We start from the raw sequence: 50,591 nt of genomic DNA, 5'->3' as shown, positions 1-50,591 counted from the left end.
TCCCTAACACTATACCCATCAGGAATATTTGATGGGGCTCCGCCAAGTCCAAAATCCCCAACTGAAAGCATATCTCCATACGAGCTGTATGCGTTCCTCGTCGCGCTACTTCCTAAACCGAGGTTTGTGCGAGCGTCAGCGGCATTCGTTGCTCCGGTCCCGCCCTGCCCAATCGGGATAGCTCCATTACTCCCTTTCTGAGCCAGTTTACCGATGCCGGGGATCGTTACAGGGGTGCCGTTGATGGTAACCGTGATGCTCTGGTTTGCTGAGGTGGTGGCGAACGTCTCCCAGGCACCGATATTCTCGTCATACTCGTTGATGAGCTGAGACATGCTCTGCGCCAGGCCGTCGACCGAGAGACTATCAGTAACAAGAATGCCGTACTTCTGGCCGCTCAGCGCCGGAGACGCAGCGGGTGTAATCGTCAGTGACGTCGCGCTGTTGATGGCCGTGATCTGAAACATCTGTACCGGGTTAGAAAGAACAAACAACGTCTGGCCAACCCGAATCTGGCTGGCGGGTGCCGTCCAGTTCGTGCCGGTGCCGGTGGCTGTATTTCCGTTAATGGCGATGGTGCCAGTGTTATAAAGCATATTTTCTCCAGGCAATAAAAAACCCCGCCGGAGCGGGGTTTGTTCAAAACTGAATGGGTTAGTGGCAGGTTGTGCTGGCGAACGTGTTTGCGCTCACCCATGACCAGTTAAAGGGATATCCGGCGCGGTACTGCGTCTGATTGTTTTGCTTGCGGACTCCGTAGATCTGGACGCTGCTTTCCTGTCCGCCGACCAGGGCTGTTCCGGTGCATACGGGTTGCTGCTTCTCAATAACGCCAGCGCAACCGGAGAGCAATACCGCTACCGCCAGGCAAAGAATCATATTTTTCATAGTGGTTATATCCCAGGGCATTCATGAAGCTACACAATAACAATATGAATCAATGGGATATAATTGATTTGATAGATCAATTATTCAAAATTGATCGCTAAAAACGATCAATCATAGTTGGCGCAGTTAATGGCCATAATCACGTTCCTCAGATTCGAATACGTAACGTTCTGAAGGTTGCCGCCGGGGGTTGTCTGCGGCCTGGCGAATATCCGCGTATTGCTTCCCTCAAGTTTTGCCATGCTCTTGTATATGGCCGAGTAGGGCTGCGGTTGACCGCCAGCCGATACAACCCCGGTAATTAGTCCCAGCATGGCAGGCATGCAGGCCCACTTCCCCGCCAGAGTTGTATTGATGTTGTATCCTGAGCTGGCATCCACCCCGGCGGTACCGAGGGTGACAACATCGCTCAGCGTGCGCGTTTCGTTTGTTAAAATCAGCGTCCCTGATGCATCCCACACAGCCAGCCCGTAGTCTGGCTTTGTCTGCGGGAAAATAGAGAAAAAATAAACGTACGCTGTGCCGGTTGCATTCGGTCTGAGAAAATCAATCGTGATGGTGTTCCTGCTTATCGTCTGAGTGATTTCGACCTCAACCGTGCAATGAACGAACGCGACAACGGGCTGACCTGCGGGGAATGTGTGCGTCACTTTGGTATTGAACCCCGATGTCCCCTGAAGTGCCGCTGTCTTTCGCGCCTGAAGAGCGATTGGCGAGCTGTTCGCGGTCACCCATACTTCCCCGCTCGTGGTCGTCAGTAAAACGCCATACTCCGCCATTTATGCCCTCTCGATCTGGAAAATGAGATAAGCCGCTGCCGCAGGCTCAGTCCCTGCTGAGTAGTCGGTATCGCCTGCTGCTGACACTGTTGCTGTTCCCCCCGAAATGGTGATCTTCCTCCGACTCGTACCAAACTGATCGCCGTTCATGCTCTGAAAATAGGTCAGCCTGCAACCCGGTGGAAGCGCTACTGTGTAAGAGCCTGTTTTCTGGTTCTGGGCCAGCTGGAGATAGCCACAAACGCTGACAGGCTTAACGCCATAGTTGTTTACCTTGCCTGAGGCGTCCCATGTCTGAACTCCATATTCCGCCATCCAGTCCTCCTGAAAAAAGAGGCCCCGTAAGAGGCCTCCCGTTACCATGTTCCCGTGATTCTCCCGATCTGCACCCTCAACACATTGTTGGCATCCTTGACACTGATCGTCTGATTAGTCTGCTTCATCGCCCCCTCACCAGCTGTCGAACCGTAGTTCTCAAACGTACCGCCCTTATCCAGCCTCCACCCGACTGAGCCAGCGACATAGTTATTGGACTGGATGTAGTTGCCGATCTTGGCGTTGCTGATGGTGCCATCACCTATCAGCGCGTCTCTGATGAACACCTGCCCGTTCTGAATAACGAAAGGAAGGGTCACCGTGGCTCCGGCCTGGTGCGTTACGGCGAAGCGGTCAGCCAGGAAGATGACCTGTGACTGCATGCCGGATGGCGTGTTCTCGACGCCGATCCCCATCCCTGCGGCGTAATACTGTCCATTGCTGGCGACGCCAACCTTGATGTTATACATCGCTTTCAGATCACCATTAACGTTCGCTATGGCCTGAGCGTTGGTTGTGATGGCTGATGTGTGTCCGTTGACGGTCGCCGTGATACCGTTTATCTGCGTGGCCGTGGCCTGCTGATAATCGGAGAACGTCTGGTTCAGGCTGTTGATGGATGCCTTGTTGCCGTTCACGTCAGTCTGCAAACTCAGTAGCGAACGCGCCGTTGCCTCCTTCTCGTTGACGATCACCTCATCAATGCGGTCCAGCTGCGCGCTGTTACCGGCGACGGATGCAGACAGCGTTTTGCGCGCGGCCACCTGCGCCAGGTTGCCCTGAATAATCGCGATAGCGGAGTTCTTCACTCCCCCCGTCATGCCGTCCACAGACACGCTGATATTATCGATACGCTGACCCAGTGCGGTATCGGCCGTCGCCACTGTCTGCTCAAGCTCGCTCAGAGAAGAAGACACATCTCCGACCGTGCTCGACAGGTTTGTAACGCTGGTCTGAACCTTCCCGATATCCTGGGCGTTTTTGGCGATTTCCTGCGCCTGTTGCGCCAGTTCGTCGTTGGCCTGTTTGATGTCGTCAGCCATGCCAGCAATTTTTTCATTGCTGTCTACCGCGTTCTCGATCAGGTCTTTGAACGTATCGGAGCCTTTCATGTCCTCCAGGATTGCATCGGTGATATCGGATACATCAATGCTGGCCTGTCCGCGCACAAAGTCTGTATACCCTGATTCGTTTCCGCTGCGGTCCACCAGCTGCGCGCGGTACCAGAAAATTTGCCCAGCCTTAAGGCCCATCTGCTGATACTTGCGCTGCGGATAAGGCACATCGGTCAGCAGCATCGCATCTTCTTCGGTACCGGTCAGGCTGTACTGAATTTCCGTCTTCAGCGTGTCGTCGGTATTCGCCGGAAACCCCCAGCTCAGCTCGATACCGAATACCACATTATCGGAAGCGATGAAGCCGACCGGTTTCGGCGGATTGCCCACTTTACCGGTCAGCGTTTTCTCTTCGGAATAGCCCCACCCGGAAGAAATTTCTGCGGCATTGATGGCGCGTACACGTACCAGGTAGCGGCCGGCATAAATCCCCGGAACGTCGAATGACGTGGTGGAGCTGCGCGGCACGTTAACCCAGTTCCCGTCATTGCGGCGCCATTGCGCTTCATAGGCGATAGCGTTCTGCGCCTGGTCCCAGCTCACGCGCATGGTTTCGACGCTGATATTCTGCTGCACCACCGAAAACGAACTGATTACGATGTTGTCTGGCGGTGACTGATTGCCCGGCGGGATCATGCTCACCGGCCGCTGGTCAATGATGGCTCCGGTATCGATTCGGGCATATTTATCCGGATCATGATTTGCACCGACGATTGTGAACGTGCCGTCATTATTATCTGTTACGGTGATAACGCGATACTGCTGTGCATAGAGTTCATCAGACTCTATGACCCACACGGCCTGAGCCACAGGCGTTTCGCTGTAAGCAGTCGTAACGGTTACTTTATTGCCCGTTATCGTCTGGATGGTGCGTGACTGCGCAACCCCTGATGGCAGATTGACAATCATCCTGTCGCCCGAAGATGCATCCGGTGCCCTGTCCAGCGTCAAAACACGACCATTCACCACAGAAACACGGCCGCCAAGGTCACGTCCGGAAAGATTTCGGTCGGCTACAGCAATTACATAGCCAGGCTGTGGGATGTTACCGTCTTCCCCTACATTGAAAGTAACAACGCGATCTTTGTTGTTGGTGAGGATCCCCCATCGCCCTTTTCGGTTCGCCTCCGATTGCCGGGTACAACCAATAGCTGTTATCTCAAGTTGATTAAATCCATAACGCGAAACCAGCGCCTGTTCAAAAACAGGTTCCATCGCATCAGAATAGGCGTTATCAGGATCAGACCAGGATACGAGCGCATTGGTATAACGGTTCTTTGTGGTGCTGCTGGAATAGGTAAACCGGCCATCGATAACGTTCGCATGAGTGTATGTAAAATCAACATCCCTCGGCATGTCCGCCAGCGCAACAATCTGGTCGTCGCCCCAGTAGGTCATCCCGCGGAAGATAGCAGCAAAATCACGCAGGACCGTATAAGCGTCGTTGCGTTCCTGAATGTATACGTTGCAGGTATAACGTGGTTCGGTGCCACTTCCGCCTTTGCCATCCGGCACCATCTGATCGCAATACTGTGCAACCTGGTAAAGTGTCCATTTGTCTATGTTCGCTGTTGTGAGACGATCCCCAAGCCCGAAACGGTCGCTAACCACCAGGTCGTAGAATATCCACGCAGGGTTATCTGTCCAGACCCATTTGAATGTCCCAAGCCACGTACCGCTATAAGTTCTTGTTTCCGGGTCGTAAGTATCCGGTACGCGGATGACACGACCACGTGGTTCACAGGCAATTTGTGGAATAGAGCCATTGAACTGGCTGGAATCAAACTCAATGTACAACAGAGCTGTGTTTGGATAGCGCAGTTTGGCATCGATGACCTCTGTATAACTTTGGAGCGTCATCGTGTCGCCAATTTTGGCACTGTTTGCGTCAGCGGTAATTTTGCGCAGTCTGATGGTCCAGGTGCTGCCAGCTTTCGGTAAATCGATGCGATGGCTGCGTTCATAACCGGATGTGGTTTTCCCGGTCACATTAGTATCAAGGACCTTTTGCCAGCTACCACCGTCCGTCTGAAGCTCCACCACATAGTTGATGGAATACCCTACCAAATCCCCGTTATCTTGCTGTTTGAAAAGAGATGGCCACTTCAGGCGCAGGCGAACCGCTGAAAGCTGCGTATTGGTCAAGGTATGCGTCCAGGCTGTTTCGCTGGATACTTCGGTACCGACGCTGATTTCATTTTCTGTGCCAGGTATCCCCTGAATGTAATCCTGAGCCTGTGTCCCTGGGCGAAACTCCCACACGACACCGCTGAAGTTTTGAGAGCCGTCAGCATTCTCCAGGGCCGTTCCGTCCAGGTAGATATCTTTCGCCGTCAGCTGCCCTGCAAATTCCCCCTCCCCTAGTGCAACGAGGATTTTTGCCTTTGCAACAGATTGCAGATCATCAGGCTGTTCGGTAGGGGTTCGGGAACTTGAGCTGCCGCCCTTGCGGCCTTTTATAGCGATTGCAGTTGCCATATTGCGCCCATAAAAAAAGCCACCCGAAGGTGGCCTGAAAGAAGGTTTTTATTTATTGCTGATCTTCGACATAAATCCCGGCAGAAATAATCGCGCCGCCGATTCGCCGGCGGCCATAAAGAAGTGGTACCGGATTCCCCTGGGCTGTCGTGTTTGTTACTCCACCAAAGGCGTAGCTGGCTTGGTTATCCGCAGATTGCTTACTGGCTAGCCCGGTTGTCTGGGGAGAAAGCATCTGGACTACGCCACCGATCGCCATTGATGCCCCAACCCCCGCCACAGCTCCCCATCCACCAGCGAAAGCGGTACCACCAATCCCGATCGCGGCCCCTCCCGTGACGAACGCAGCAACAGCGACAAGAGCAACCCCGAGGATTGTCTGAAAAACCCCGGCTCGCTTACTGCCGATGATCACTGGCGCGATGCGGATTTCCTCTGTACTCCTGTCCATACTGAGTTCATCGTTTACAAGGTTTCGTTTCCCGCTGAATACCGCATAAGTTAAACCCCGTTGTTTGCTGGTATTAAGGAAACGCTCAAAACCCGGCACGATAATGCTCAGGGCGCGGATGGCCTCTTTTGGTGAAGCTACTGATAAACGATATTCACGCCCGAAGGTGGCACCTAGCACGCCGTACAATCGAATTGTGCGGACAGGCTCAACATTGAGTAATGTAGCCATTTTTCCCCCATAAAAAACTGTCACAGGCGGTTATCAGAAACAGTCTTTAAACCGCAATATTTTCATTGTGCGCTCAAGCCAATAACCGCCATAAGGAACGCGCTGGCTCAGATGCCCATAAAGGTGATGCAGTAGCATGTTACCTTCCAGCAGAATCCCCGCATGATTCCACTTATCAGCCTGAACCTGCATGATCACCATATCGCCAGGTTTCGGCGGCCCGACGAATTCACGGAATCCGCACTCGTACCAGCAATCCTGATAGAAGTTGTCCGGATAGTCATTTTCCCACCAGGGATAATCAACCCGGTAATCGTGGAGTTCGATACCATGCGTTTGCCGGAAATAGCTCATTACCAGCCCCCAGCAGTCGAAGTGACCAAGCACAAAAGGACGCTCCAGCAGCGGCAGCTCTCCGCGCGGCTGAATGGTGCGTAAATCCCCCTCTGGCCAGCTCACGATATGCCAGGGTAAAAGCGTTGAGTCGCATTGCGCTTTATCCAGTTCGCTCGGCTGCGTAGTGGCGTCAGGGTGGCTGTGAACGATGGCGATCACCGTACCCCAGTCCTCAGCAACTGCGTAATCTTCCGGGCAGAGGACAAAATTTTCCTCCGGTGCCGCGGCAAGGTTCCGGCACGGGAAATAACGTTCAACACGACTTTTTTGCGCCACCACACCACAGCACTCACGAGGATATTCAGCGGCAGCGTGCGCCATAATCGCATCAATGGTTTTCTGGCGCATATCAACTCCTAATCAACGACGTGCCCGGGAATCCACCGAACGGCAGTTCGTTGCCGTCTCCATGCCGAAGCTTACAGGCCGTAAGCGTGCCGGGGCATTCATCCAGCGACGGATCGCTCACCGGGTTGTTGTTTTTATCGAAATAGCGGGTACCGGCATAGTCGCAGCCGTCGCCGGTGCGGTAATTATTGCGCATGCACCAGGTACACAGGGAATGAAGCTGCCGCGTGGGGATCATCTTACCCTGCAACGACATCGGGCTATCGAGTACGAATTCGATGCTTTCGCCCGGAATTTCGCTGCTTTTGCCATCGATATAAAAAACTCGTTTTCTGACCTGTTGCGGATCAGCTGTTGCGTTACCTGCTGGGAAGTTCTTCGCATCGAGATAATGTGAAAAAGTGTCATGGATAGTGACTTTCGCCTGAAGCATATCGTCATAAGCCAGGCACAGCGCTGTAATCTTGCTATCGATATCTGCAACCGTGAGCGTTGGCTGGGCGCTGTTGCCGTCTGTGGAGGCTTCAAGCCCTTCAATTTGATACGGCCAGGCGGCATATTCTTCCCCCTGCCACCAGATACTTTTCGCCTTCAGCTTTGATTCATCGCCACCAGCGGCTGCGATTTCTTCTTCTGTGTGCGGGAGGTTGTACGCGTGAAATCGCAGTACATCATCCACGCCGAAAGTAGAACCATCAACTTCGATAAGACGGACTTTGTTGCCGGGCTCAAGGCTTTGATAGTCGGCTGTGATCATGGTGCATAAGCCTGTTTAAATGTTGCAGAAATGGTCATGACTTTGCTGGATAAGGGCTGTGACTTGATTGATTCGGCCTCAATCCGGTAGAGCCCAGTTTCGCCAACTGGAGATGTCCAGATAAATGCCTTTGTGACGTGAGAACGAAAGAATTTTAGGGCCCGAAGCATGTCCGTTTTTTTGCCCGTTAGGGTTACAGGCCATGACTGCTTTTCAGGGTTGATGCCTTCCCCGGCAATTTGCTCATAGCCGTCGCCAAAGGTTGCAGAGCGGGTTTTATGGCTAAACGTTCCCTCCATTCCCGCCTGTATCTGGGTTCGCCAGGTGAATGTTTCGATTGCCATGCTTTCTCCGGGCATAAAAAAACCCGCCGAAGCGGGTTGAGTTTAATTAGTGGTATAAAGAATTTTTTCTCCAACTGCCTATTCATTACGTATATTTGAATGGCTTTTACACTACTTCACTACACAGCGAGTTCTTATGAAAACACTACTAGTTGCCGTTCTTTCTTTAATCCTTGTGGCGCCTTCGATCACTTATGCAAAAGGTTCTCGTGGTCATTATACAAACGGGAAAGGCTCCTCACACAAGGGTGGCACATATACAACCCATAAGTATCTGCCTCGTAAATGATTAATCATGTGATAGCAGGCTCAAACAAGGGACTGCTATCAATTTTTCAACGGCTTTTCATAGCGTTCCATATCAACCTTCCGGGTTGCAACTCCTTAGCAATTCCAGCACGAACAGACTGATCGATAGTCTGTTTGTAAGCCCGAGAAATAGCGTCGTTGTTACCAGATGCCTGCTGCTGAGTGTTCTGATTATGAACGACCACGGACGTTTGAACGGTTACACCGCCAATTGCCGAAGATTGCAGCCCATACATCGGGGCATGGCCAACATAGCCGCCGTTTGCATACCCCTGAGCTCCACGCATAAGCGCATACAGATTGCTAACACCCAGCGCACTGGTTGCCTCCTTGGTGAATACGAATTCGCCACCATGGACCACGCCTTTTGGCTGATACTTACCTCCATCCCCCGTGTAGCCAACCGCGCCGCCCTTATCAAACTCAGGAATGTAACCACCTGACCAGGCCTGTATTCCGAAGAAATTACCTATTGCCGTTCCACCAAAGGCTGACTTCATTCCGTTGACCAATGCCAACTGCGTAAGCATTTGGGCGGTGCCCTTCAGGAAGGTAGACAGGAAATCTGAGAAGTTAGATTTACCTGTAGTAAAAAAGTCGGTGAGCGTGCTGGCCATCCCGGTGAACGCATTGCTGGTAATAGTCTGCACCTGCGAGTAAACATTGGTCGCGCTGTCCTCAAATTCAGCCCAGCCCTTTTTCGCGCCAGTCAGCCAGTCGCCACGTAACCGGTCCTCGGCATCATAGTAATCATTCGCCGCTTTAAGCTGCTTTTGATAACTCTCGTCGTCAAGCGTGCCGCCTGAGTTGATCCAGCCAGAAGCAAGCTGACTTTTCGCGAGTTCACGCTGAGCTAACCGATCGCTCAATCCAGCTCCACCAACCAAAGCAGCCTGTTTCTCAGCCATCTGCGTGACATATTTCTGAGAGGTATCCATTCGCTTGTTCAGCTGGTCCTGTGCGGTAATCTGATCACCTAACAGGGCTTTCTGCCGTGCCAACTGAAGCACCTGGTCTTTACTCGCCAGCAGGGATTGTTCCTGCTTCGTCAGTGAACGTGAACGCGAGGCTTCTTCCAGTACCTGAAATTTCGCCTCAGTGGTCCACAGATCTTTGCGCTGCTGGCTGATAGTGTCGTTCAGCCCTTTATGCTGCTGAAGAGCACGCAACTGCGCCTGAAGCGCCAGCAATTCGGCCTGAGCAGCGTCAGCACTGCGGTCGCCAGCAGATACAGTGCCCTGTTTTCCTGTTTTCGTTTTTTTGCCAAACGAAGCGACTGCTTCCCGATCCTTCTGAGTGGTCGCGGCGCTTATCTTGCGGGATGTATCGAGGTACTTGCCTGCGCTAATGTCAGCCGCGTCCCAGTCCTTTTTCAGCTGAGACACGCTGTTACCATAAGCGCCGGCCATTTGTTCGTTATAGTCCTGCCATCCCTGCAAAGTATCAGTTTTCGCCCAGTCAGGAACGAGATTAATCGCAGCCGCGATAGAAGAAGAAATAATCTGGTTCAGCTTCTGGAAAACTATCGCGACGCTGTAATAAATTGCGTTAAATTCCTTTAGCGTGTTTGATGCCAGTTCAGCCACCCACTGACCGATGCTCTGCATAGCCTCAGACGCCCATCCCTTGATATCAAGCCACAGGCGGCCAAATGGTGTCAGCGAGTCGTAAGCCTGCTCTCCGCGCTCTGCCATCGTGTCGCCAAACAAACCCATAGCTTGAGTAACGGCAGCGGTCTGGTCTTTCTGCTTAACTAGCTCGTCAATGTGCTTTAGCTGTGAAACGGTGAGAAAGTTGAATTGCTCATTAAGGTTCTGAAGAGCCTTAACCGGATCCTTTTCAATATCCTTATAAGCTTTGGTAATGTCCTGAGCCGAAACGATACCAGTTTCAACTGCCAGTGCTGTCGCTTTGGTAGCTTTCTCAAGCTGTTGCTGGGTCATTGAGCCGATACCAACCAGCTCTGTCATCAGACTCTGAACAGTGCCCACCGTAGCCCCGGTTGAAGCAGAGATTGACTGGGAGGATGCCATAATCTGTAGGGCTGACGTACCGGCTATGTTTCCGGTGCGGATGATAGCTTTATTGATTTCGTCATAGGCTGTGAAGTAGTCCGATCCCGCTTTTGCCGCAATCAGTACAGCGCCAGCCAGACCACCAATCGCAACACGCGCCGGGGTTACCATGGATAACATCGCTTTTAGCGCGTTCCCCACTCCGCCAAAGGAATCACGCAGCTGGCCACCCTGCTGGATAGCGACCATATAAACCGGCATACCGGAGGCCAGTGAGGTCACAATATCCGTCATTTGCATTGGCAGGTAACGCATGGCATTACGGTACTGCCCCGCACTGATAGCTCCAGATTTCCAGGACTCTTCCTGCTCTTTTAGTCGGGCAATCATTGGCGCAGCGCGATCCGATACGCCGAGCTGGGCCGCCTTCAGTTCGAGCAACTCTGCACGGGTTTTTCCGATTGCTGAAACCTGGTCCTCAAGTGAGTCGATAAAAGTTTTGCCTGCGGCAGCTGCCCGTTGTGCTGCCTGTGCCTGCTCAATGCGAGCACGGCCCTCCGCTGTTTCAGATTCCATGACCTGCGCTAGTTTCGCGCGGGTCGTCTCAAGCACGCTGTTGTAACGAGTAAAGTCCTCGTCACCCACCAGACCTTTGCTCCGGAATTTAACCAGGCTTTCCTGAATGGTATCCAGCTCGTCCAGCGCCTTGTTAACAGGGCTGATTTTATTCAGCAAGTTTTGCAGTTCCTGCCGTTGCTGTTTCAGGCTTTCGCTGTTTTTTTTCTGGTTGTCGATCCCGGTGCGGAACGTACTGTTCAGGTCATCCGCTTTACCTGCCGCGGCGGACGCAGACTCCTGAAAGCGATCCAGCGCCTGGTTGCCGCGCTCCAGTTCACTGGTATTTACGCGCAGCGAAATAGTAGCGATGTCGTTACTCATCCAGCACCCTCTTTATGCATAATTTTTAGCGCGGTTCGCTCCATTATCTGGAGATCGGAAAATGCGGTTACCTCGTCGTGTACGTTATGCAGACGCATTACCCAGGGAAGGACGTTGTAATCAAGCCCTGTTGCGCCGCCCATCCCCGTGCGCCACTGCGTACTGACGGACTGAAATACCAGAAATGAAGGCCAGACATCTGGCCAGACATCGATGTATTGATCGTCGTAATCATCCGGCGTGAGCCCATATGGTGCCAGCTCTTCCGCAGTGGGCTCAGGCGTATAGAACGCCGAGGCAACCGCTATCAGTTTTTTTCGCGCTGCCCCATCAGTTCGCGATAGTAGGTTTCAGGGATAGCCTTCATTGCAGCCGGATAGTTTTCCAGCAGCACCGAGAGATTTTCCGCGTTGAATGTATCGGGGAGCGCCCAGCCAGAAATAATTTCCATCAGAAAATCAGTGGCGGTTTTGCCTTCCAGTTTTTCCAGATCAGCAAGCTCTTTGAGTGGCTTATGATTAAACGTGAAGGTCAGCACGCCATCCTCATCGCCGGCGCGCGGGATCGAGACGTTGGCCTTAAAAGTTGGTTTGGGCTGGAGGGTGAATTTGGTAGCCATATTTTTCCCGTAGAGTTGTGGCCCCGAGTGGGGCCGGGATTAATTTGCAGCAGTAACGGTGACATCACAGGTCGCGGTTTTCGCGCCATCGGCGGTCGTACCTGTGACAGTGGCATTGCCTTCCGCAATACCACTGACCTTGCCAGAGGCATCAACCGTTGCGATCGATTCATCTGAAGATGTCCAGATCACCGTTTTATTGGTGGCGTTAGATGGTTCGACAGTAGCGATCAGCGTGGCGGTTGCCCCTTGTTTAATGCTCAGGGTTGGCCGATCCAGGCTGACGCCGGTTACCGCTACTGTCTCAGTTTTTCCCGAGTCGACCTTGTAGAAGGTCATTGCAGGCGATTGCAGGTTCAGCACGACGCTTACCGTTTCGACTTCGTTCACCGCCGTGGCCGGCGTGTCGTCAAAAGATGCCGTGGCCGCCCAGTAACGGTTCTCCTTCGCCTTCGGTACGTACATGTACGCCGCCACAGTCTCTTCGTCTTCGTCCAGCTGGCGCAGAAGCGGATAAACCGGCAGAGTTGAGTCGTGAGCAATCGAGTAAGTCTGAGAGACAGCGGATTTATAGGTATTCAGGTTGCGCTGGCGATCATCGCTGAGGAACTGAATCTGCGTGGTGTTCTGATCACCACCGGATTTCGATACCTCAGTGATTTGTGGCAGTTCGGTCCATTCTTCAATTTTGCGAATAGAGCCGGAACCGCCACCCGCCGCGTATTTGTTTTTGTTGGTGGTATTGATGTTGCGAAGAGTGACAGCATTCTCCGCAATCGCGTCGATTTTCGCGATAACGTTATCAATACCCGACCAGTTGCAGTTCACGTGAACGATATCGCCGACCGCAATATCGTCCGCGGCGCTGACGGTGATCACCGCGTGCTCAGCATTCGTCGCGCCGGTGAAAGTAATGGCCGGGCCATAGCCCGACGCCAGATAAACATGAGCGCCGTTAGGCAGTGCAAAGCCCATAATGGTTTCTCCTTCAGAAACGGGAAAACCGGCTCAAGGCCGGTCAGTTGTGGGACATCACTGAGGGAATCAGTTGGTGATGTCTGCCCTATAATTCAGGCTGACAGGAACGGAGTAGGACACAGGTGTAGGGACCCCGCGGAATATGCCAGGCGCGCTGCCAATCCAGCAGGTAAAATCTTTGCCTGCAATTTCCAGCCCCTCGGGGAACAATTCCGCTACTCTGCCAGCCAGGGCAACGACGGAGGTACGGCCGGAGCCGGCTGGCGCCACGACATTAATCTGGTACACGCCTGAATAAGTCCGGCAGCGCAATCCGAGATCGATTGTTCTCGGCGTAACAGGCATATCGTGAACGGCCAGGTACATCTCGTTAGCAAGAGGTGTAAACGGCACGTTCTCCCATGCAACAGAAATGCCCTCGGCATCGGCCCAGGTACCCAGTCTGGCGGCCAGTGCAGATGCAATATCAGGAATCACCTGGACACCTCCTTGACAGCTTCCTCAAAGAAGCGTTGAAACTCAGCAGCGGTTATACGGACCATTCCGCTCGGTGCCTGTGTGGAATGCCCCATTTCAAGCGGGTATGCATACGGGACGTTGTTGCAGAAATAAATGGCCTTCATCCCGACTTTGAACAGTGACAGCGTGTAGTTCCCGGCTGCTTTTGTCAGGTCGCCGGTCTTGTCTATTCGCCCTGTTTCATCAGCTGTCGGAGCATCAAACGATACCTGCCAGTTACCGCGAAAGCGTCCGCCCGTATACCCCGGCGGTGCTTTGATATCCATCCCATCCACCACCCGAGCTTTTTTCTTCAGTCGCCCGGTTTTGGTCAGGTTGTCGGGATTTGCCCGCTGCGCCTCGTTATGGTCGTAAACAGCGCGATTATAGGAAACGGCTGTCTGGTTAACTTCCCACAACTCCGGGTTGCCCACTGGGGACATCATCACCAGTTGGTTAAGTATTTTAATACCAACCGTGCGCACCACAGCTTCTTGATTCGCTTTGGCCTTATTGACGAAGGCTGTGATTTCAGCGAGGAATGCCGTGTTCTCGCCCATGTTAAGCCCTTAGTTGCGCTTTGTAGCAGAGAACCAGCGAGGCAGGTTTTGCAGGGTTGGGGTTCACAATGCGGTAGGTTGTGCCGTCTATATCAACCACATCGCCGATTTTAATTTCCTGCTCTGCGGTAAAGACGATTCGAACATCACCGTTTACGATGACTGTTCCGTCTATCTCACCGGGTGCGTATTCCGTTTTAACGCCGATCGCAGTGAACTGAACATCATCCGTTTTTTGCTCGACTCCACCGATAACCGTTACTGAACCCTTGCGGGTTACGTTGTACGTCGCGCCGTTCTGCCTGAGCATGCGGGTCGTTCTGGCCTGCATACGTTGGTAATCAATCGCCATATCAGGCCCTCTCTGCAAATGCATTAATGGCGTAACCACGACCACCAGCAAGGTCGCCTAACAGCGCCATGACAGCAGGATAGGACGGCGTGAAAACTTCACCATCTGCGACCGCATAGGTCATGGTGACAGCACCTTCCACACGTTCAGTTTTCACAGCGGCTTCGCGCACGCTGGAGAGTAAATCTCCGTCGATTGCCTCTACCGCCAGCATGCACTGCGCAGTTAAAACCTGCCGTGGAACTTCATCCAGCGGGAAATCATGTTCATCCAGAACGACATTCACGCGTGGCCATGCCAGAGCCTGTCTCGGGTCAGCTTTTGAGCCAACCCAGTCCAGCCCCTCCAGGTAATCCATTGCCTTAATCAGCAAAGGTGTGAGCTTGTCAGGCAGTTTAATGCCGCGTATTTCCGCAAACGAGGCAAGTTCCTCTTCACTGGCGTAGCTGTTGGCATCAGGAGAGGTGATATCGGTATTGATCATCTAATCATCCTGTTTATGGGGCTTTCGCCCCATTCGTTATTCTTCGGCAGGCGCAGTGAAGGTGATCTCATCAGTGGTTTTTGCCACTCCTTCAATCGTGCCGGTTACCGTGAAGGTGCCAGCAACGTCTGATGTGAGTTTCACCGTTGCACCACCAGCAGAGCCGGTTTGAGAACTGGCCGTGCTAAGCGTGCCGCCTGTAGACGTCCACACGACGGTTTTACCGGATACAACGGAGCCCTTCAGCGTGTACTTCAGAGAAACAGTTACCGCATCTGTGCTGTCAGCGGTTGCGGAGGTTTTATCCGCTGACAGCGTTACTCCCCCACTGCGGATTCCAGTTTGATCAGCACGCCTGCCGTTGATTTGTTGCTGGTGAAGTGCTTCTTCCAATTGCCAGCAGTGCCGATGGCGGTCAGGTCAGGGTTATCACCTTTGGCGGTATCCCAGCTGTAGCCCAGCAGATCAACGTTCACCACGCCTTCAGCGCGATAGCCAACCGCAAGGTTTTCCTGATCGTTGATATCGTAGGAACGGAAGCCCGGCGCCTGAGACTCGGTAACGGTCACTGCGCCGGCTACCAGCCCAAGGATCGCATCAGCATCCATGGTGTCCGTCACCAGCACTGGTTTACCAAGCGTGCCCGGCTGCCCACCGTAAACTACTACGCCCGCTTCTTCGTAGATTTTGTTGGCAATCGCCTCATCCACAATGTCGAAGTAGGTCGCGGAGTGCATCACGAACAGAACCACTCGGTTAAACTTGTCGCCATATTTGCGCAGGCCACGCGTCAGGGTCTTTTTACCGTCGGTCTCAATGTCGGCGGTTACGACCATGTCGGCGTTAGCACCAATCGCCGCAGTCAGCGCTTTCAGGCCATATTTCACATAGCCTTCCAGCGTGGCATCTGCGACATCAACGCCGATCACTTCGGAGAACTCATCAACGGAGCGGCCACGGCGTTTAAAGGCCTCTTCCGTGGTTTCATACGGACCGTATTTCCACGGTGCTTTAACGGATACCGCTTCACCGGCACCGATTTTTTTACCTGTGACTTTATCGACAGAGTTCACATTGCGCGATTCAATGGAACCGCCAACTTTGTAGAAGGCGCGTTTACGGAAGTCGCCTTCAATCAGTTCGTTATCCAGCAAAATCGCACCGTTGGAGGAAGCGTTGAACACTTCCAGATTGTCCTGGCGACGCTCAAGAAACGCGGTCTGCGCCAGATCGTCATAAATAACCAGGTCGGTATTAACAGTCGTTGCCATGGTTTAAATCCCTTATTTCGGAAGTTTGAGGAAGGCCTGCTGGCCGTGTTTGCGGATGTAGTCCGCTTTGTCGCTGGCGCTCATTTCGGAACGTTTCAGGCTTCCACCACCGTTTGGCTTGTGTCCGCCCGCGCCCGTGCCTTCTGCGCGAGGGAACAGATGCGGAGCCGTCTCCTTGAGTGACTCCGCCCACTCAAGCGGGCTTAGTGGGGTTTTGCCGTCTTTGCCGAACAGAACATCGCCATTTGCATCAACCGCTATGGCCTCGCCTTCGTCGTTGAGCTGGAATGTGCCTTTGGCACGCAGAATCAGATCGTCAGAAGCTTCAGGCAGCGCGCCCGCTTTAGAGGCTGCTGCCCGGATTGCATCCCCGAGGACCCGATCCCGGAATTTGTTGGAGAACGCTTCAGCTTTTTCCGCGCGCTCGTTTGCCGCTTTGATCTGCTTATCAACGTCAGCACGCAGACGCTCGGTACGCTTATCCAGCACCTCGTCAATTTTTCCGGCGGCGATAAGCTTCGCCTCTTCATCGTCAGAAAAACGCTGGAGAATGCCGCGTACAGCGTCTGGGTCGATACCGTCAAAACGTGACAGGTTTTCTTTTTGCTGCTTGATGGTGCCCAGCAGCTCAGAGTTTTTTGATTTCAGGCCTGTAACTTCACTGGTCACACGCTCATCAATCAGCTTCTGGATTTCGGGGGTGATTTCGATACCGCCGCCACCACTGCCCTCACCGCCGCTTTCAGGTGCGTAATATTTCAGAAGCATGTTTCGAATTAACATAATTTCCCCTCGGGATTTTGTCGGGCCTCGCCCATAAAAAAGCCCCGGCGGATGCCAGGGCGTTTGGAAAGTGATGGTTGTCAGGTTCAAGGACCTGATAGCTGCTTAAGACGTTCCAGGCTGATCCACTCGCCTTTGTCAGTGAACATATCAGCCAGTTCGATTTCACCCGCGCGGAAAAGACGGCCACGCTCGGCACCCAGAACCTGATCCTGCCTTTGAGCTGGCTGACGCGCGAGCCATTCAAGATACGTGGTTTTAGCAGGTACCTGCCCATCCATGCTGGCACGAGTGCCCTCGTCCATCTCATCAATATCAATGCCGAGTTCGCGCCAGGACTTGATAATCAGGGTTTCAGTAGAACGGCAACAGAAATGAATTTTCCCGGGCCCTTGCAGGTAAGGTACTTTGTGCCCGATCGGTTTATTATCCAGGGTGTAGCGCAGCAGGTCGCGAATGATGCAGTCGTGACTGGTTTTATTGTCCAGCGTAGACAGCCACTGTTTACCCTTCACGATGTCGCTGTGGGCGCTGGTGAAGCTGTTGCGTGCGGTGGCAGCCAGATGATTAACGGCTGTTTTAGCGATGCTGGCGGCGTTTGCCCTGCTCATCTGAAGCGCGCCGTCGCGATAGTCTTTATTGGCATGGCCGCGCACGCTTCGGGCGATGGTTTCAACCGTGTCGCCAGCAAGATAGCCACGGCGTACAGCATTTACGATCCGCGCCAGCCTGTCCGATTCCAGATTCTCCGCCCACTCACTCAGCAGGCGCCCCTGAAATGGCTGAGCCATCGCCGCGGCATAAACCATATCGGCGCTAATTCCCTGTAGCGGGTAGCGTGCCAGCACCTGTGAGGGAAGAAGGGAATCGAACAGGCTCAGCTGATAACTGACCTCGTTCCTGGAAAGCGCCAGCAATTCCCCTTCCAGCCCGGACTGCATCGAAGCGACAGCCTGATGATTAAGTTCGCGTACGCTGCCGAGCAAGCTTTCCAGACGTGTAACCGTGAAGCTATCAGCCGGGAGCCGATCCAGAGCATCCAGCAGACGGGCAGACAGTTCTGAGTCCGTCTCGTTAAGCAACTTCACCATCCGGTTAGCCACGCCCGTCGCATAGCGGCTAATCCAGACAGAATGGGCAATGGCCTCATCCCGCAAGCTTTCGTTTACTGTTGCCATATCAGCCCCCGGTCAACGTGGGGGCCTGGTTGCGGAGCGCATCAATCACATCATCCGGGCTGTCTGCCGGGTTGATGAGGTCGAGTTTCTGAAGCGCCCGAATCATGTCAGTATCGCGCAGCGCGCCGGACTGCCAGGCGTTCACAATGGCGGTGACCATCCCGGATTCGGCAACCTTCGCTATAAATTCCTGGTTGATGATGTAAGCTGGCTCATCCCCATTAATGCCCAGGTACTTTGCACACCAGCCCAGCGCCAGCGTGTAAGCCTCAGAAACGTTCGAAACGCAGATACCTAGCACCGATGTTGATGATGTCTGCTCACCGCTCGCCTGGGTAGCAGTCTTGGCCGTGGCGTTCTGCTCAATCAGTCGGGCGCCCAGCTGCACCATGTAATCGCGCTTGCTGTCCATGGCCTCTTTAGCCAGCATGTTCGGCTGCGCCTGGGCATAGCCAAACGAGCCATCTTTAGGAAGCAAAAGCGGTGATCGGGAACCAATTTTCACGCCCTTCTTTTCGAGGTGATCGCGCCAGTTGGTATCAAGCCCAGTCATATACGGCTGCACCTGACCACAGAACCACACGCTGTCCTCATAGTCAGCGCTGTTTCGATAATGGCCATGGTTTATCTCCACCAGCGCGGCCAGCGGTGAATCATCGATAGTGGGATCGTTGTTCTGAGCACCGACAAAGGTGAACGGGATTTCGTCCCAGTAGTCCTTTCCTTTAGGCTTCGGATGATATTCGCTGTCGACGGCATAGGTTCCGCTTGCAGTGCCACCTGCCAGGCGCCATACACGGCAGATAAACTTCCCTTCTTCCAGCGCCAGCTCGCGGTACTGAATTTCGTCCTTGTAAGCGTAACCATCCGGTTCTTCTACGCATTCGCGCAGGACCACCAGCACCAGCTGATCGCGTCCGTTAATGCGCTTCGTTCGCCAGTTAATGATGTTCTCTGTCGGATAGCGGAGAATGATCGCTTCGTCTGATGCCTCTGCATAGTCAACATAAAGCCCATCTCGCGCCACCTCCAGCACGTTCTCGACCACCAGCTGTGACTGCTGATAAATGCTGGTACCCGCCCCGTCAGCATTATCCAGCAGGTATTTCAGCTTCTCAGGGCCGTTAAACGTTGGGTCTTTGCGATACGCCATGCCAAGCATGCCGATCTTCGTATTGCCAGCAATGGCGTAGAACACCGCACGGCTTAGATAATCCTCATTGCGCTTGCGATTGCGCGTGGATTTATCGGTTGGATCGAGATAAGGCAGATACTTATTGCCCGCCGCTTTTACGGCCTCAGCTCCTTTGCAAAAGTCTCTGTATTTCCGCCAGGCAGCAGAAGCCGCCCGATGTTCTGGTCGAACCCAGGTGATGTCGTCGTTTGCCATATCAGAAAGTGGTGTCCATGGTGATTGAGTATGCCGGTTTCACGATGGGGTAATCCTTCACAATAAAGTACCCACCAGCATCATTGGGGTGATCGTTATCCGCTGATTTATCCGGCTCTCCGTTCGCTGCCCAGACCTGTTGTTCGAGGCTTTCGGTATAAACCGGGCAGTTCTGGACGTTCACCAGATAGCGGCGTTCGCCGTTGGCGTTACAGAACATGGCGTTCATCGAGTTAATGCGGTCCTTAACAGGAGGGTTTGCATCATCAACGATGACGCTGAATCCGGCATCATTAAGCTGGGCAATATCGGTCTTGCTGGCGTTCTGCGATTTGCGGGAGTCGCCTGACGCATCCGGATAGATGTAAATCTCCCGGCTCTTCACGTAGCGACCATCCTCGTAGCGCCAGAACTCTTCCTGTATACGCTTAATCATCGCCGGCGTGTCGTAGACCTTCACCAGCTCGCGAACCGCTCGCGGTAGCCCGTTACGCTTTACGTGAACAATCGCGGCCATTTTTCCAACGTTGAAGTCCATACCGATAAATAACGGATCCCCATCCTGAATCGCGTCAGAACAGTTGTTCAGCTTACGGTTAAAGGTGTGGTAAATGGTCCCACTGTTGAGGTTCGTGAACTTCCCGCGCAGGTAAGCCTGAATCAGTTCATCAGGATAAGAACTCAGCAGCGACGGGATGTAATCCGGGGGCAGGTTTTTCGCGTTGTCGAACGTACTGGCCTGTATCAGACCGTACAGAGCAGAAAGCTCGGGCTTTTCACGCACCGCCTTCACGAACTGCTGGTAAACGAATTTGAAGCCTTCCGGCGTTGTGGTGACATCGATGCCGTTACGCAACCCATCGACCTTGTAACGCATACGGGCTATGATTTTTCGCCATGCCTGTTGCGCTTTGGCTGCCGCCATAACGTCCAGCTCATCAACCATCGCGTTACCAATTTTGAAACCGACTATCGAGCCGGGCTTCTCCATTGAGCGGCAGATTGTTGTCCCGCGGTACCGTCGCCCCTCGTAGAAGTGAACCTCTTTATTCCCCTCATTGATTTTGACGCTCAGTCCCCAGTCAAAAGCCACCTCTTCAATCGTCGGGTAGAAGATGTCACGAATCTGCGGGTACGTCGGCGCGAAATAACCCTGGTTAATTTTAGGGTGCTCCCACATCCCCTTACAGATGCCGCCACAACCCACCCACGTCTTACCGGAACCGAACCCGGCAACATAGGCTTTGAATTTGTGCTGCATCGCGAGGAAACGTGCCTGAGGAATGTTAAGCGTCGGGCTGATCCCCATCTTCCGCCCTCGCGTCCACTACGTTGATATTGATCTGCACTGGGGTCGGTTCGTCATCATCACCATCACCGGCCAGCTCTTTGCGGAGTTTCTCAACCTCCAGCTGCCGGCGGTCGATTTCGATCTGCTGGAGACGCTGAGCGAACTCGCTATCCGCCAGGCCAAGCCGTTTCATTACGGCTTCGAACATACGCTCACGGCTGATAGCGGTTATCTCGACGCCGTTCTTTCCGATCTTTACGCCGGAGTAAGCGAGTCGCGAGACTGGCGAGAGTTTACGCGTATCAGCGAAGTAAGGCTGGCCGATACCATCGCCGTTGCAGCGCGGACAGCCAAGGTTAGGCTCTCGGGTGTGATCGTAGCCATAACCACCAACATCAGCGGGCTCGCGACTTTTCCGCTCAAGCGCTTCGAGTCGTTTCTCTTCGAACTCCACCATATCGCGCCACTGGTACTGGTGACCGAAGCCCCAGCAGTAACGACACGCGCCGCGGCGATACTGCGATAGCTGGTTTGCATCGAAGGTGGCAAGCTGCCACATCTGCGCGAGGACTTCATCGGCACCGCCAAGCGTGCGCGCAATGGAGGCTTTCTGCTGCTGCGCAATGGCCTGGGCAACGTTAGGATTCGTTATGAGCTGGCGACCGTAGTTTGGGTCACTATAACCAGCACGTGCAGCGGCAGCGGTGGCGTTGTTGTCCTTCANCAACGTTAGGATTCGTTATGAGCTGGCGACCGTAGTTTGGGTCACTATAACCAGCACGTGCAGCGGCAGCGGTGGCGTTGTTGTCCTTCAGGTACTCCGCGACAAATAAGCGTTGCTGAGCCGTAAGTCCATCATCATCCATCAGCTCATTTGCGCTTTGTTCTTTCTGCGCACTGCGCACTTTTTTCTGCGCAGATTTTTGCGCAGTTTGCGCAGAAGGTTTTTTGATATATCGACGGGCGGTAGCGTAATTCAGTCCCTGCGCTTCACACCACTCCTTCGGTGATACGCCGGTTGCGGCATGTTCGGACAGGAACCGTTGCTGAAGCACGCCCCAGTCCGGTTTAGCCATAAAATCCTCTTTAGTTTTCTTCGTAAATGATCAATATTACTTACATTACGTTAATAATGAAAAAGTTGAGATTATAATGACATATAAAGATGAAACAAAAACTGAAGTAAAACCAAGCACTAATGCCATTTTTGATGAAAGCTCTAAAAATGAAAAGAACAGCCTCGTTGGCTCCCCTGAAAGTGAATTAATTAGCACTGCGCTGACGTCATCGAACATAGGGGAAAAGAAATTTAGGTGGATATGTTTATTGCTAATAGTCTCAGTTTTAGCAAATATTGGTTTTACACTCTGGGTTTCACAAACCGACCCCTTAAAAGGCATCGCTTTTTATGCTTCAAACTGGGCTGTTACCGGCGCGATTATTGATTTCGCCAATTTGCCTACTGGTAAAGAGAAAAATAGTATCACGGGCATCCTTAAGCTTATCCCTGCGCTGAGCAGTGCTGTTCTCTATTCTGTTTTGCACTATATAGGTTGATAATACTTGACTAAAAATGGAGAGGCGCTTTATCAAATCAAGCCCCCTCCAATTAATTTCAAAAAACCACCATTTAAAATAATCATTGAGAATATTGTGTTGATTGTATATTTTCATTATAAAAAAAGATAATCTTCGGTTGTTTGTCACACCCATTATTATACCGATAAAACCGCCCGTAGGCGGCTTGATAGCCACAATTAGATTCTAACTATCTGAGCCACAACCTGGGCATAAATGATAATTACCCTCATATTCCTCATGCTCATCCAGCCACACTTCGAATGAGCTAACTTCAGGTACCATACAGTCAAGATAATCATCAAATCGATCCATCATTACAACATCGTCATGGCTCTCAGCATCGGCCTCCCATAAAGAGACAACATAGAATTCTTCACCACGGTCACAACATGGGAATGCTTTTGTTCACTCATTTTTATCTCATTAGCTAAAGCCATTAACTTACTTCAGCAAAGGATTTATGCACATTCCAATATCAAGACCACCGGCAGACTAGCGTTGTAATGGCTGCCACCTATCGGAGCATTTCCCCTTATTAACCCTCACCACGGTATGCTACACTTGCTCGCCATTACGCGACTCGGGGCAGCATTATGGCTGCTGCATGGCCACATGGCTGCGGTCAAACCGCTTATTGCTTCAAGATCTTTAGCCCATCCACAAGTGAAAACAACCTGAGGAAATTCTTAATATCCCACGCTTACGCTTGTTGTTATCTGCCTGGCTGCCAGGCTATACATGACTCTGATGCGGAGAATGCCAACTCCGGGGAACATCAATAAAAAGAGCAACGAAACTGAGACTCCTGTAGCCCTCTCTGAGAGGGCTTTTTTTTGCAAAAAAAAGCCAGCTCGGACAGAACTGGCTGGGTCTAGCAGTAAGTAGGTATTACTTCGCACTCATTTCGACGTATACCCTATTCCTTTAGTCAAGCATTCAGATGCCGGGTGCCTCCCGGTGGACTTGCATCACTCTGCAAACCCGCAACGTTACGTCCAGCAGTGACTGGTTGCCCCTCCGCTCAGGGGGATTCATCTGTATGGCAGAGATATCGAATCACTCGTGCCATTAAAATGTAGCTGACAGACAAAATAAAGTTGTGAGCATTGTTAAAATTCTTCGCTAATCATTCATTCCGCATACCCATCAGGCATTAGAAGAAAGTAGATTTTCGTTCCTTTGAGTTATTTATTTAATACACCTTTTTACTTTTGAGAAATGGATTACATTTACATTCTCTTGTAATGATGACCCCTTTGGTCTCCCTTCCGAATTGCAGGATTTCATTTCGGAAGGGACTTTTTTCCTTTCCCGCCTTGATAAATACTCATTGTTTTCTAGACTCTTACATAGACTTTGCTATGTCAGGTGAAGTCGTCGTTCAGGACTACCCGTGTGCTCAAGGATGAGCCACCCTGATTTGTTCAAGCTTTTCCCTGCTAATTAATCATCTGCGCCACAAGAATTGTCCATTTGTATAACAGAATTCTCAATATTTGCTACGGTTAAAGTCCAGAGGAGAGACTGTGTCCGAACCTCAGGGATGAGGCTCAATTTTTCCCGCAATTTGCTTTCCATGCTTTGTTATGCGCCAGGATGTCTTTCTTCGTCTGGCGGTCCAGAACGTCGATGTCTTGATCCGTCAGGAAGATTGGCTTCACCCAATCACAACCGGTATCAACCACCACCGGGACGCTTCCATTCGTTACGCAGCTCGCGATCAACATCGTCGCCAGGCATATGATTAACAGTCTGCTGTACATTGCTGGCCTCTTTCGTTGTTTCTACCCTGCGTTCGGCTGCTGCGACCATTGCCGCTGCGTTATCTTCGGTTCGCTGCTGGTCGGCTTTGGCTTCTGCTTTGCTGGTGCCGCGAAAATGGCCCAGGCCAAAAGCGCCGGCGATAGCGGAAATGACCAGTGCGGCCAGCCCGATTATTGTCTCGATACCCACACTCACCTCATACCAGAACTGATTTCGCCAGGTTAAACAACGCACGGCGTTTTTCCAGCCCGTTGCGGCCGCCATTGATTAATAGTGTCACGCGCTCAACGTCGCCGGAATGAAGAAGGCAACCGCGGGAGGCATAGAACCATGCAGCTGAACGCGCAGCATATTCATCCTGTTCAAGCAGCTCCGGGTGGGCAACAAGGTCTAGTTTCAACGCGTGGCCACAACTGCGATAGTTGCTCAGGCCGGTAACCTGTTTCAGCCCGCGACCGCGATATTTCCAGCCATCACCGGCAACCTGATTGCCAAGGTGTTCTTTTCCCCACTCACCACCGTATACCAGATTGGCGATTGCTTTCTGGTTTGCCGGTTGCGTTGCCGTTCTGCCAAGTGCGGCGGCCTGCTGATGCGTGATGCGGTGGCTACCGAACGTCGGTACCAGGTTTTCAACCGCGTAATTCAGGCTCTCCACCAGCTGGGTAAACCTGGTGCTTTCATGCCCCATCTGGGCAATAAACATGGCCTGGTCAAGCGGTGCGGTGATGCCGTATTCCTTCATAGCGGAGTCGATATGCGGAAACCAGCGCGCAGCTAACCCGGCGCTGATACCAGCCGCCTTCTGAAATTGTGCTTTGTCCATTAGTGCCTCAGATGATCAACCAGACGTGCAACGTTGCCTTTGACGGCCACCAGCACTGAAAGGAATATGATATTGGCCGCAATGGTGGCCCATGATGAATGCGGGTAAATCCCACACAGGTACGCCAGCGGTACAGCGCTGTAAGTGACGGTAATTAGCCAGGCTAAACGCGAAATCCATGGCCGATGCCGCGAATCACCACGGCGGTAAAACATCAGAGTAATTACAACTCCGACGCAGAGCAGCGCGTTGATAGTTGCTGTTGGGTCATTTAGTACCACCCGAACCTCCCCGGCGCGTTATCAGCGCCACCAGCGAGCCGATGTCCTGCTTGTTCAGGAACGTAAGGATTTGAACGGCTAACGCAGAAGCTATTACGGCACCGATAGCATCCAGAGGCTTCTCGGTGTACCCCGTCCAGGATGTGAGTTTTGAACCCAACAGCCCCGAACAAAGAATGCCGACGATATACGACACGAAGAAGTATGCCAGGCGACGTAACACACTCAGGTCAGCCGCTGTCGCTATGTAAAATACGGCGCCCGCAAATGCACCAAAAACAACACCGTAGTCAGTTCCGGTCAATAGACCGTAGACACTGGCACCAGTCAAAGCTAAACCGGCCAGCCCCGTGCCGGAAAATGGATCGGACATCGGCCCCCCTCATATTGCTGTGAATCCTCTCAGTAAATTTGAGGGGAAATAAAAAAGGCCACCCTGAGGCAGCCTGTGTTCTTCGAATTATTTTCATAAAGGTGGGGATATGGGGCCTTCCAGAACGACCGCTTCACCGTTATGGCAAAGATCGTAGCCACGAGTTAGATGCCAGACGCCTCTGATTATTTTTCCTGTAACCATATCTTCAGTTTTACCGTGCGAAAAGTAGGCGATCTGGACACAGTCATTGTGTCTAATCCAATAATATCCCTCTTTCATAATTCACCTCTTAAATTGTTTCATTTAGAAGTGTATATGACGATTCAGAACCTGGTGGTCGACAAAACGTTTTTTTGAGGATGTGGCGCCGGGTGCCTCCCGGTGACTTATCTCTGGTCGTCAAAGTCGCGTGCATACCTGCACATAGCAGTTAACCAGACGCCCCATCGCTTAGATGGGATTCACCACATTCATAACTAAAACAAGAAACATTCATCTGGTCAATGGATGATTAATAAATGAAAAAAAAGCCTGCTCGGAAAAGCAGGCATAAATAGCTAAGTTGGCAATAACTGAGGGAGTGGTGCCGGGTGCCTCCCGGTGGAAATGATCACAGCATTCATTTCCGCGCGCTTGTTGGACACTCTGGAGAAATGTCCTGCTGAATCGCCCCTCCGCTTAGGGGGATCCACCACAAAAATGCTTTCAGAAACATCCATTACTCAGGATGCTTAAAAGCATATGTGCAGTATGAAGAATCTGCCACGTAATCAGATGAATATATTCATTTAAATGGTACAGGCAGAAGGACTTCAATCACCTCTGCCTCTCCGTTATGGCAAATGTCCTCTCTCTGCGTCAGATGCCAGACACCAGTTATCAACTGGCCCGTTTCAAGGTCATCGGTTACACCATCGGTGTAGTAGGTTACCTGAATTTTGCCGTTGTGCTGTAGCCAGTAGCAACCCTCTTCCATTTTCCCACCAGCATGGCTGGGAAATTAGAAGTTACTACGGGGTTGTATGGTTTTAGTAATTCTTAAATTGCTATAAAGCAAAAAGCCCTACGGGGTTAACCGCAGGGCTTTAAACGAAGGCAATAACCCATCGTTAGAGCAAAATTACCACAGATTCGGGAAAAGTAAATAGCTCACGATAAAATAACGCCCTATTTTGTTATCTGCTTCAATTGCGCATCGGCCCATGCTTCTTCGATGTCAAATTTGGTGATTAGCTGATCGTAAAAGGGCTTAACAGACTTCTTCCAGGTATCTAGGCTGATTGTATCCGTTATCTGGCGCACCGCAGCGTAAGCCTCAGTTGAGGGGATACGCTCATATCCACGTCCGCCGCAACGCTTACAGTTTGCAAGAACCGGCACGCCCTGCTTTTCAGTGAGGTCCTGATTCACTGCTTTACCGCGCCCGTGGCAGTCTTTGCAGGCGCAGCTGACAACTTTTTTACCTTTACAGGCCGAACATAGAACCCGCACCACCTCTTTCACCTGGCGTTTAACCTCGAAATCACTCGGAGATTGCTTAAGGTCTTTTGCCCACTGTGGAAGCCTCATGGTGTAGTGCGATTTCATCGTGAAAACATCAGCCTCAATGAATCCCTGCCCCGAGCAGCAATCACACTGTTTCACGCTTGCGGCGCTGCGGGAATAATCCTCAAAAGCGAAGGTGGCCAGCTGCCGCATTACCAGTGGCTTAACGGCATCGTCCAGCTTGCGCAGCGCGGCAACCTTATCGCATTTGGTTAACGCGTACTCAGCCAGCAACTCAATCGCCCTCGCCCGGTCGTTGTAACTGATGCCCATCTTTCCGAGGAAGGCACTGTATCCCATGGCGGCGCGTTCCTGGGTCATGCCCATGGCAGCCATAACATCAGTCCCGGTCAGTGAATCTGAAGCAGTTGCGCGCGGAGAGTCGCTAATAAGCGTCGACTTGGCGAAGTGGTATTTGAGGGTATTTTCAAGATTCATGCGGTCTCCAGCTCAGTAATGGTGAGTTCTAATTTCCCGCCCTTAACAGCAGGCATCTTCACAACTCGATAGTCGACTACCTGGCAGTCATCCAGCCAGAATCCCGCCTTAGTTAAAGCGTCGAATGCAGCTTTTTGCAGGTTATCCAGATCGCGGCGCCGGCGGTCGGGCATGTGACATTCAATTCGGATTTTGAGTGGTGCAGCCGTTCGGATGTTTAGCCTGGCGCTTCGAATGACACTGGCCACGGCATAGCGGTACGCGACGCCATCAGCGCTAATGTGTGTACGCCCGCGGTTGTGCCGGTAATACCGGTTGTTACTCGGTGGCCAGGGCAAAGTGATTTGATATGTTTTCACGTTCACCCCCACATCCGGTTGCGCCAGCGGCTATCCGGGCGCGCTGGTGTATTTGAGGTCGGAAGGAAAGCACTGACAGTCCAGGTCACGTAATCCTTGTTTAGGCTGCGCTCAACTCGCACGCCGCGCGCTTTGTAACGCTTAACCAGTTCGTCGGCCTGTTCGGTGCTGCATTCGGTATGATGGAACCATGAATGTTGCATGCCCATCACCCCGCAAAGCCAAGCAGCTGCGCGGCGACATTTTCGGCCTCATCGCGACTGCGGAATGAACGAGACAGGACCCAGCGCCAAAGAACATCGAGCGCAGCTTTATAAAGTTGCTGGAACTCGAGTTCGTCCATGTTGGCGAATGAGATGCTACGTGGATGCTTTTTGAGTGTGCCGTCAGGTAGCTGAATAGCATCAAAGTGCCCTGCCTCGACGATTACCCATGAGCGGAAAGCATCGAAGGATTTGCACAGGCTAATGCCATTCGTGACCCGGCGGTAGGCGACTTGCTCCAGATACTGCTCAGCAGCATTGATCAGCGCGCTCTCATTCCCGCCATAAGAAGCCAGGAACTTTGCGTAGCCGGTAATTAACTTCCGCTCGTTACTCGAGATAGCCCCGCCGATTGGTTCCCAGTATTCAAAACCGAGATTGAGAAGCGCGAAAAATCGCCGGTGGAATGCCGGATTTCGTAGTCGCCTGAACTCGGCAACAAGAACATCGCCGAGCCGGGTTTTGGATTGCAGGATATCACTGGTCTCGGGTGTGGCCGGGATCAGTATTCCTGAATGGTGTTTGATAAGTTGTAATTCCAGCGCCATGGTTCTCTCCGTGGCGCATCAGGTATAGGGTGTTCAGGCCTATGAAAGAATGATATCAGACGGTGGTGTAATTCGGTACCCAAGCCGTTTTGCAAATTGCATAAACCCGTTAAGAGTGAAGATTTCTTCCTCTTCGAGTAAGGGTCGTAATGAAACTATTCCATTTACTCGATAAACCAGATATCTCCCTTCCGCCGGGAAGCTATAGATAACTGCATTATCGGCCCTTCTGACCACGTCGTACCATTGATCATCTGCATTAAAGGCATCTGCACTACACACTATTTCCCCCCAGAGCGACTTATTGACGCGGCAAACAGTAATCGGGAACAGCCAGGGGAACGCAAACAGCGATACTCTTTGAAACTGCTCCAGTCAAATTCACGCGATTAATAAAACCACTCGTCCGCGCTTTCCCAAGTCTCCTGCACGATATGTTCGACCTCTTTCATGTCGCCCCCGAAAACAGTCAAACCATCATTACTGGCACGCTTAATCGTAATCTGGCAACCATCAAACTGCTTGCTAAGTCTTTTGAGCAGTTCTGACTCGAGCGCAGGTATAGCTACAACAGGAAGTTTCTTCATGCGATCAATGGTTAACTCGATTTTCATTTTTCCCTCCGCAATGAACAACTGTATGCATATACAGTATATTTATAAACGTATCTCACGGATTTTGCAACGATTAAAGAGTGTTCGCACTATGGAGCGCTTTCAGGCTTACAGGTATATGTTTTAAGTACGATATGGGGCAGATCTCAGATTTGGAGGTCTACACAATAGTTATGTTGAATAGATTTCAGCGGAGTTTGGTGCAGTTTCGCTACTAAATTGTGGCTTAGAAATGAGATTAATAAAATGAAAATCTGTAAAGGCTAATATGGAGCTTGCTGTTACTAGCAACAAATTAGTCAGCAAGCTCTAAAACGATATGAAACATTACCAGAGCGTAATGTAATCCAACCGGTTATCGAAATTTACTGAGATGCAGGCACTCTATCATCCTGACGTAAAGCCTCGATCCCGACTTTCTGACCATAAGAAAGTTCAAGTGTATTGCCATCAGGATCAGCGAAGAAGACATAATAACCTACCGGTTCGCCTGCCTGAGCCGGTTCTTTTCGCAAGATGCCTTCCATTCTAGCCATCGCTACCTTATTGTCGATTTCTTCAATGCTTGAACAAGCTACTCCCAAGTGACCAAAATTACCTAAAGGGGTGTCAGTCACAGCATCAACCTGGACAAGGACAAGCGCAAAAGGGCGAGTTAGGTCACTTAACCACGCGACTTTACGTGCCTCCGGAAGATCAGGCTCTCGCCTATGTACGACTTCCATACCAGCATAACGGCTGTAGAAATCAATACTTTTTTCCAAATCTCTAACAACAAACGCAACGTGCGTAAAACCGACATCAATCTCTTTCATTAGGCTAACCCTTGGACTATATCGAAAATCGCCATCTTAAAAGCTCAAGCTAACTTGAGGTCAAGGGCCTTTTCAATCAATGCTATTGCTGGATTTCTTGCACGTATCGTTCAATGTCGTTCAGGGTTGCAGCCTATGCTAACTAACTCCAGCAAAATGAAGATAAGGCCCGCTACGCAAAGAAGAAGAGATAAAGTTAAAGCCACAATGAAAACCATTAGAACCTCCATGTGATAATTTTTACTACCACAATCTTAGAATCAATTTTTACTTTGTCACGTGTGCATACCAAGCGAATTTACGTTGTAGAATCGTGCATTTCTCGTAGGATTAAACCACGTTAATTTAGTGGTTTTTTTTGTGAAGCATTTTACTCTTCATGGACAATTTTAACGTTACCGTACTCGTTTTTGTAAATTTTTCAGTTAACTAGCCCTAACTGACCTTTCGTATGCTACTTTAGAAGGAAATCCTTTAAAGTGTGCAACTATGCTTACCACTCTCATCTACCGAAGCCACCTGCGAGCTGATACACCAATTCAATCCATTATTGACATGGTCAGTGAAGCAAATTCCCGAAATGAATGTGCGGGGGTAACTGGTGTTTTACTTTTCAATGGGATTCATTTCCTACAGCTTCTGGAAGGTGATGAAGCAGCTGTAATGCAAATCTATGAAAAGATTTGCCTAGATACACTTCACTTTAACATTGTAGAACTCTTATCCGATTATGCCCCCTATCGACGATTTGGCCGCTCAGGCATGGAATTGATTGATATAAGACTATTCAGTAAAGAAGAGTGTCTGGACAGGGTTCTTCAACGTGGAACAACCCAACATAAAATGCTTTACAACGACAGAGCTTTAAGGTTTTTCCGTACATTTATAGATTCTGCTGAGACAGATAGCTATTATGAACTTCCTGATAGGTTCAGTTGGTTTTTTTCATCCGATCAAATAGATGTATCATCGGTTGATCCCGCTATTATCGAAGACATGTATGCAGTTATAGACCCTCTCGCTGCCCAGATTCATTCTTTTGTCTTGAATGCTAAATCAGATAAAGACGTTATAAAAGCCAATAATTTATTTTTTGATTTGGAATCGAAGAAAGATTTGTTAAAAATTGCAGGGAGTTTCATTACCTCTTCACAACGAGTATCAATAACACTCCTGCCTTTAACCTTACTTAGGGTGCCGAATGCGATTGAGATTTTGCTCAATTACATCAGAGAAAGTAACTTACACCCAGAACAAGTTATAGTTGAGTTTTCTGAGAGCGAAATAATCCCTGAAATTGATGAGTTCGCGCATTCCGTGCAGATTCTCAAAAGCTGCGGTTTAAGCGTTGCTATTAATGACTTTGGTGTGGGAAATGCAGGTTTATTGTTTCTTTCGAAATTTCAGCCTGAGAAGCTCAAAATACACCCTCAACTAATCCATAATATACATAAGGACGGTTCTAAGCAGGCGATACTGCAAAGTTTAATACGTTGCGGCGAACTTTTAGAGATAAGGATTTGTGCTACAGGTGTCGAACAACCAGAAGAATGGATGTGGCTTGAATCCGCTGGGATATTTTGCTTCCAGGGCAATCTTTTTTCAAAATATGATAAAAATGGATATTTGAAGATCTTCTGGCCAGAATCTAATGAATTCATAGAATGTTAAAAAGAACTTGTAGACTTATTACTTTTTCATAGGCTTAACGCAGTCATAATCGATAGGTGTCAAGCTGGAAGCGGATAAACTAATATATAGTGAAAAGTCAGCGGGCCCGGCGGGTGCAAAGGCAATGCTTCAGTACTCAGCTAAAATGCGGTAAACCGAGCAGGCTTAGATATTAGGCCTCAATTTCGCTTACGAAGAACCAGTTCATCCCTAACCCTCCAACCAGCTTTCATCCAGTCATATTTGGCTTTTAAAGCTCAGCTGGTATCGACCGGTAAGCGATACTTGGACAGCAAACGCTGCCGCGCCTATACAGTATTGGCTTACCTTTCATCAAAAGTGCTCATGCCTTCATCCCCTTTCCCCTTGCTAGGTTGATTCTGTCAACGCATTCCCTTAATGCTTTAACTTGCTCCGGAGTGAGTTCAGATTCATCAATTGTGGCCAGAAGCGCGTTGAGGGAGCGCTCAATATCGTTTTTAGTCAACCGTAAACAGATAACCTTAACCCAACGTGGCGAGAACTTGCTGAGGCCGATTGCTCTTGTGATGCGTAATTTCATGCGATGCCTCTTAACCGCCAGTGGTGGCGATTTGAAACTCGGTTATAGCACACGTAGAGGAGAATTATGTGATTATTACACCTTAGAAGGTTCTAAGAGTCGTTTCGCCTGAGGGCAATCAGGCTTTCAGAAAACATCGAAATTGGTTTACCAACATGACACACAAGCGCTACGTTATAACCCGAGAGCGGCTCAATCACTTGAAGGTAGCTTTTACGTTCATACATAGGCTGAGACGTCAGCTTTGCGCCAGAAGCGGATGTTTCTAACATTTACATTCACTAATCCATCTAGAACTACATTCGCAGCATAGTTATGCAAACAAGCCGGGATAATCAGGCGCGTTTCGATATACAGACAGGAAAAGATACTGTAAACAGGCTTGAGGCCGCGAAACGAGATGAGGTCCTATCAAGTGGTGCAGGAAAGCATTGTTATGTTAAAAATGGGATGCGTGGTAGCCGCAGGATATTTCGTCATCACTCACCCGCCCCCGGGAGGAGCCTTTTCACGGGAGATAATGTCATTGCAGAAACTTAAGATCGTGCCTCGCCTGCTGCCGGACGTCCGCGCAGGCAGGAAGCTTCATACCATCCGCTGGCGGGAACGGGAAATTGTGCCGGGCCCTATGCTTTACGAAAATGCTCAGGATGCCTCTGACACGGTCATGGTATGTGTCACGCACGTTGAAAAAATGCCACTTTCTGTCGTTGCGGCCAGGCTTAATAAAAGTGCGGAATGGCCGGATGCCGAAATGCTGGAAGGGATGCGTGAGCACTATCCGTCCATAAAGATGGATTCCGAGGTTGTAGTCATCCACCATTTACCGCCTGATGCGTGAGTTCGTGGCCGGGTTGTTATGTCTAATGTAGAATAACATCACTATCGCCATGATTTTGACATCTGCTTTTCGCTCGTAGCAGACAAGATGGTCACGCATCTTGTCCTCTGCGTGCCAGAAGCGGACGTTTAGGAAGCAATTTATGCGTAATAATAAAGTGAGGATAAACGTGGCCGGAAAAAATGGATATCATTGAAAAATGATCCCAATGGTTTGAGAAGTAATTAACCATTCCGGTTACATGTACTATCTGTTAGAATTATCTAAATACATTTATCACTAATAAACTGACTATAATTTTTACTATATGACAAGAATAATGATTAACAGACCCGGGGCCATTGCCCTTATGCAATACGATGATGGAAGATCTTTTCAGTTCAGCGAGGGTGTTGAAGATATAGTGACTAACTCTCCAATTGGCCGAAATAGTATATTTGATATTGCATCTCTATCAAAACAATTCACAGCATTTAGCATTCTTTTGCTTGAGCAAAGGGGCAAGCTGAAATTAAACGATCTGCTTTCTCAATACATTCCTGAAGCTGCTGTGTTTGAGAGTGAAATAACCATTGAGAATCTCATTTATCACACATCCGGGCTTCCATGCCTGTTTGATATAGCAGAAAAAAAAGAAATTGGTTATTTTTCAAAATTTAATACAGCACAAATCATTACTGGAGTTTTCGAAGAGAGGATCCTTCATTTCACTCCAGGCACCAAGCATGAGTATAGTAACACTGGATATATACTTCTGGCTCAGGTGGTTGAACATGTTTCAGGAACAAGATTTGCTGATTTTGTAAAAAAGGAAATATTTAATCCTTTAGGCATGAGTAAATCCTTTGTTTCTGATGGATTAGCCAAGGAGAAAGTGGTGGTAAGTGGTTATCATAAAAATGAAGATAACACATTTTCTCCTGTATTCAGCCCATGGGGAGTGACCGGGGCAGGTCTTGTGCACTCATCTGCTAATGACTTAATGAAATGGGGACTAAACTTCTGTACTGGTTTAGTAGGAGGTGATGAATTAATAAGAAAATTCCTCACTCCACTTCCCAAGTTTACTGATACAGGCATTATGATTGAAGAACATAGCTCTTACTGCTTTGGCATTGAAATTGATGAAGATGCTTCAGGTGAAATTTATTGCCATCTTGGTTCTACTTTTGGCAGTCAGAGTTATTTTATACGTTCGCAGCATAAAAGTTTTACTCTTGCAGTATTATCTAATATCGAAAGTTACGATGTATCAGCGACTGCTCTTAAGTTATTTAAAGGTATGATGGCAATGGATGACTAAAGCAAACAACTCATTTTCTGATGGTCCACATCAACCTTACACCAAGACTTAACGTCCGCTTTGTGACAAAAGCGGACGTTAAACCAATACCCGGTAGTGAGCATCACCGGGCATGAAGTTATTCTTGAGTTGCTTTGTAACGAGCTTCCAGCTTATCCAGGAAGCCAAACAACACCTGATTCATTTCGCTGTAATCGTGCGCCCGGAGTGCTTCAGGTGTGTTAACGAAACGGTATTCTGCGGCGCGGCTCAGGTCTTTTTCAGAATGCGCAATCAGCAGTTCAACTACTTCCAGCGTCAGTTCCATATGGCACTGGAAACCAAATACACGATCTGAATACGCAACGATCTGTCGTGGACAACCTTCGCTGTAAGCAATAATTTTTGCTTCTGGTGTCAGGCCCGGCATGTCGTTATGCCAGTGTCCGACTTCCAGCGTACAGCCAAAGTGAGAGAACATCTCATCTTTGCTGCCAACTTCCGTCAGTGTGATCGGAAATTTACCTATCTCTTTTTCTGGGCTGTGCGCGAATGGCGCGCCCAGCGCTTCACCGATTAGCTGTGAGCCAAGGCAGATACCGATCACGGCTTTATCAGCCTGAATAGCAGAAGCAATCAACGCCTGTTCACCTTTGGAATCAAAGTGCGGGCATTCTTCCAGAGTAGTGACTGGATCTTGCGGACCGCCCATAACGATCAGGAAATCGATGCCTTCCGCGTCTGCTGGCAGCACGTCACCTGCGTACACACGTGAATACGTCAGATCATGACCTCGGTTTCTTGCCCATGTTTCATAAGCCCCCGGGGCTTCAAAACTTTCATGTACGATAAAGTGGACTCGCATGGGGTATGCTCCTGTAATATCAATGATAATTTGAATATTGAATCACTCACCCATCCATTAAGGCTATACTGCGGGTGACTCTAACGTCGATATCATAATTGCAGGGGCTAAATCTGAAATGCCAGGTAGTATAGATAAAGCGCCAAGACATGATGAAGCAACAGGCTGGTCAGGCACAGCGATAAGCTATCAACGTGGAGAGGCGGACCCTCCCCATCATCATGTTGAGGGGCAGTTATTGTTTGCCACCAGAGGCGTAATGCTGGTTGAAACAGAGAGTGAGCGCTGGGTAATCCCCCCTCAGCGGGCATTATGGATACCGCCTCTTCAGATCCATAGTTACAACCTGCTTTCACAAACAGACCTGCGTGCTGTTTATTTCAGCAGCAGCCTTATCGCTGAATGCACGAATTTTACAAAGAGTCATCAGGTGCATGTGATTACAGCTACGGCACTGGTGAAAGAGCTGATAGCCGGGCTATTCAGTGAGGATTACCAGAGGCCGAGTCAACGGAAAATGGCCCTGTTGCTTCTGGAAATTCTAAGCGAGACTTCTCCCTTAACTACGGAGCTTCCAATGCCGCATGATGAGAGATTATTCCGTGCGGCCAGAGAACTGTTGGTTAATCAGCGCTGGGAAGCATCGCTGAGCGAACTGGCTTTTATCGCAACCATGTCTGAACGTACATTTTCGCGATTGTTTATTAAGGATACTGGCTTCAGTTATAGAACATGGAAGCAGAGAGCCAGAATTTGTGCTTCGTTAGATCTTCTCGCGAATGGCATCCCAATCAAACAGGTTGCTTACATGCTAGGTTTCTCATGCCCGGCATCATTTACAGCCGCTTTTCGGTTCATTCTGGGCTCTACGCCGCGCGATTTTTTGCCTTAATCTTTTTATCAATGTCCGCTCATCGCTCATAGCGGACCATTTCTTTCCTATGCCCTTCCGTCAGCCTTCATCCGCTGATATTTAGCTTTCAAAAGCTCAGCAGGTGTTGGTCCATTTGGAGCCACTGGAGCTGCCAACGCACGACGAACCGGCGGAATCGGCTTCCCGGCCAGCACCCGCTTTTCCCACATATCCAGAATATCGCTGGCTTCACGCTCGAGATCTTTCTGGCTCAGCTGGCCATCAGTTCCGCGGCGCCGCAGCTCTAGACAGATGTGATAATAAACCGGCTTCGGCCATGGGTATTGCTCGCTGCTAGGATATCGGAAGACCAGCTTGCGCCATTTCCAGTATTCAGCCATCACATCAGCGGTGGTGATCCCCAGCACGCATCGCCCTTCCCTGCACCACTTGATGAACTGGCCAGGCGAAGGCAGGAATGGACGCTCTTGGCGCCGTACCATGCGCATACCGGCTTCAACCTGCTCCAATGTGGTAATCCCGTTTTCTTTGAAGGCCAGCACCCACTGTCGGCGGATCTCGTTCATGTCCTCCTGACTACGATTGACCAGGCTTGCCGGGAACGCGGCGGCCAGCTGTACGAAAAGCCCGTTGATAATTTGCGCCACCTGCTGCGTTTGTTCGCGCTCGGTGTACTGCTCAGGCAGGTTGTGCGCTACGCGGCGAGCCTGTTCCCGGTCAAAATTGCGAATACTCTCGGCAAGATTTTTCATTCCATCACCCCGTCAATCCAGTCGGTGTTATGCAGGTCGATGCCGCTCCGGGATGGCTTTGCCGTTCCGGTAGCGCGTAGCCGTTTTGTAGTGAGCTGATCCCACTGCTTTCGCAGACTTGAAGGGCTCAGGATGTTGTCTTTCCAGAACTCGTCCCGGTTGGCCCACTGGAACAGGTCACATATTTCGTAGTGAGTACGCTTATCCTGGACGCGCATCAGCCTGATGGTGTTTGCCCATTCAGCCCAGTTTGGTTCAGATAGCGATGCGTTGACGGTAAGAAGCCTGTCGTAAATCCAGCGTGCGGCCTTGAGGTCGTCAGCGGATCCCCATGATTTACCTGCCGGGGTGTATATGCCGGCGGCAGCTTCTGGATGGCGTGAGAGAAACTTTTGAGTTTTCTGGTTTCGGGATTCGTCAGAATTCCGAGACGAGGATATTTTATTATTGTTCTTGTTATAGTCTTGGGTGTCTACCGTTTCCGGGAAGGTTTTTCCCGTTTTCGGTAACACTTTTCCCGATTTCGGGAAGACTTTTCCCGTTTTCGGTTTGTCTAAAATCCAAGCAGAAAGGTCAGTATTTATACCGACCGTTTTCATCACGCCCTGCTTCTGACTAAAGATAATTTTGCGTTCAGCGAGCGATTTGAGCGCATCAGAAACATGCGAATCACTCAGCCCTGTAAGCTCAGCGATAACCGTGTTTGTAACGCGGTCCTGTTTCTTGTTCCAGCCGTAGGTAAGCCAGATCACCGCTTCAAAACACTGCCACTCCCGGCCTGACATTCTCAGACGAGGTTTTAGCTGTTGGATCTCGTTAGCGACCTTGGTATACCCATTCGACAGGTCGGCCATACGACCTCCCGGTTGTTCGGTTCTGTGGGGGAAATTGATAATTTCAGCTGTGTTTGACATACTTAGCTCCGCAATTACACTCCGTTTTTGCACCTGAAAGTCGGTTCTGTTAGCGCAGACCGGCTTTCGCCTTTTCTAGAATATTCACATTGCCCCCAGCATGGTTGTCACCATCGCCAGCAGCGGCGCAGTAAGGTCCGGATCGACACGGAACATTTCGAAAATCCCCTCTCCTAACTCCTTCAGCTTTTCCTTCTTCGGTGCATCGAGCATCAGAGCTTGCTTCGCCTCACTCACCTCTTTTTCCAACCTGGCCATGCGGTAAGCAAACGAGTCGTTCTTTACGACCCGGTCGCGGTATCGAAGCGGTAATACAGTCATGATCGCGGGCACCAGCTGTTCGACGTTCTTTCGGTAAGATGCGGAGTCTTCTTTGTTGTCCAGCCATCGGAACAGCTTCACGTTCCAGACATCGGCTTGGCCTGAATAATCCACGCCGTCAAGTTGGATTTCTTCCGCCGCCTCCTGGATTTGAAGCGCTACAGCTACGCGCCCTTCTGCCGCCGCCCAAGCTCGTACCGCTGAGCAGATATCGCGATGATCAACATCCTGCGCTTCCGATTCGCTTTGATGACACGGGAATATCATTGGATTAGAGGAAGCTCTGCTACTCTGTTGAAATGAAACAGTTTGCATTGTTAAGGCTCCTGTTTAGGTAAACCATCAGTTGGGTTTGGATAGAGGTCGGGGCGCAGCTCGTGGGGAGTTACGCCTGTCATTTTGAAAATTGGGAAGATATAGCTTGGCGGGACGATCCCTTGGTCACGATTCTTCCAATGACTTATAGACATACTCGTCACACCAAGCGCGCTGCTGAGCTTTCTGGCTGAGCCAGCGGCTTTAATTGCTTTATCGAGTGCGGACATGTGCTTCTCCTGCTTATTGATAGCAGAAGTAAACCACAGATTTACACACCATGCAAACCATGGATTTATTGTGTGTATAAACCAAATATTTACAATGAACCTATGAGAAAAGAAGAACCCAACCTCGTTCTGGTTGAACGCCTTACTGAGATCACTGATCGCGGCGTTACAAAAGCAGACATGGCACGAATAGCTGGAGTCACCCCTCAGGCCGTAAACGGCTGGTTCAAAAAAGGTGTGATTAGTAAGAAATCGGCACTGGCCATAGCCGACGCTGTAGGCATTTCTGTCGCATGGCTACTTGGTGAGGACGTTGGAGAAAAAGACGGACTTAAGCCGGACGAACAGCGCTTGCTGGAGCTCTACCGCCAGTTACCGGAAGAAGAGCAGCAGAACATGCTCCGCATATTCGCGATTCGCCTGAAAGAACTGGATGACCTGTATGAGAAGTACATGAAGGGGCGGATCCGGTCGCAGGAGGATTGATAACCGGCGAACGTACAATTGACTCTTACAATCGAGAAGCGGTAGGGATTTCCATCCGGCATCAAGCATTGTGTCGGGGTAAAAAGTAAATTTACTGTATATGCGATCAGGTGAGTGCCATAATGGATGCAGGCAGCAATTCGGAAACTAATGATATGAAGTTCAGGATAGTATACGACGGACCAGCATTGGAGACGCACGAAATGAACGTGCGTGACCTTGCCCCTGCACTCCTATCCCTGTCAGATGCATTAGAGGAAGCCGGAAAAACAGTTTATGGTAACAAGACCGTTGTTTCAGTAAAGGTTAATGCATCATTCAGAGCTGGCTCATTTGGAATAGATCTAATTGCCTCATCGACATCTTGGTTCAAACAGGCAGTTGATTTCTTTTCGGGCGATTCAGTAACAGCCGCCGCTAATCTTATTGCTTTAATTGGTTTTTGCCCTGGCCCCAGAGAAAAAATTTGCAAGGGTCTGATCCAATTAGTTAAATGGATCGGACCAAGAGAAATTAAAAAGTTACACAATCTGCCTGATAGCAACATTGAAGTCTTTGTTGATGACGACAGTGAAATTTTCGATAGCAAAGTAATCGAACTGTATAGAAACATTAAACTTCGTTCTTCATTGCAAGAAGTTATATGCAAGCCGCTAGAGCAGGAAGGTATCGACAGTTTTGCTTCCACTGTCGATGATGGACTGACGTTCATGACGATCGATAAACAAGAGGCGCATTATTTCAAAGTTGAGCTTCCTGCTGAATCAATAATCTCGGAGTCCACGGTAGAGAAAGCCCTTCAGATTAAGAACATTTCTTTTAATGAAGGCAGCCGATGGAGATTTTCGGATGGAGCCAGTAGCTTTTTGGCTGAGATTAAAGACCAGAAGTTTATCAGTGATATTGATAACAACACCCTAAACTTTTCCAAAGGCGATATGTTGCTTGTTGACCTAAAGGTAACCCAATACATGATTGGTGATACTATAAAAACCACATTCGAAATTGAGCATGTAAAAAAACAGCTGAATCCACAGAGACAAATAGACCTTCCATTCGAATAAATGCATCCGGCCACTGCGCCGGTTTTTTTCTACCCTCACCCTTCAACTCTTCCGCCAAACTAACGCCCAGTATGCCCCATCCCGTCCTTTCCGTCGGAATTTTTTTTGCCTGCGATTCGGCAGACGCGTCACAAAAACCAGCAATATAAACCTCAGATTTACAATTGCCATTAACCTTAAGTTGACAGTCGTGTAAACCAGTGATTTAATCTAACTAACCAAGACGCACTACGTTCCACCAAGGCAGGATGCCAACGAAGTAGCCGCCGACGGCATACGAATAGTCGGATGAGGTGGAGAGATTAACGCGCATCAGGTGTAAACGTTCCGCTGGCCGGCGATAAGGCAAACGAGGGTGAGAATGATTGATTTCGCACGCAAACCAGGACGGCAGCAGGCCGTAAAGCTGAACTTCTTCGAGGTGATTCTTCGCCGCCTGTGCTACCTGCTGGCGCAAAAGGGGAATCCAGATGTGTAACTCAACGAAATGCGGGTACTGCGGCAAGCCAGTTAAACCGGAGAAAGTAGTCAAAAGTACCCTTCTCTATCGCAACGGCGCACAGCTGGCGCGCAAAGATAAAGAATACTGCTCTGAACGTTGTGCTTCGTACGACCAGATGGCACACGAGGCATAACGTAAAAGCCGCGCAAGGCGGCCCGTACGTCCGGTGCTCCCGACCAAAGTTACACCGGAAAACTACTTAAAAAACCAAAGTTCACCCAATGGGCGCTATCTCTGGCCCGGGGATCTTACATCCAAAAAAGAGGATCTCACATGGAATTTTTCTATGTAGTTAAGGCTACGCAGAAATCTGGCAAAGAAGACGCAGTGATTTGGTTCACTGCGAAATCAGAAGCCCGTGCAAACCTACAGCTCGATGTTGAGCTGGAAGATGCTGGTATTGAAACCGGACGCGGTAAGGATTATGCCAAACCGATTCGCACCGATTTTCCGGTCTTCGACGACCTCCCGGAAGAAAGTACAGTGGATTACACCTGGTGCAAACACTACGAACTCCAAGACGATGGACGCACTTGGCTACCAAAGGCTGGTGCTGAGTCTACTGGCGCCGTGGATAACACTGCCGCACCGGAAACGACCGTTAAAGTCGAAACTACCGTCGAGAGTGTCCCGCTTGAAAACCGCACTCCAGCGGTTCGTTATGCCGTCCACCTGATCAGCGACAAATACCAGTCACACATCACTAAAGAGCAGCAACTGGCTGCCAGCGAAATGTCTCTGGATGAAGGCAACACCTATCTCCAGAATCTGCTGCTGGCGAAGAACGACATCCCTGAAGTTGCCGAGCTCAGCCTGAACGCTGAGTGGAAACTGGTTCAGGCGATTAAGCAGGTCTTCGCGCCAGATGAAGAGCACGAAGTAAAGCTACTTACTGCTTTCATGGCCGACTGGTTGAGAGTAGATGCCGGCGACCGTAATGAGGTAGTGAGAGAGTGGAGGAACGGAAAGCTTACTCTGCTCAAATCAGAAAGAACCAGCGACGCCGGGGTTGAAACTGGCCAGCATATCGCTACTGATGACGGTATCCAGATCGGCGAGCACGACGATGAAAACACCCGTTATCCAGTGTGCAGAATGCCCTTCCGCAAGCAACTTCTTTCACAGTTCACCGCCGACGAACTGCGCCACCACTTAACCCGCGAAGAATACGAAGGTATCAGCGCGCTGGAAATGGACACAGACAACAGCTATGTCCAGAACCTGCTTCTGGCGGCAGAAAACTGCGAAGAGGTTAAGGGTTACGATACCAAAGACCTGTGGCGCTACACCGACGCCATTCGCAAGGTGTTCAGCCAGGAGAAGCGTCACGAACTCGCTTTGGTTCTCCGATTCACCAGAATCTGGGCTGCGACTGATTACATTGACCGCGGCACCCTGGTGCGCGAATGGGTTGAGGGTAATCGAATTTCTGAAGTAGGTTCTCCTGCACCTTTAGAACCAGAAAAACCAGAAACAACCGAATCCTATAAACGCGCTGTTGCCCAGAACATGGCGAACTTGAGCATTGAGATCGCGATTGCTCAGCTTTACCCAGATGCAGTACCGGGGCAAATCAACCGTACGCAACTCCTGGCCGCCAAAGAACTCGCTGACAAAAAAGATGAGTCGCACGCCAAGGCGCTCAAGGTTCTTAGTAAAACCACCGACATCCTCGACTATGACGCCAACAGTATTTTTGGAGTTACCCGCGCTATTTCATGGTCTGGAGAAGAAAGCACAACCAAACTGCGTAGCCAGGTGCGTGAGTGGTTCACGGCGAACGGCATCTATGAAAGCGGTGAGCGCTCTAAAGGCTATCCAGAATGGAACGAAGACTCCCGCGAGGTTCGTCATTCCACAGTGGAAGAACCAAGTACTCCAAGCCAGACAAAGGTCGCAAGCCTTGAAAGCGGCGTGTTCTCCATCGATGGCCTGATGGATGGAAATACCGAACCGGTCATCAATACCAACTCAAATGAAGTCGAAAAAACGGAAAACACAGCGGAGACCACCAGCGATGTGCAGATGGAAACGGCTAAGCCAGAAAAAGACGAAGATGTTGGTTCGGTACCACCGAGCGAAAGCACTGATGCAGCTAATTCGCAGACAGATTCCGTAGAAGCAGACCAGTTGCACGAAACAACAATTGACGTTCAGGAATCGAACCCAGAAGTGGAGTTCCCTGCATACTTCGAACCTGGCCGCTACGAAGGTCTGCCGAATGATGTTTATCACGCAGCAAACGGCATCAGCTCAACTCAGGTTAAAGATGCCCGTGTGTCGCTGATGTACTTCAATGCGCGCCACGTTGAGAAAACCATCGTCAAAGAGCGCTCTGCGGTGCTGGACATGGGCAACTTGGTACATGCGCTGGCGTTGCAGCCTGAACAACTGGACGCAGAATTCAGCGTTGAACCGGTAATCCCGGAAGGCGCATTCACAACGGCCGCGACCCTGCGCGCCTTTATCGATAAGTACAATGCCAGCCTGCCGGCGCTGCTGTCTGCCGACGACATTAAGGTGTTACTGGAAGAGTACAACGCCACCCTGCCGCCGCAGGTTCCGCTTGGCGCTAACCTGGAAGAAACGGCGCAGAACTATATGGCGCTGCCAGCTGGCTTCCAGCGTATTGATGGTGACCAGAAGCAGACGGCGACGGCAATGAAGGCTTGCATCAAAGAGTACAACGCGACCCTGCCGACGCCGGTTAAAACCAGCGGCAGCCGTGACGCGTTGCTGGAGCAGTTGGCAATCATCAACCCTGACCTTGTGGCTCAGGAAGCACAGAAACCGGCGCCACTGAAAGTGTCCGGTACCAAAGCAGACATGATCCAGGCCGTGAAGGCAGCCAAACCAGATGCCGTGTTTGCCGACGAGTTGCTAGATGCCTGGCGCGACAACCCGGAAGGGAAAGTACTGGTCACACGCCAGCAACTCAGCACCGCGCTGGATATTCAAAAAGCTCTTCTGGCACACCCGACCGCTGGCATGCTGCTGACCCACCCGAGCCGCGCCGTCGAGGTGAGTTACTTCGGCTTTGATGAGGAGACGGGCCTGGAAGTTCGTGTGCGCCCTGACCTTGAGATCGACCTGGACGGCGTGCGTATTGGTGCTGACCTGAAAACCATCAGCATGTGGAACGTTAAGCAGGAAAGCCTGCGCGCCAGGCTACACCGGGAAATCATTGAACGTGATTATCACCTGAGCGCGGCTATGTACTGCGAAACCGCGGCGCTGGACCAGTTCTTCTGGATTTTCGTCAACAAAGACGAGAACTATCACTGGATCGCCATCATCGAGGCATCCGCAGACCTTCTGGAACTGGGCATGCTCGAGTACCGAAAAGCAATGCGCGCTATAGCAACCGGCTTCGACACAGGGGAATGGCCAGCGCCAATCATCGACAATTACACCGACGAACTGAACGACTTCGACCTGCGCCGCCTTGAAGCGCTGCGCGCTCAGGCTTAAGGGGGATTTATGCAAAATACTAATGTTACGGTTACTGACCAAAACACCGTTGTTAACTCAAACGTAGCTTTGTTCGATTCCCAGTATCTGAACGCCATCAGCACGTTCGCGCAGATCATGGCGCAAGGCACCGCGACTGTTCCTAAACACTTACAGGGTAATCAGGCCGACTGCATGGCGGTAGCAATGCAAGCGGCACAGTGGCAGATGAATCCCTTTGCCGTGGCGCAGAAGACGCACCTGATTAACGGTGTGCTCGGGTATGAAGCTCAACTGGTTAATGCCGTCATTTCACGCAGCGGCGTGCTTGCCAGTCGTTTTGATTATGAGTGGTACGGTCCATGGGAAAAGGTTGTAGGAAAATTCCACATCCGTAAAGGCGATAAAGGCGAGTACCGCGTCCCGGGCTGGACCTTGGCTGACGAAGCCGGGATCGGCATCATTATCCGCGCAACCCTGAAAGGCGAAGACCAGCCGAGAGAACTGGATTTACTGCTGGCTCAGGCCCGTACCCGAAACTCTACCCTGTGGGCTGACGACCCTCGCCAGCAGCTGGCGTACCTGGCTGTCAAACGTTGGGCGAGACTGTTCTGTCCGGATGTGATTCTGGGCGTTTATACCCCCGATGAATTGGATGATCGCCGTGAAGAACGAGAGGTAAACCCTGCCTCAGCGCAGCACGTAAGCCTTGCAGACATTTCAGGTGACAACGTCACTACAACGCAAACGGCTCAGGAATCAGCTCAAAACATCGATGCACTTGCTGATGATTTCCGTGACCGCATCGAGGCGGCTCAGGATGTGGATAGCGCTAAAGCTCTGCGCGCAGATATTGAAACCGTGAAAGCAACGCTGGGTTCTGCCCTGTTCACTGAGCTGAAAAACAAGGCCGTGAAGCGTTATTACCTGGTAGACGCATGCAACAAGGTTGAGGCCGCAATCAATTCCTTGCCACCATCAGATGATCCTGATGCAGCTGCGCGGTTCGCAGAAGTAGAGCGCGTTCTTGCATCGTCGAAACGCCATCTGGGCGACGAGCTGCATGGTCAGTTCAGCATCACCCTGGCGGATATGAAACCGGAATATGTGGGCTAACCAGATCGGGAGGGGAATCCCTCCCTCAAGGAGAAGAAATGCGACTGATTAATCGAGGCAGTAAGCAATCCCCTTTGGCTCGCCAGGCATGTGAAATCGCACTCGCAGCCCACCAGCGAAGATATGGTGACTATGGGCGCAGCAAGATGAAAGAGACCTATACGGTGAGAGTGGAAGGCGTGAAGGTCTGGGTTGAAGTGGTCAACTGCAAGGCAAGCTACGTGGCCACAGCAATGACCGGCATGCGCCGACTGCGTTCCCTGCCCGGCCAGGCAAACTGAAACTGAAATATCAACGATTAAAGACCGGCATATCTATACTCATGCCGGTTACCTGAGGTGAACAATGTCGCAGGTAATTTACGATTCAGAATGGGGCGTTGCTTCAAAACTAAAAGAGAAGACAGGCCTTACAGATCGTCAGATTAAAAGCTATCGCCAAACCTCCTGGGTAGAAGGTGTTCATTTTAAGAGAATCCCATTGGATGGAAGCTGCTCCGAAGAGCGAGGACTTGTCTGGTACAACATCCCAAACATTAACAGGTTTGTGAAGGAGGCATAATGGCTGCAATGCCAACGGGTGTTGAGATCCATAACAATAAGATACGAATAAGTTTCAACTTTCAGGGCGTTAGATGCCGAGAAACATTGAAAGGATGGATCGTAAATGCTTCGAATCTCAAAAAAGCCGGGAATCTAAGGGCCAAAATTGTAAGCGAGATTCAGCTGGGCACTTTTGACTACCGGGGCGTGTTTCCGGAGTCAAAGGTAGCAGCAAAGTTTTATGCATCTAAAAATATTACGACGTTCGCAGAACTTGCAGCAACCTGGCACGAAAACCATAAAATCGATCTCTCCCCCAATGCCACAAGAAGCTATGGGATAGCTGTAAGAACATTAACAAAACTAATTGGCCCAGAAACGCTGGTTGCATCTATCACCAACAGCGACATTCTGGGCTGGAGAAAGGAATTACTGACTGGCGAGACTAACTATGCTCCCGAAAAGAGGAGAAATAAAACTGGCCGCGCCGTTAGAACGGTAGATTATTATCTGGCCATCCTGCGACAAATCCTCGACTATGCTGTTAAAAATAAAATCATTTCATATCAACCATATGTCGGGATAAAAAGGCTTCGCAAAGGTCAAACAAAACCAGACCCGCTTCTGAGGCATGAGTTTGAGCAGTTGAAAGAGACTGCTCCGGCTCAGCAAAAAAACATGTGGCAATTTTTTGCTTACACCGGCGTTCGGCCCGGTGAGCTTTGCGCTCTTGCCTGGGAGGATATCGATCTTAACTCCGGCGAAGCTAACATTGCGCGCAATCTTACTCAGGAAGGATTGTTTGGACCACCTAAAACCGAAGCAGGATACCGGACGATAAAGTTACTGGAGCCGGCACTGGAGGCTTTGCGAGCTCAAAAGGAACTTACCGGGAGTGCCCCTAAGGTACCAATCACTTTTCACCACCGGGAGTTCGGTAAAACGGAAACGCAGAAACTGCACTTTGTGTTTATGCCTCGACCTCAGAAAGGCAAGCAGGCAGCCTACTATTCAGTTAGTTCTATTGTGTCACTATGGGATATTACGGTAAGACGATCGGGCATTCGCCGCAGACGCCCCTATCAGTTGCGTCATACATACGCGTGCTGGATGTTGTCGGCAGGTGCTAATCCTGCTTTTATAGCGAATCAGATGGGTCATGAAAATGCAGAGATGGTCTTCCATGTATACTCTGCGTGGATAAATGCTCTCGATAGCGATCAGGTATCATTTTTGAATCAGCGCTTTGGCGGATATGCTAATGCCCCCATAGTGCCCCTGAAGCTAAAAACAAAATAGTTAATTTCTTGATTTTCCGGTGATATTTAATGAAAAAGCTGTTTGTGCAGTTTTATCTCCTGCTGTTTGTCTGCTTTCTGGTGATGACCATGCTGGTCGGGCTGGTCTACAAATTCACCGCAGAGCGCGCGGGCAGGCAATCCCTGGACGATCTGATGAAAAGCTCGCTCTATCTGATGCGTAGCGAGCTGCGAGAAATTCCTCCTCATGACTGGGCGCGCACGTTAAAAGAGCTGGATCTGAATCTGTCGTTTGATTTGCGTATCGAACCCATGAAGGATTTTGACTTAGCGCCGCCTGCGATGCAGCGTCTGCGCGACGGAGACATCGTCGCACTGGACGAGAAATATACCTTCATTCAGCGTATTCCGCGCAGCCATTATGTTCTGGCCGTCGGGCCAGTGCCCTATCTCTATTACCTGCACCAGATGCGCCTGCTGGATCTCGCTCTGCTGGGCTTTATTGCCATTTCGCTCGCTTTACCTGTGTTCATCTGGATGCGACCGCACTGGCAGGACATGCTGAAACTGGAATCCGCCGCACAGCGTTTTGGAGAGGGTCATTTAACTGAACGCATACATTTCGACAGCGGTTCCAGTTTTGACCGGCTCGGTATTGCCTTCAACCAGATGGCCGATAACATCAACGCCCTGATTGCCAGCAAGAAGCAGCTGATCGATGGTATTGCGCATGAACTGCGCACTCCGCTGGTACGCCTGCGTTATCGCCTGGAGATGAGCGAGAACCTCACCGGGGCGGAATCGCAGGCGCTCAATCGGGATATTGGCCAGCTTGAAGCGCTGATTGAAGAGCTGCTGACCTATGCCCGCCTCGATCGGCCTCAGACGGAGTTGCACCTCAGTACACCGGATCTCCCCGCCTGGCTACAGACGCATATTAACGATGTGCAGAGCGTTAACCCTCAGCGAAAACTGCTGACAGCCATTACCCCCGGCGCGTACGGCGCACTGGACATGCGCCTGATGGAACGCGTGCTGGATAATCTGATGAACAACGCCATGCGCTACAGCGAAACGACGCTGCGCATAGGTTTAGATTTGCAGGGAAGCCAGGCGATTCTGTGTGTGGAAGACGATGGCCCCGGCATTGAGCCGGCGGAGCGTGAAAAAGTTTTTGAGCCGTTTGTGCGCCTCGATCCCAGCCGCGATCGGGCTACCGGCGGCTGTGGTCTGGGGCTGGCTATTGTCCGTTCTATTGCCCAGGCGATGGGCGGTTCGGTTCGCTGCGAAGCGAGCGAGCTGGGTGGGGCCCGGTTCGTCTTTAGCTGGCCGATCTATCACAATATTCCCCTTCCCGTACCTGCCTGACCTAAACCGCACGCTGGCCTGACCCGGCGTGTTATGCTATATCAGTAGTATGTTGTAACTAATTAAGGGTTGCCATGGCAACTTACGATCTCATCGAAAGGCTTAACACCACATTTCGGGAAATAGAGCAGGCGTTACTGACCCTCACGGGGCAACTTCAGGACTGCCGCCTGCTGGCCGCCCGCGTCTTTTCCCTGCCCGAGGTGGCGAAAGGCGCGGAGCACGACCCGCTGAACACCATTGAGGTGACGCAGCATATTGGCAAGGCGGCGCTGGAAATGACGTTGCAGCACTTTCGTCGCCTTTTCATCCAGCAGCAGTCCGAAAATCGCAGCAGTAAGGCCGCCGTTCGCCTGCCCGGCGTCATCTGCCTGCAAACGGATGCCGCAACGCGTGAAGGAATTGAGGCGCAGATTACGCATATCAATACGCTGAAAGCCGCGTTTGAGAAGATTGTAACCGTTGAGTCCGGGCTGGCGCCGGCTGCCCGTTTTGAATGGGTGCATCGCCAGCTTCCGGGGCTGATCACCCTGAATGCTTACCGCACGCTGACGGTACTGCGCCACCCCGCCACGCTGCGCTTCGGCTGGGCCAACAAGCACATCATTAAAAATTTCACGCGCGATGAGATCCTGGCTCAGCTGGAGAAAAGCCTGAAATCGCCGCGAACGGTCGCCCCGTGGTCGCGGGAACAGTGGATTGAACGGCTGGAGCAGGAGTACCACAGCATTGCCTCCCTGCCAGCTGATACCCGTCTTAAAATAAAGCGTCCGGTGAAGGTACAGCCTATCGCCCGCGTCTGGTACGCCGGACAACAAAAGCAGGTGCAATACGCCTGCCCGACGCCGCTGATTGCGCTCTACGATGCCGATCAGGGTGCGGTGGTGCCGGATATCGGGGAACTGCTGAATTACGATGCTGAAAACGTTCAGCATCGCTATAAACCCCAGGCGCAGCCGCTACAGCTGATTATTCCGCGGCTGCACCTGTATGTGGCGCAGTGATTATCTGAGGCTGCCCACCATCGCTTCCGGGCGGACCCAGGCATCAAACTCGGCGTCCGTCAGGTAGCCCAGCGCCAGCGCAGAGGCTTTCAGGGTAAGCCCCTCTTTGTGCGCTTTTTTAGCGATTTCGGCCGCTTTGTCATAACCAATATGGGTGTTCAGCGCCGTTACCAGCATCAGAGACTCATTCAGCAGCTGGCTGATTCGCTCGCGATTAGGCTCAATGCCCACCGCGCAGTGCTCGTTAAAGCTCTCCATGCCATCGGCCAGCAGACGAATCGATTGCAGTACGTTGTGGATCACCATCGGACGATAGACGTTAAGCTCGAAGTTACCCGACGCGCCGCCCATGTTAACCGCCACGTCATTACCCATCACCTGACAGCACAGCATGGTCATGGCTTCGCACTGGGTCGGGTTCACTTTGCCCGGCATAATGGAGCTGCCCGGCTCGTTTTCCGGAATGCTGATTTCGCCGATGCCGCAGCGCGGGCCGGAGGCCAGCCAGCGCACGTCGTTGGCAATTTTCATCAGCGAGGCCGCCAGCCCTTTCAGCGCGCCATGGGTATGCACCAGCGCATCACAGGTCGCCAGCGCTTCGAATTTATTCGGAGCGGTAACAAACGGCTGCTCGGTGATCTTCGCCAGCTCTTCGGCCACGCGCACCGCGTACTCGGGATGGGTGTTTAAGCCAGTGCCCACCGCCGTCCCGCCGAGCGCCAGCTCCGCCAGATGCGGCAGGCTGTTGTCGATATGCTTAAGATTGTGCTCCAGCATTGCCACCCAGCCGGAGAGCTCCTGACCAAGCGTCAGCGGCGTGGCGTCCTGAAGGTGCGTACGACCAATTTTAACGATGTCGCGGAAGGCCTGCGCTTTCTCGTTAAGCGTAGATTTAAGCACGTTGAGCTGCGGGATAAGCTGCTCGCGGATTGCGATGACGGCCGCCACGTGCATGGCCGTCGGGAACACGTCGTTGGAACTCTGGCTTTTGTTC

General features: G+C 51.0%; 55 protein-coding genes and 3 pseudogenes (1 of these 58 only partly in view). 16 read left to right on the top strand and 42 right to left on the bottom strand.

Features of this window, described 5'->3' with window-relative positions:
• The 24 genes and pseudogenes from ACJTMZ_RS17340 to ACJTMZ_RS17225 form a co-directional block, all read right to left on the bottom strand.
• Window positions 1–596 (bottom strand): annotated as a pseudogene (locus ACJTMZ_RS17340) (phage tail protein); the annotation flags it as partial.
• A 58-nt stretch (window positions 597–654) separates the two neighbouring features.
• Window positions 655–888 (bottom strand): hypothetical protein, encoded by a 234-nt coding sequence (locus ACJTMZ_RS17335; RefSeq protein ID WP_048974134.1) that lies wholly within the window; start codon window positions 886–888, stop codon window positions 655–657.
• A 107-nt stretch (window positions 889–995) separates the two neighbouring features.
• Window positions 996–1,667, bottom strand: coding sequence for a hypothetical protein (locus tag ACJTMZ_RS17330; RefSeq protein WP_252010564.1), 672 nt, complete (start codon window positions 1,665–1,667; stop codon window positions 996–998).
• On the bottom strand, window positions 1,668–1,982 hold the full coding sequence (locus ACJTMZ_RS17325) for a hypothetical protein (protein WP_017382568.1): 315 nt from the start codon (window positions 1,980–1,982) through the stop codon (window positions 1,668–1,670).
• Window positions 1,983–2,023: 41 nt separating this feature from the next.
• Window positions 2,024–5,575: a host specificity protein J gene (locus tag ACJTMZ_RS17320; protein ID WP_408626964.1), complete on the bottom strand. Its 3,552-nt coding sequence runs from the start codon at window positions 5,573–5,575 to the stop codon at window positions 2,024–2,026.
• A gap of 52 nt (window positions 5,576–5,627) precedes the next feature.
• Window positions 5,628–6,257, bottom strand: a complete 630-nt coding sequence (locus tag ACJTMZ_RS17315; protein ID WP_252080196.1) for a tail assembly protein — start codon at window positions 6,255–6,257, stop codon at window positions 5,628–5,630.
• A gap of 33 nt (window positions 6,258–6,290) precedes the next feature.
• Window positions 6,291–7,001 carry a C40 family peptidase gene (locus ACJTMZ_RS17310; protein WP_048229376.1) on the bottom strand — a complete coding sequence of 237 codons (711 nt, stop codon included), beginning with the start codon at window positions 6,999–7,001 and terminating at the stop codon, window positions 6,291–6,293.
• Between the two features lies 1 nt (window position 7,002).
• Complete coding sequence (locus ACJTMZ_RS17305) at window positions 7,003–7,758, bottom strand: phage minor tail protein L (RefSeq protein WP_252080198.1); 756 nt, start codon at window positions 7,756–7,758, stop codon at window positions 7,003–7,005.
• Complete coding sequence (locus ACJTMZ_RS17300; protein ID WP_017694307.1) at window positions 7,755–8,102, bottom strand: phage tail protein; 348 nt, start codon at window positions 8,100–8,102, stop codon at window positions 7,755–7,757. The genes ACJTMZ_RS17305 and ACJTMZ_RS17300 overlap by 4 nt, the downstream gene beginning before the upstream one ends.
• 335 nt (window positions 8,103–8,437) lie before the next feature.
• Window positions 8,438–11,365 carry a phage tail tape measure protein gene (locus tag ACJTMZ_RS17295; protein ID WP_252080200.1) on the bottom strand — a complete coding sequence of 976 codons (2,928 nt, stop codon included), beginning with the start codon at window positions 11,363–11,365 and terminating at the stop codon, window positions 8,438–8,440.
• Entirely contained in the window at window positions 11,362–11,625 is a 264-nt protein-coding gene (locus tag ACJTMZ_RS17290; protein ID WP_047056315.1) for a DUF1799 domain-containing protein, read from the bottom strand. Before ACJTMZ_RS17290 ends, ACJTMZ_RS17295 begins: the two co-directional genes overlap by 4 nt.
• Window positions 11,626–11,672: 47 nt before the next feature.
• Window positions 11,673–11,984, bottom strand: coding sequence for a phage tail assembly chaperone (locus ACJTMZ_RS17285; RefSeq protein ID WP_038419624.1), 312 nt, complete (start codon window positions 11,982–11,984; stop codon window positions 11,673–11,675).
• 39 nt (window positions 11,985–12,023) lie between these two features.
• Window positions 12,024–12,959 (bottom strand): phage tail tube protein, encoded by a 936-nt coding sequence (locus ACJTMZ_RS17280; protein WP_047056312.1) that lies wholly within the window; start codon window positions 12,957–12,959, stop codon window positions 12,024–12,026.
• A 69-nt stretch (window positions 12,960–13,028) separates the two neighbouring features.
• A complete protein-coding gene (locus ACJTMZ_RS17275; RefSeq protein WP_408626963.1) occupies window positions 13,029–13,439 on the bottom strand; it encodes a DUF4128 domain-containing protein in 411 nt (136 codons plus the stop codon).
• A complete protein-coding gene (locus ACJTMZ_RS17270; RefSeq protein WP_047055324.1) occupies window positions 13,436–14,020 on the bottom strand; it encodes a hypothetical protein in 585 nt (194 codons plus the stop codon). The genes ACJTMZ_RS17275 and ACJTMZ_RS17270 overlap by 4 nt, the downstream gene beginning before the upstream one ends.
• A gap of 1 nt (window position 14,021) precedes the next feature.
• Window positions 14,022–14,372, bottom strand: a complete 351-nt coding sequence (locus ACJTMZ_RS17265) for a hypothetical protein (protein WP_252080202.1) — start codon at window positions 14,370–14,372, stop codon at window positions 14,022–14,024.
• A 1-nt stretch (window position 14,373) separates the two neighbouring features.
• On the bottom strand, window positions 14,374–14,856 hold the full coding sequence (locus tag ACJTMZ_RS17260; RefSeq protein WP_045349475.1) for a DnaT-like ssDNA-binding protein: 483 nt from the start codon (window positions 14,854–14,856) through the stop codon (window positions 14,374–14,376).
• A gap of 36 nt (window positions 14,857–14,892) precedes the next feature.
• Entirely contained in the window at window positions 14,893–15,249 is a 357-nt protein-coding gene (locus tag ACJTMZ_RS17255) for an Ig-like domain-containing protein (protein ID WP_408626962.1), read from the bottom strand.
• Window positions 15,174–16,127 carry a major capsid protein gene (locus ACJTMZ_RS17250; protein ID WP_015570929.1) on the bottom strand — a complete coding sequence of 318 codons (954 nt, stop codon included), beginning with the start codon at window positions 16,125–16,127 and terminating at the stop codon, window positions 15,174–15,176. Before ACJTMZ_RS17250 ends, ACJTMZ_RS17255 begins: the two co-directional genes overlap by 76 nt.
• A gap of 12 nt (window positions 16,128–16,139) precedes the next feature.
• Complete coding sequence (locus ACJTMZ_RS17245) at window positions 16,140–16,910, bottom strand: hypothetical protein (protein WP_047056304.1); 771 nt, start codon at window positions 16,908–16,910, stop codon at window positions 16,140–16,142.
• Window positions 16,911–16,996: 86 nt separating this feature from the next.
• Window positions 16,997–18,088, bottom strand: a complete 1,092-nt coding sequence (locus tag ACJTMZ_RS17240) for a hypothetical protein (RefSeq protein WP_408626961.1) — start codon at window positions 18,086–18,088, stop codon at window positions 16,997–16,999.
• A 1-nt stretch (window position 18,089) separates the two neighbouring features.
• Window positions 18,090–19,478, bottom strand: coding sequence for a DUF4055 domain-containing protein (locus tag ACJTMZ_RS17235; protein WP_252080208.1), 1,389 nt, complete (start codon window positions 19,476–19,478; stop codon window positions 18,090–18,092).
• Between the two features lies 1 nt (window position 19,479).
• Entirely contained in the window at window positions 19,480–20,787 is a 1,308-nt protein-coding gene (locus tag ACJTMZ_RS17230) for a terminase large subunit domain-containing protein (protein ID WP_408626960.1), read from the bottom strand.
• Window positions 20,765–21,845, bottom strand: a pseudogene (locus ACJTMZ_RS17225) (terminase small subunit). Before ACJTMZ_RS17225 ends, ACJTMZ_RS17230 begins: the two are co-directional and overlap by 23 nt.
• A gap of 76 nt (window positions 21,846–21,921) precedes the next feature.
• Here ACJTMZ_RS17225 and ACJTMZ_RS17220 point away from each other — a divergent pair.
• Window positions 21,922–22,326 carry a hypothetical protein gene (locus ACJTMZ_RS17220; RefSeq protein ID WP_408626959.1) on the top strand — a complete coding sequence of 135 codons (405 nt, stop codon included), beginning with the start codon at window positions 21,922–21,924 and terminating at the stop codon, window positions 22,324–22,326.
• A 1,701-nt stretch (window positions 22,327–24,027) separates the two neighbouring features.
• On the opposite strand, the gene ACJTMZ_RS17215 is transcribed toward ACJTMZ_RS17220, so the two are convergent.
• The 11 genes from ACJTMZ_RS17215 to ACJTMZ_RS17165 all read right to left on the bottom strand — a co-directional run bounded on the left by ACJTMZ_RS17215 (window position 24,028) and on the right by ACJTMZ_RS17165 (window position 30,179).
• Window positions 24,028–24,303, bottom strand: coding sequence for a hypothetical protein (locus ACJTMZ_RS17215; RefSeq protein WP_032682332.1), 276 nt, complete (start codon window positions 24,301–24,303; stop codon window positions 24,028–24,030).
• A gap of 7 nt (window positions 24,304–24,310) precedes the next feature.
• Window positions 24,311–24,940 (bottom strand): glycoside hydrolase family 19 protein, encoded by a 630-nt coding sequence (locus ACJTMZ_RS17210; RefSeq protein ID WP_166714690.1) that lies wholly within the window; start codon window positions 24,938–24,940, stop codon window positions 24,311–24,313.
• Window positions 24,940–25,221, bottom strand: a complete 282-nt coding sequence (locus ACJTMZ_RS17205; RefSeq protein WP_199129705.1) for a phage holin family protein — start codon at window positions 25,219–25,221, stop codon at window positions 24,940–24,942. The genes ACJTMZ_RS17210 and ACJTMZ_RS17205 overlap by 1 nt, the downstream gene beginning before the upstream one ends.
• Complete coding sequence (locus ACJTMZ_RS17200) at window positions 25,208–25,594, bottom strand: phage holin family protein (protein ID WP_015570936.1); 387 nt, start codon at window positions 25,592–25,594, stop codon at window positions 25,208–25,210. The genes ACJTMZ_RS17205 and ACJTMZ_RS17200 overlap by 14 nt, the downstream gene beginning before the upstream one ends.
• A gap of 787 nt (window positions 25,595–26,381) precedes the next feature.
• Window positions 26,382–26,573 (bottom strand): hypothetical protein, encoded by a 192-nt coding sequence (locus tag ACJTMZ_RS17195; RefSeq protein ID WP_408626958.1) that lies wholly within the window; start codon window positions 26,571–26,573, stop codon window positions 26,382–26,384.
• Between the two features lie 191 nt (window positions 26,574–26,764).
• Window positions 26,765–27,580 (bottom strand): antitermination protein, encoded by an 816-nt coding sequence (locus ACJTMZ_RS17190; RefSeq protein WP_023296484.1) that lies wholly within the window; start codon window positions 27,578–27,580, stop codon window positions 26,765–26,767.
• Window positions 27,577–27,939, bottom strand: a complete 363-nt coding sequence (gene rusA / locus ACJTMZ_RS17185) for a crossover junction endodeoxyribonuclease RusA (RefSeq protein WP_032628394.1) — start codon at window positions 27,937–27,939, stop codon at window positions 27,577–27,579. The genes ACJTMZ_RS17190 and rusA overlap by 4 nt, the downstream gene beginning before the upstream one ends.
• 2 nt (window positions 27,940–27,941) lie before the next feature.
• Entirely contained in the window at window positions 27,942–28,148 is a 207-nt protein-coding gene (locus ACJTMZ_RS17180) for a hypothetical protein (protein ID WP_023296483.1), read from the bottom strand.
• Window positions 28,148–28,750 carry a DUF1367 family protein gene (locus ACJTMZ_RS17175; protein WP_408626957.1) on the bottom strand — a complete coding sequence of 201 codons (603 nt, stop codon included), beginning with the start codon at window positions 28,748–28,750 and terminating at the stop codon, window positions 28,148–28,150. Before ACJTMZ_RS17175 ends, ACJTMZ_RS17180 begins: the two co-directional genes overlap by 1 nt.
• 389 nt (window positions 28,751–29,139) lie before the next feature.
• Window positions 29,140–29,364 (bottom strand): DinI-like family protein, encoded by a 225-nt coding sequence (locus ACJTMZ_RS17170; protein WP_408626956.1) that lies wholly within the window; start codon window positions 29,362–29,364, stop codon window positions 29,140–29,142.
• A 365-nt stretch (window positions 29,365–29,729) separates the two neighbouring features.
• Complete coding sequence (locus tag ACJTMZ_RS17165; RefSeq protein ID WP_023296480.1) at window positions 29,730–30,179, bottom strand: VOC family protein; 450 nt, start codon at window positions 30,177–30,179, stop codon at window positions 29,730–29,732.
• Between the two features lie 489 nt (window positions 30,180–30,668).
• On the opposite strand from ACJTMZ_RS17165, the gene ACJTMZ_RS17160 reads away from it, so the two are divergent.
• Entirely contained in the window at window positions 30,669–31,850 is a 1,182-nt protein-coding gene (locus ACJTMZ_RS17160; protein ID WP_153688541.1) for a diguanylate phosphodiesterase, read from the top strand.
• Between the two features lie 343 nt (window positions 31,851–32,193).
• Here the strand turns inward: ACJTMZ_RS17160 and ACJTMZ_RS17155 are convergent, their stop codons facing one another.
• Complete coding sequence (locus ACJTMZ_RS17155) at window positions 32,194–32,412, bottom strand: hypothetical protein (protein ID WP_166714696.1); 219 nt, start codon at window positions 32,410–32,412, stop codon at window positions 32,194–32,196.
• Between the two features lie 436 nt (window positions 32,413–32,848).
• Here ACJTMZ_RS17155 and ACJTMZ_RS17150 point away from each other — a divergent pair, with 436 nt between their 5' ends.
• The gene (locus ACJTMZ_RS17150) at window positions 32,849–33,253 is read left to right on the top strand and encodes an ASCH domain-containing protein (protein WP_348562590.1); all 405 of its coding nucleotides are present in this window, start codon (window positions 32,849–32,851) and stop codon (window positions 33,251–33,253) included.
• A gap of 349 nt (window positions 33,254–33,602) precedes the next feature.
• On the top strand, window positions 33,603–34,556 hold the full coding sequence (locus tag ACJTMZ_RS17145; RefSeq protein ID WP_408626955.1) for a serine hydrolase domain-containing protein: 954 nt from the start codon (window positions 33,603–33,605) through the stop codon (window positions 34,554–34,556).
• A 118-nt stretch (window positions 34,557–34,674) separates the two neighbouring features.
• On the opposite strand, the gene ACJTMZ_RS17140 is transcribed toward ACJTMZ_RS17145, so the two are convergent.
• A complete protein-coding gene (locus tag ACJTMZ_RS17140; RefSeq protein ID WP_060460312.1) occupies window positions 34,675–35,400 on the bottom strand; it encodes a type 1 glutamine amidotransferase in 726 nt (241 codons plus the stop codon).
• Window positions 35,401–35,518: 118 nt separating this feature from the next.
• Between ACJTMZ_RS17140 and ACJTMZ_RS17135 the strand changes: the two genes are divergently transcribed.
• Entirely contained in the window at window positions 35,519–36,292 is a 774-nt protein-coding gene (locus ACJTMZ_RS17135) for an AraC family transcriptional regulator (protein WP_408626954.1), read from the top strand.
• Window positions 36,293–36,339: 47 nt separating this feature from the next.
• Here ACJTMZ_RS17135 and ACJTMZ_RS17130 read toward each other — a convergent pair whose 3' ends face one another.
• From ACJTMZ_RS17130 to ACJTMZ_RS17115, 4 genes are all read right to left on the bottom strand, one after another.
• Window positions 36,340–37,026 (bottom strand): replication protein P, encoded by a 687-nt coding sequence (locus tag ACJTMZ_RS17130; protein WP_408626953.1) that lies wholly within the window; start codon window positions 37,024–37,026, stop codon window positions 36,340–36,342.
• A complete protein-coding gene (locus tag ACJTMZ_RS17125; RefSeq protein WP_408626952.1) occupies window positions 37,023–37,940 on the bottom strand; it encodes a replication protein in 918 nt (305 codons plus the stop codon). The genes ACJTMZ_RS17130 and ACJTMZ_RS17125 overlap by 4 nt, the downstream gene beginning before the upstream one ends.
• An 84-nt stretch (window positions 37,941–38,024) precedes the next feature.
• On the bottom strand, window positions 38,025–38,576 hold the full coding sequence (locus ACJTMZ_RS17120) for a toxin YdaT family protein (RefSeq protein WP_408626951.1): 552 nt from the start codon (window positions 38,574–38,576) through the stop codon (window positions 38,025–38,027).
• Window positions 38,577–38,578: 2 nt separating this feature from the next.
• Window positions 38,579–38,806 (bottom strand): YdaS family helix-turn-helix protein, encoded by a 228-nt coding sequence (locus ACJTMZ_RS17115; protein ID WP_108453074.1) that lies wholly within the window; start codon window positions 38,804–38,806, stop codon window positions 38,579–38,581.
• A gap of 72 nt (window positions 38,807–38,878) precedes the next feature.
• Between ACJTMZ_RS17115 and ACJTMZ_RS17110 the strand changes: the two genes are divergently transcribed.
• The 11 genes and pseudogenes from ACJTMZ_RS17110 (at window position 38,879) to tus (ending at window position 49,597) form a co-directional block, all read left to right on the top strand.
• Entirely contained in the window at window positions 38,879–39,292 is a 414-nt protein-coding gene (locus tag ACJTMZ_RS17110; RefSeq protein ID WP_073397240.1) for a helix-turn-helix domain-containing protein, read from the top strand.
• Between the two features lie 122 nt (window positions 39,293–39,414).
• Complete coding sequence (locus ACJTMZ_RS17105) at window positions 39,415–40,356, top strand: hypothetical protein (RefSeq protein WP_408626950.1); 942 nt, start codon at window positions 39,415–39,417, stop codon at window positions 40,354–40,356.
• A 322-nt stretch (window positions 40,357–40,678) separates the two neighbouring features.
• Window positions 40,679–40,834: pseudogene (locus ACJTMZ_RS17100) on the top strand (hypothetical protein); the annotation flags it as partial.
• Window positions 40,827–40,991, top strand: coding sequence for a YdaE family protein (locus tag ACJTMZ_RS17095; protein WP_226834643.1), 165 nt, complete (start codon window positions 40,827–40,829; stop codon window positions 40,989–40,991). The pseudogene ACJTMZ_RS17100 and the gene ACJTMZ_RS17095, both read left to right, overlap by 8 nt.
• A 140-nt stretch (window positions 40,992–41,131) precedes the next feature.
• A complete protein-coding gene (locus ACJTMZ_RS17090) occupies window positions 41,132–44,329 on the top strand; it encodes a RecE family exodeoxyribonuclease (RefSeq protein WP_408626949.1) in 3,198 nt (1,065 codons plus the stop codon).
• A gap of 9 nt (window positions 44,330–44,338) precedes the next feature.
• Window positions 44,339–45,424 (top strand): RecT family recombinase, encoded by a 1,086-nt coding sequence (locus ACJTMZ_RS17085; RefSeq protein ID WP_408626948.1) that lies wholly within the window; start codon window positions 44,339–44,341, stop codon window positions 45,422–45,424.
• 38 nt (window positions 45,425–45,462) lie between these two features.
• On the top strand, window positions 45,463–45,705 hold the full coding sequence (locus tag ACJTMZ_RS17080) for a DUF4060 family protein (RefSeq protein ID WP_047365628.1): 243 nt from the start codon (window positions 45,463–45,465) through the stop codon (window positions 45,703–45,705).
• 64 nt (window positions 45,706–45,769) lie between these two features.
• Complete coding sequence (xisR, locus tag ACJTMZ_RS17075) at window positions 45,770–45,985, top strand: excisionase family protein (RefSeq protein ID WP_023296467.1); 216 nt, start codon at window positions 45,770–45,772, stop codon at window positions 45,983–45,985.
• Window positions 45,985–47,265, top strand: coding sequence for a site-specific integrase (locus tag ACJTMZ_RS17070; protein WP_102751273.1), 1,281 nt, complete (start codon window positions 45,985–45,987; stop codon window positions 47,263–47,265). Before xisR ends, ACJTMZ_RS17070 begins: the two co-directional genes overlap by 1 nt.
• Before the next feature lie 29 nt (window positions 47,266–47,294).
• Window positions 47,295–48,593: a two-component system sensor histidine kinase RstB gene (gene rstB, locus ACJTMZ_RS17065; protein WP_047365630.1), complete on the top strand. Its 1,299-nt coding sequence runs from the start codon at window positions 47,295–47,297 to the stop codon at window positions 48,591–48,593.
• 74 nt (window positions 48,594–48,667) lie between these two features.
• Complete coding sequence (gene tus / locus ACJTMZ_RS17060; protein WP_023296464.1) at window positions 48,668–49,597, top strand: DNA replication terminus site-binding protein; 930 nt, start codon at window positions 48,668–48,670, stop codon at window positions 49,595–49,597.
• Here tus and fumC read toward each other — a convergent pair whose 3' ends face one another.
• Window positions 49,598–50,591, bottom strand: partial view of a class II fumarate hydratase gene (gene fumC, locus ACJTMZ_RS17055; RefSeq protein ID WP_252010536.1) — the 3' portion only. Its footprint extends 401 nt past the window's final position; the window shows 994 of its 1,395 coding nt (coding positions 402–1,395); its start codon lies off the right edge, out of view; its stop codon occupies window positions 49,598–49,600.

This window comes from Enterobacter sp. DN (genome assembly GCF_046054285.1).
Lineage (GTDB): Bacteria > Pseudomonadota > Gammaproteobacteria > Enterobacterales > Enterobacteriaceae > Enterobacter > Enterobacter hormaechei_C.
The sequence above is the reverse complement of the archived record's forward strand: the minus strand, read 5'-3'. Positions and strand labels throughout refer to the sequence as shown.

Coding starts and splice junctions, on each gene's coding strand:
- ACJTMZ_RS17285 (WP_038419624.1), bottom strand. CDS start 11,984: ATGGCTACCAAATTCACCCTCCAGCCCAAACCAACTTTTAAGGCCAAC.
- ACJTMZ_RS17125 (WP_408626952.1), bottom strand. CDS start 37,940: ATGTCAAACACAGCTGAAATTATCAATTTCCCCCACAGAACCGAACAA.
- rstB (WP_047365630.1), top strand. CDS start 47,295: ATGAAAAAGCTGTTTGTGCAGTTTTATCTCCTGCTGTTTGTCTGCTTT.
- ACJTMZ_RS17085 (WP_408626948.1), top strand. CDS start 44,339: ATGCAAAATACTAATGTTACGGTTACTGACCAAAACACCGTTGTTAAC.
- ACJTMZ_RS17330 (WP_252010564.1), bottom strand. CDS start 1,667: ATGGCGGAGTATGGCGTTTTACTGACGACCACGAGCGGGGAAGTATGG.
- ACJTMZ_RS17310 (WP_048229376.1), bottom strand. CDS start 7,001: ATGCGCCAGAAAACCATTGATGCGATTATGGCGCACGCTGCCGCTGAA.
- ACJTMZ_RS17160 (WP_153688541.1), top strand. CDS start 30,669: ATGCTTACCACTCTCATCTACCGAAGCCACCTGCGAGCTGATACACCA.
- xisR (WP_023296467.1), top strand. CDS start 45,770: ATGTCGCAGGTAATTTACGATTCAGAATGGGGCGTTGCTTCAAAACTA.
- ACJTMZ_RS17300 (WP_017694307.1), bottom strand. CDS start 8,102: ATGGCAATCGAAACATTCACCTGGCGAACCCAGATACAGGCGGGAATG.
- ACJTMZ_RS17145 (WP_408626955.1), top strand. CDS start 33,603: ATGCAATACGATGATGGAAGATCTTTTCAGTTCAGCGAGGGTGTTGAA.
- ACJTMZ_RS17120 (WP_408626951.1), bottom strand. CDS start 38,576: ATGCAAACTGTTTCATTTCAACAGAGTAGCAGAGCTTCCTCTAATCCA.
- ACJTMZ_RS17220 (WP_408626959.1), top strand. CDS start 21,922: ATGACATATAAAGATGAAACAAAAACTGAAGTAAAACCAAGCACTAAT.
- ACJTMZ_RS17195 (WP_408626958.1), bottom strand. CDS start 26,573: ATGGAAGAGGGTTGCTACTGGCTACAGCACAACGGCAAAATTCAGGTA.
- ACJTMZ_RS17090 (WP_408626949.1), top strand. CDS start 41,132: ATGGAATTTTTCTATGTAGTTAAGGCTACGCAGAAATCTGGCAAAGAA.
- ACJTMZ_RS17320 (WP_408626964.1), bottom strand. CDS start 5,575: ATGGCAACTGCAATCGCTATAAAAGGCCGCAAGGGCGGCAGCTCAAGT.
- ACJTMZ_RS17280 (WP_047056312.1), bottom strand. CDS start 12,959: ATGGGCTTTGCACTGCCTAACGGCGCTCATGTTTATCTGGCGTCGGGC.
- ACJTMZ_RS17175 (WP_408626957.1), bottom strand. CDS start 28,750: ATGGCGCTGGAATTACAACTTATCAAACACCATTCAGGAATACTGATC.
- ACJTMZ_RS17260 (WP_045349475.1), bottom strand. CDS start 14,856: ATGATCAATACCGATATCACCTCTCCTGATGCCAACAGCTACGCCAGT.
- ACJTMZ_RS17180 (WP_023296483.1), bottom strand. CDS start 28,148: ATGGGCATGCAACATTCATGGTTCCATCATACCGAATGCAGCACCGAA.
- ACJTMZ_RS17140 (WP_060460312.1), bottom strand. CDS start 35,400: ATGCGAGTCCACTTTATCGTACATGAAAGTTTTGAAGCCCCGGGGGCT.
- ACJTMZ_RS17230 (WP_408626960.1), bottom strand. CDS start 20,787: ATGGGGATCAGCCCGACGCTTAACATTCCTCAGGCACGTTTCCTCGCG.
- tus (WP_023296464.1), top strand. CDS start 48,668: ATGGCAACTTACGATCTCATCGAAAGGCTTAACACCACATTTCGGGAA.
- ACJTMZ_RS17165 (WP_023296480.1), bottom strand. CDS start 30,179: ATGAAAGAGATTGATGTCGGTTTTACGCACGTTGCGTTTGTTGTTAGA.
- ACJTMZ_RS17155 (WP_166714696.1), bottom strand. CDS start 32,412: ATGAAATTACGCATCACAAGAGCAATCGGCCTCAGCAAGTTCTCGCCA.
- ACJTMZ_RS17095 (WP_226834643.1), top strand. CDS start 40,827: ATGTGTAACTCAACGAAATGCGGGTACTGCGGCAAGCCAGTTAAACCG.
- ACJTMZ_RS17070 (WP_102751273.1), top strand. CDS start 45,985: ATGGCTGCAATGCCAACGGGTGTTGAGATCCATAACAATAAGATACGA.
- ACJTMZ_RS17325 (WP_017382568.1), bottom strand. CDS start 1,982: ATGGCGGAATATGGAGTTCAGACATGGGACGCCTCAGGCAAGGTAAAC.
- ACJTMZ_RS17235 (WP_252080208.1), bottom strand. CDS start 19,478: ATGGCAAACGACGACATCACCTGGGTTCGACCAGAACATCGGGCGGCT.
- ACJTMZ_RS17080 (WP_047365628.1), top strand. CDS start 45,463: ATGCGACTGATTAATCGAGGCAGTAAGCAATCCCCTTTGGCTCGCCAG.
- ACJTMZ_RS17170 (WP_408626956.1), bottom strand. CDS start 29,364: ATGAAAATCGAGTTAACCATTGATCGCATGAAGAAACTTCCTGTTGTA.
- ACJTMZ_RS17150 (WP_348562590.1), top strand. CDS start 32,849: ATGTTAAAAATGGGATGCGTGGTAGCCGCAGGATATTTCGTCATCACT.
- ACJTMZ_RS17265 (WP_252080202.1), bottom strand. CDS start 14,372: ATGGCGATTGATTACCAACGTATGCAGGCCAGAACGACCCGCATGCTC.
- ACJTMZ_RS17200 (WP_015570936.1), bottom strand. CDS start 25,594: ATGTCCGATCCATTTTCCGGCACGGGGCTGGCCGGTTTAGCTTTGACT.
- ACJTMZ_RS17270 (WP_047055324.1), bottom strand. CDS start 14,020: ATGGGCGAGAACACGGCATTCCTCGCTGAAATCACAGCCTTCGTCAAT.
- ACJTMZ_RS17295 (WP_252080200.1), bottom strand. CDS start 11,365: ATGAGTAACGACATCGCTACTATTTCGCTGCGCGTAAATACCAGTGAA.
- ACJTMZ_RS17190 (WP_023296484.1), bottom strand. CDS start 27,580: ATGAATCTTGAAAATACCCTCAAATACCACTTCGCCAAGTCGACGCTT.
- ACJTMZ_RS17135 (WP_408626954.1), top strand. CDS start 35,519: ATGCCAGGTAGTATAGATAAAGCGCCAAGACATGATGAAGCAACAGGC.
- ACJTMZ_RS17315 (WP_252080196.1), bottom strand. CDS start 6,257: ATGGCTACATTACTCAATGTTGAGCCTGTCCGCACAATTCGATTGTAC.
- ACJTMZ_RS17250 (WP_015570929.1), bottom strand. CDS start 16,127: ATGGCAACGACTGTTAATACCGACCTGGTTATTTATGACGATCTGGCG.
- ACJTMZ_RS17210 (WP_166714690.1), bottom strand. CDS start 24,940: ATGGACAAAGCACAATTTCAGAAGGCGGCTGGTATCAGCGCCGGGTTA.
- ACJTMZ_RS17115 (WP_108453074.1), bottom strand. CDS start 38,806: ATGTCCGCACTCGATAAAGCAATTAAAGCCGCTGGCTCAGCCAGAAAG.
- ACJTMZ_RS17305 (WP_252080198.1), bottom strand. CDS start 7,758: ATGATCACAGCCGACTATCAAAGCCTTGAGCCCGGCAACAAAGTCCGT.
- ACJTMZ_RS17130 (WP_408626953.1), bottom strand. CDS start 37,026: ATGAAAAATCTTGCCGAGAGTATTCGCAATTTTGACCGGGAACAGGCT.
- ACJTMZ_RS17245 (WP_047056304.1), bottom strand. CDS start 16,910: ATGTTAATTCGAAACATGCTTCTGAAATATTACGCACCTGAAAGCGGC.
- ACJTMZ_RS17335 (WP_048974134.1), bottom strand. CDS start 888: ATGAAAAATATGATTCTTTGCCTGGCGGTAGCGGTATTGCTCTCCGGT.
- ACJTMZ_RS17105 (WP_408626950.1), top strand. CDS start 39,415: ATGGATGCAGGCAGCAATTCGGAAACTAATGATATGAAGTTCAGGATA.
- ACJTMZ_RS17240 (WP_408626961.1), bottom strand. CDS start 18,088: ATGGCAACAGTAAACGAAAGCTTGCGGGATGAGGCCATTGCCCATTCT.